Origin of the sequence: Chitinimonas sp. BJYL2, assembly GCF_027257935.1 — a bacterium.
Taxonomy (GTDB): Bacteria; Pseudomonadota; Gammaproteobacteria; order Burkholderiales; family Chitinimonadaceae; genus Chitinimonas.
On sequence record NZ_JANZKW010000006.1, the window covers coordinates 114758 to 169501 of the forward strand.

General features: G+C 61.2%; 61 protein-coding genes and 3 tRNA genes (2 of these 64 only partly in view). 32 read left to right on the forward strand and 32 right to left on the reverse strand.

Annotation, left to right across the window (positions count from 1 at the left end; translation table 11 throughout):
• The 3 genes in view from O9X62_RS15550 to O9X62_RS15560 are tightly spaced (at most 33 nt apart) and all read left to right on the forward strand, a layout consistent with a single transcriptional unit that may run on beyond the window.
• Positions 1-186, forward strand: the 3' end of a protein-coding gene (locus tag O9X62_RS15550) for a response regulator (protein ID WP_269533877.1). The gene continues 4170 nt to the left of window position 1, outside the view; 186 of the gene's 4356 nt are visible here — the last part of the coding sequence; its start codon lies off the left edge, out of view; its stop codon occupies positions 184-186.
• Positions 183-3101, forward strand: a complete 2919-nt coding sequence (locus O9X62_RS15555) for an ATP-binding protein (protein WP_269533878.1) — start codon at positions 183-185, stop codon at positions 3099-3101. The genes O9X62_RS15550 and O9X62_RS15555 overlap by 4 nt, the downstream gene beginning before the upstream one ends.
• A gap of 33 nt (positions 3102-3134) precedes the next feature.
• A complete protein-coding gene (locus O9X62_RS15560; protein ID WP_269533879.1) occupies positions 3135-4253 on the forward strand; it encodes a two-component system response regulator in 1119 nt (372 codons plus the stop codon).
• A gap of 81 nt (positions 4254-4334) precedes the next feature.
• On the opposite strand, the gene O9X62_RS15565 is transcribed toward O9X62_RS15560, so the two are convergent.
• A tRNA-Ser gene (locus O9X62_RS15565) sits at positions 4335-4424 on the reverse strand.
• A 105-nt stretch (positions 4425-4529) separates the two neighbouring features.
• Here O9X62_RS15565 and mltF point away from each other — a divergent pair.
• Positions 4530-5966 (forward strand): membrane-bound lytic murein transglycosylase MltF, encoded by a 1437-nt coding sequence (gene mltF, locus O9X62_RS15570; RefSeq protein WP_269533880.1) that lies wholly within the window; start codon positions 4530-4532, stop codon positions 5964-5966.
• Between the two features lie 133 nt (positions 5967-6099).
• On the opposite strand, the gene O9X62_RS15575 is transcribed toward mltF, so the two are convergent.
• Positions 6100-6510, reverse strand: a complete 411-nt coding sequence (locus O9X62_RS15575) for a low affinity iron permease family protein (protein ID WP_269533881.1) — start codon at positions 6508-6510, stop codon at positions 6100-6102.
• A 171-nt stretch (positions 6511-6681) separates the two neighbouring features.
• Between O9X62_RS15575 and O9X62_RS15580 the strand changes: the two genes are divergently transcribed.
• Genes O9X62_RS15580 through O9X62_RS15590 form a run of 3 tightly spaced genes read left to right on the forward strand, consistent with a single transcriptional unit; the run spans position 6682 to position 8111 of the window.
• Entirely contained in the window at positions 6682-7314 is a 633-nt protein-coding gene (locus O9X62_RS15580; RefSeq protein ID WP_269533882.1) for a GGDEF domain-containing protein, read from the forward strand.
• Between the two features lie 30 nt (positions 7315-7344).
• Positions 7345-7938, forward strand: a complete 594-nt coding sequence (locus O9X62_RS15585; protein ID WP_269533883.1) for a hypothetical protein — start codon at positions 7345-7347, stop codon at positions 7936-7938.
• Entirely contained in the window at positions 7935-8111 is a 177-nt protein-coding gene (locus O9X62_RS15590; protein WP_269533884.1) for a hypothetical protein, read from the forward strand. The genes O9X62_RS15585 and O9X62_RS15590 overlap by 4 nt, the downstream gene beginning before the upstream one ends.
• Positions 8112-8221: 110 nt before the next feature.
• On the opposite strand, the gene O9X62_RS15595 is transcribed toward O9X62_RS15590, so the two are convergent.
• The 3 genes from O9X62_RS15595 to O9X62_RS15605 all read right to left on the reverse strand — a co-directional run bounded on the left by O9X62_RS15595 (position 8222) and on the right by O9X62_RS15605 (position 9506).
• Positions 8222-8443: a hypothetical protein gene (locus O9X62_RS15595; protein ID WP_269533885.1), complete on the reverse strand. Its 222-nt coding sequence runs from the start codon at positions 8441-8443 to the stop codon at positions 8222-8224.
• Between the two features lie 25 nt (positions 8444-8468).
• Positions 8469-8726, reverse strand: coding sequence for a GlsB/YeaQ/YmgE family stress response membrane protein (locus tag O9X62_RS15600; protein WP_269533886.1), 258 nt, complete (start codon positions 8724-8726; stop codon positions 8469-8471).
• A gap of 168 nt (positions 8727-8894) precedes the next feature.
• A complete protein-coding gene (locus O9X62_RS15605) occupies positions 8895-9506 on the reverse strand; it encodes a sterol desaturase family protein (protein WP_269533887.1) in 612 nt (203 codons plus the stop codon).
• Positions 9507-9696: 190 nt separating this feature from the next.
• Between O9X62_RS15605 and O9X62_RS15610 the strand changes: the two genes are divergently transcribed.
• From O9X62_RS15610 to O9X62_RS15630, 5 genes are all read left to right on the forward strand, one after another.
• On the forward strand, positions 9697-11091 hold the full coding sequence (locus O9X62_RS15610) for a lyase family protein (protein WP_269533948.1): 1395 nt from the start codon (positions 9697-9699) through the stop codon (positions 11089-11091).
• 153 nt (positions 11092-11244) lie between these two features.
• The gene (locus tag O9X62_RS15615; protein WP_269533888.1) at positions 11245-11964 is read left to right on the forward strand and encodes a Crp/Fnr family transcriptional regulator; all 720 of its coding nucleotides are present in this window, start codon (positions 11245-11247) and stop codon (positions 11962-11964) included.
• Positions 11965-12119: 155 nt separating this feature from the next.
• Positions 12120-12812: a Crp/Fnr family transcriptional regulator gene (locus O9X62_RS15620; protein ID WP_269533889.1), complete on the forward strand. Its 693-nt coding sequence runs from the start codon at positions 12120-12122 to the stop codon at positions 12810-12812.
• A 265-nt stretch (positions 12813-13077) separates the two neighbouring features.
• The gene (locus O9X62_RS15625; RefSeq protein ID WP_269533890.1) at positions 13078-13629 is read left to right on the forward strand and encodes a hypothetical protein; all 552 of its coding nucleotides are present in this window, start codon (positions 13078-13080) and stop codon (positions 13627-13629) included.
• Positions 13630-13743: 114 nt separating this feature from the next.
• The gene (locus tag O9X62_RS15630) at positions 13744-14817 is read left to right on the forward strand and encodes an OmpA family protein (RefSeq protein ID WP_269533891.1); all 1074 of its coding nucleotides are present in this window, start codon (positions 13744-13746) and stop codon (positions 14815-14817) included.
• 123 nt (positions 14818-14940) lie between these two features.
• Here O9X62_RS15630 and O9X62_RS15635 read toward each other — a convergent pair whose 3' ends face one another.
• A complete protein-coding gene (locus tag O9X62_RS15635; RefSeq protein WP_269533892.1) occupies positions 14941-15081 on the reverse strand; it encodes a hypothetical protein in 141 nt (46 codons plus the stop codon).
• Between the two features lie 116 nt (positions 15082-15197).
• Entirely contained in the window at positions 15198-15350 is a 153-nt protein-coding gene (locus O9X62_RS15640; RefSeq protein WP_374708408.1) for a DUF3309 family protein, read from the reverse strand.
• 189 nt (positions 15351-15539) lie between these two features.
• Between O9X62_RS15640 and O9X62_RS15645 the strand changes: the two genes are divergently transcribed.
• On the forward strand, positions 15540-15833 hold the full coding sequence (locus O9X62_RS15645; protein ID WP_269533894.1) for a hypothetical protein: 294 nt from the start codon (positions 15540-15542) through the stop codon (positions 15831-15833).
• A gap of 171 nt (positions 15834-16004) precedes the next feature.
• On the opposite strand, the gene O9X62_RS15650 is transcribed toward O9X62_RS15645, so the two are convergent.
• From O9X62_RS15650 to O9X62_RS15705, 12 genes are all read right to left on the reverse strand, one after another.
• Entirely contained in the window at positions 16005-16826 is an 822-nt protein-coding gene (locus O9X62_RS15650) for a BON domain-containing protein (protein WP_269533895.1), read from the reverse strand.
• A 78-nt stretch (positions 16827-16904) separates the two neighbouring features.
• On the reverse strand, positions 16905-17261 hold the full coding sequence (locus tag O9X62_RS15655) for a hypothetical protein (protein ID WP_269533896.1): 357 nt from the start codon (positions 17259-17261) through the stop codon (positions 16905-16907).
• A gap of 171 nt (positions 17262-17432) precedes the next feature.
• On the reverse strand, positions 17433-18245 hold the full coding sequence (locus O9X62_RS15660; protein WP_269533897.1) for a beta/gamma crystallin-related protein: 813 nt from the start codon (positions 18243-18245) through the stop codon (positions 17433-17435).
• Positions 18246-18321: 76 nt separating this feature from the next.
• A complete protein-coding gene (locus O9X62_RS15665) occupies positions 18322-18660 on the reverse strand; it encodes a YqjD family protein (RefSeq protein WP_269533898.1) in 339 nt (112 codons plus the stop codon).
• Positions 18661-18836: 176 nt separating this feature from the next.
• Entirely contained in the window at positions 18837-19145 is a 309-nt protein-coding gene (locus O9X62_RS15670; RefSeq protein WP_269533899.1) for a hypothetical protein, read from the reverse strand.
• Between the two features lie 37 nt (positions 19146-19182).
• The gene (locus O9X62_RS15675; RefSeq protein ID WP_269533900.1) at positions 19183-19578 is read right to left on the reverse strand and encodes a phage holin family protein; all 396 of its coding nucleotides are present in this window, start codon (positions 19576-19578) and stop codon (positions 19183-19185) included.
• A 47-nt stretch (positions 19579-19625) separates the two neighbouring features.
• Positions 19626-20150: a bacterioferritin gene (locus tag O9X62_RS15680; RefSeq protein WP_269533901.1), complete on the reverse strand. Its 525-nt coding sequence runs from the start codon at positions 20148-20150 to the stop codon at positions 19626-19628.
• Between the two features lie 43 nt (positions 20151-20193).
• Positions 20194-21105, reverse strand: a complete 912-nt coding sequence (locus O9X62_RS15685; RefSeq protein ID WP_269533902.1) for an OmpA family protein — start codon at positions 21103-21105, stop codon at positions 20194-20196.
• Between the two features lie 92 nt (positions 21106-21197).
• Positions 21198-21575, reverse strand: a complete 378-nt coding sequence (locus tag O9X62_RS15690; protein ID WP_269533903.1) for a DUF4398 domain-containing protein — start codon at positions 21573-21575, stop codon at positions 21198-21200.
• Positions 21576-21728: 153 nt separating this feature from the next.
• On the reverse strand, positions 21729-22034 hold the full coding sequence (locus O9X62_RS15695) for a BON domain-containing protein (RefSeq protein WP_269533904.1): 306 nt from the start codon (positions 22032-22034) through the stop codon (positions 21729-21731).
• Between the two features lie 155 nt (positions 22035-22189).
• Positions 22190-22444 carry a GlsB/YeaQ/YmgE family stress response membrane protein gene (locus O9X62_RS15700; protein ID WP_269533905.1) on the reverse strand — a complete coding sequence of 85 codons (255 nt, stop codon included), beginning with the start codon at positions 22442-22444 and terminating at the stop codon, positions 22190-22192.
• A 57-nt stretch (positions 22445-22501) separates the two neighbouring features.
• Positions 22502-22714, reverse strand: coding sequence for a CsbD family protein (locus O9X62_RS15705; protein WP_269533906.1), 213 nt, complete (start codon positions 22712-22714; stop codon positions 22502-22504).
• A gap of 283 nt (positions 22715-22997) precedes the next feature.
• On the opposite strand from O9X62_RS15705, the gene O9X62_RS15710 reads away from it, so the two are divergent.
• On the forward strand, positions 22998-23507 hold the full coding sequence (locus O9X62_RS15710; RefSeq protein WP_269533907.1) for a hypothetical protein: 510 nt from the start codon (positions 22998-23000) through the stop codon (positions 23505-23507).
• Between the two features lie 253 nt (positions 23508-23760).
• Here O9X62_RS15710 and O9X62_RS15715 read toward each other — a convergent pair.
• A tRNA-Arg gene (locus O9X62_RS15715) sits at positions 23761-23835 on the reverse strand.
• Between the two features lie 72 nt (positions 23836-23907).
• On the opposite strand from O9X62_RS15715, the gene O9X62_RS15720 reads away from it, so the two are divergent.
• The 4 genes from O9X62_RS15720 to O9X62_RS15735 all read left to right on the forward strand — a co-directional run bounded on the left by O9X62_RS15720 (position 23908) and on the right by O9X62_RS15735 (position 27695).
• Positions 23908-24426: a peroxiredoxin gene (locus O9X62_RS15720; protein ID WP_269533908.1), complete on the forward strand. Its 519-nt coding sequence runs from the start codon at positions 23908-23910 to the stop codon at positions 24424-24426.
• 3 nt (positions 24427-24429) lie between these two features.
• On the forward strand, positions 24430-24837 hold the full coding sequence (locus tag O9X62_RS15725) for a DUF2721 domain-containing protein (protein WP_269533909.1): 408 nt from the start codon (positions 24430-24432) through the stop codon (positions 24835-24837).
• Positions 24838-24899: 62 nt separating this feature from the next.
• Positions 24900-26117, forward strand: a complete 1218-nt coding sequence (locus O9X62_RS15730; protein ID WP_269533910.1) for a hypothetical protein — start codon at positions 24900-24902, stop codon at positions 26115-26117.
• Between the two features lie 126 nt (positions 26118-26243).
• On the forward strand, positions 26244-27695 hold the full coding sequence (locus tag O9X62_RS15735; protein ID WP_269533911.1) for a serine/threonine-protein kinase: 1452 nt from the start codon (positions 26244-26246) through the stop codon (positions 27693-27695).
• Between the two features lie 76 nt (positions 27696-27771).
• On the opposite strand, the gene O9X62_RS15740 is transcribed toward O9X62_RS15735, so the two are convergent.
• From O9X62_RS15740 to O9X62_RS15750, 3 genes are all read right to left on the reverse strand, one after another.
• Positions 27772-28071, reverse strand: coding sequence for a helix-hairpin-helix domain-containing protein (locus O9X62_RS15740; protein WP_269533912.1), 300 nt, complete (start codon positions 28069-28071; stop codon positions 27772-27774).
• 192 nt (positions 28072-28263) lie between these two features.
• On the reverse strand, positions 28264-31047 hold the full coding sequence (locus tag O9X62_RS15745; RefSeq protein WP_269533913.1) for a TonB-dependent siderophore receptor: 2784 nt from the start codon (positions 31045-31047) through the stop codon (positions 28264-28266).
• Positions 31048-31355: 308 nt separating this feature from the next.
• Positions 31356-32378: a response regulator gene (locus O9X62_RS15750; protein WP_269533914.1), complete on the reverse strand. Its 1023-nt coding sequence runs from the start codon at positions 32376-32378 to the stop codon at positions 31356-31358.
• 126 nt (positions 32379-32504) lie between these two features.
• On the opposite strand from O9X62_RS15750, the gene O9X62_RS15755 reads away from it, so the two are divergent.
• Complete coding sequence (locus O9X62_RS15755) at positions 32505-32867, forward strand: hypothetical protein (protein ID WP_269533915.1); 363 nt, start codon at positions 32505-32507, stop codon at positions 32865-32867.
• A 56-nt stretch (positions 32868-32923) separates the two neighbouring features.
• Here O9X62_RS15755 and rpsT read toward each other — a convergent pair whose 3' ends face one another.
• Complete coding sequence (gene rpsT / locus O9X62_RS15760) at positions 32924-33187, reverse strand: 30S ribosomal protein S20 (protein WP_269533916.1); 264 nt, start codon at positions 33185-33187, stop codon at positions 32924-32926.
• A gap of 122 nt (positions 33188-33309) precedes the next feature.
• Between rpsT and murJ the strand changes: the two genes are divergently transcribed.
• The 6 genes from murJ to O9X62_RS15790 all read left to right on the forward strand — a co-directional run bounded on the left by murJ (position 33310) and on the right by O9X62_RS15790 (position 40347).
• The gene (murJ, locus tag O9X62_RS15765) at positions 33310-34845 is read left to right on the forward strand and encodes a murein biosynthesis integral membrane protein MurJ (protein WP_269533917.1); all 1536 of its coding nucleotides are present in this window, start codon (positions 33310-33312) and stop codon (positions 34843-34845) included.
• Complete coding sequence (locus O9X62_RS15770) at positions 34842-35348, forward strand: GNAT family N-acetyltransferase (RefSeq protein ID WP_269533918.1); 507 nt, start codon at positions 34842-34844, stop codon at positions 35346-35348. Before murJ ends, O9X62_RS15770 begins: the two co-directional genes overlap by 4 nt.
• 160 nt (positions 35349-35508) lie before the next feature.
• On the forward strand, positions 35509-36705 hold the full coding sequence (locus tag O9X62_RS15775; RefSeq protein ID WP_269533919.1) for a pyridoxal phosphate-dependent aminotransferase: 1197 nt from the start codon (positions 35509-35511) through the stop codon (positions 36703-36705).
• A 190-nt stretch (positions 36706-36895) separates the two neighbouring features.
• Positions 36896-37489 carry a TRAP transporter small permease subunit gene (locus O9X62_RS15780; RefSeq protein ID WP_269533920.1) on the forward strand — a complete coding sequence of 198 codons (594 nt, stop codon included), beginning with the start codon at positions 36896-36898 and terminating at the stop codon, positions 37487-37489.
• On the forward strand, positions 37489-39201 hold the full coding sequence (locus O9X62_RS15785; protein ID WP_269533921.1) for a TRAP transporter large permease subunit: 1713 nt from the start codon (positions 37489-37491) through the stop codon (positions 39199-39201). The genes O9X62_RS15780 and O9X62_RS15785 overlap by 1 nt, the downstream gene beginning before the upstream one ends.
• A gap of 27 nt (positions 39202-39228) precedes the next feature.
• A complete protein-coding gene (locus O9X62_RS15790) occupies positions 39229-40347 on the forward strand; it encodes a TRAP transporter substrate-binding protein (protein ID WP_308446496.1) in 1119 nt (372 codons plus the stop codon).
• A 97-nt stretch (positions 40348-40444) separates the two neighbouring features.
• On the opposite strand, the gene O9X62_RS15795 is transcribed toward O9X62_RS15790, so the two are convergent.
• Together O9X62_RS15795 and O9X62_RS15800 are read right to left on the reverse strand one after the other, a co-directional pair.
• Positions 40445-41092 carry a hypothetical protein gene (locus O9X62_RS15795; protein WP_269533922.1) on the reverse strand — a complete coding sequence of 216 codons (648 nt, stop codon included), beginning with the start codon at positions 41090-41092 and terminating at the stop codon, positions 40445-40447.
• A 133-nt stretch (positions 41093-41225) separates the two neighbouring features.
• Positions 41226-41301: transfer RNA gene (locus O9X62_RS15800), tRNA-Asn, on the reverse strand.
• A gap of 81 nt (positions 41302-41382) precedes the next feature.
• Between O9X62_RS15800 and O9X62_RS15805 the strand changes: the two genes are divergently transcribed.
• Both O9X62_RS15805 and O9X62_RS15810 read left to right on the forward strand, forming a co-directional pair.
• Positions 41383-42642 (forward strand): AsmA-like C-terminal region-containing protein, encoded by a 1260-nt coding sequence (locus tag O9X62_RS15805; RefSeq protein ID WP_269533923.1) that lies wholly within the window; start codon positions 41383-41385, stop codon positions 42640-42642.
• Between the two features lie 71 nt (positions 42643-42713).
• The gene (locus O9X62_RS15810) at positions 42714-43742 is read left to right on the forward strand and encodes a folate-binding protein YgfZ (RefSeq protein ID WP_269533924.1); all 1029 of its coding nucleotides are present in this window, start codon (positions 42714-42716) and stop codon (positions 43740-43742) included.
• Between the two features lie 69 nt (positions 43743-43811).
• On the opposite strand, the gene folE2 is transcribed toward O9X62_RS15810, so the two are convergent.
• The 4 genes from folE2 to O9X62_RS15830 form a co-directional block, all read right to left on the reverse strand.
• Positions 43812-44618: a GTP cyclohydrolase FolE2 gene (gene folE2 / locus O9X62_RS15815; protein WP_269533925.1), complete on the reverse strand. Its 807-nt coding sequence runs from the start codon at positions 44616-44618 to the stop codon at positions 43812-43814.
• Between the two features lie 166 nt (positions 44619-44784).
• A complete protein-coding gene (dxs, locus tag O9X62_RS15820) occupies positions 44785-46635 on the reverse strand; it encodes a 1-deoxy-D-xylulose-5-phosphate synthase (protein ID WP_269533926.1) in 1851 nt (616 codons plus the stop codon).
• A 56-nt stretch (positions 46636-46691) separates the two neighbouring features.
• A complete protein-coding gene (locus tag O9X62_RS15825) occupies positions 46692-47588 on the reverse strand; it encodes a farnesyl diphosphate synthase (RefSeq protein WP_308446497.1) in 897 nt (298 codons plus the stop codon).
• Positions 47585-47815 carry an exodeoxyribonuclease VII small subunit gene (locus O9X62_RS15830; RefSeq protein WP_269533927.1) on the reverse strand — a complete coding sequence of 77 codons (231 nt, stop codon included), beginning with the start codon at positions 47813-47815 and terminating at the stop codon, positions 47585-47587. The genes O9X62_RS15825 and O9X62_RS15830 overlap by 4 nt, the downstream gene beginning before the upstream one ends.
• 469 nt (positions 47816-48284) lie before the next feature.
• Between O9X62_RS15830 and O9X62_RS15835 the strand changes: the two genes are divergently transcribed.
• From O9X62_RS15835 to O9X62_RS15855, 5 genes are all read left to right on the forward strand, one after another.
• Positions 48285-49025 (forward strand): response regulator, encoded by a 741-nt coding sequence (locus tag O9X62_RS15835; RefSeq protein WP_269533928.1) that lies wholly within the window; start codon positions 48285-48287, stop codon positions 49023-49025.
• Positions 49022-50104, forward strand: a complete 1083-nt coding sequence (locus tag O9X62_RS15840; protein WP_269533929.1) for an ATP-binding protein — start codon at positions 49022-49024, stop codon at positions 50102-50104. Before O9X62_RS15835 ends, O9X62_RS15840 begins: the two co-directional genes overlap by 4 nt.
• Positions 50105-50183: 79 nt before the next feature.
• Positions 50184-50801, forward strand: a complete 618-nt coding sequence (locus tag O9X62_RS15845; protein WP_269533930.1) for an EF-hand domain-containing protein — start codon at positions 50184-50186, stop codon at positions 50799-50801.
• Positions 50802-51072: 271 nt separating this feature from the next.
• Positions 51073-52371 carry a DUF4397 domain-containing protein gene (locus O9X62_RS15850; RefSeq protein WP_269533931.1) on the forward strand — a complete coding sequence of 433 codons (1299 nt, stop codon included), beginning with the start codon at positions 51073-51075 and terminating at the stop codon, positions 52369-52371.
• Positions 52372-52467: 96 nt separating this feature from the next.
• Positions 52468-53025: a DUF2062 domain-containing protein gene (locus O9X62_RS15855; RefSeq protein WP_269533932.1), complete on the forward strand. Its 558-nt coding sequence runs from the start codon at positions 52468-52470 to the stop codon at positions 53023-53025.
• Between the two features lie 10 nt (positions 53026-53035).
• Here O9X62_RS15855 and O9X62_RS15860 read toward each other — a convergent pair whose 3' ends face one another.
• Together O9X62_RS15860 and O9X62_RS15865 are read right to left on the reverse strand one after the other, a co-directional pair.
• On the reverse strand, positions 53036-53812 hold the full coding sequence (locus O9X62_RS15860; protein WP_269533933.1) for an ABC transporter substrate-binding protein: 777 nt from the start codon (positions 53810-53812) through the stop codon (positions 53036-53038).
• A gap of 15 nt (positions 53813-53827) precedes the next feature.
• On the reverse strand, positions 53828-54744 hold the 3' portion of the coding sequence (locus tag O9X62_RS15865) for an alpha/beta hydrolase (protein WP_269533934.1). 877 nt of this gene lie beyond the right edge of the window; only the last 917 of its 1794 coding nucleotides appear in the window; its start codon lies off the right edge, out of view; it ends in the stop codon at positions 53828-53830.

Genomic DNA, 54744 nt, shown 5'->3' on the forward strand with positions numbered 1-54744 from the left:
GAAGCGCAAGACTGGCTCTACGATCACGGCGCCCTGCTGCGCACCACACTGGGCGACAGCTTCGGGGCGGTGGAACAGGCCGTGCGCCAATACGACTACGATGCCGCCCATGCCCTGCTGATTGCGCTGACTGCGCGCGCAGGCATAACGCTGCATGCCGATACTCTGGACGAATCCGCCACATGAGCCACCCAACGGTAAGCCAGGAACCCTGGCGGTCTACTTTTCAGACTGCGCTGACGCGCATGCGTGACGATCCCGTCGCCACCATGCAGACCGGCGAGCAGATGCTGGCCGAAGGCAAGGCGCAAAACGACATCGCACAACAGCTTTATGGCGAGCTGACCATTGCCTTGAGCCAGTATTTTGCCGATGGCAGCCGCAGCAACGAGGCCGCCCTGCGCGATCTCAACCAGCGCTTTACCGCACTGCAGTGTCGCGACGGCATGCTGCTGGCCCGCTTTGGCATGATTGCGGTCCAGCGCGTGATGGGCCGCATTGAAGAAGCCTACCGTCTTGGCCATGAGCTGCTGCTGCCCGCCATCCCCGAGGAACACAGTCTGGCCTCCGTGCTGGCCCTCAATACCATGGGCATCGTGGCGCAGGAAGCGGGGGTGACCGACGAGGCGATCCGCCATTTCTATGCAGCCCTCGATGCCGCGCGTGCACTCGACATGCAGGCACGGGTAGCCCAGATCACCTGCAATATCGGGGAACTGTTCTATATCTGCGGTAACGCCGAAGACGGCGAGACCATGCTGTGGGAGGCAAGGGAAATTGCCAAACGCTGCGGCGAGCGCTGGCTGCTGCCCTTTGTGAGCTTTGTGCTCGCCCTGTGCAAACTCTCGCGCGAAGACGTCGATGGCGCGCACGAGGTCATTGCCGAATTCATTGATGCCGGCATCGACACCTTGCAGACCACGCCGTCGAACCGGGGATTCTTTCTGGCAGTAGCTGCCTATACGCTGAGCCAGCGGAATGAACTGGACCGCGCCGAGCAGCTTTGTCAGCTGGCGCTGGCCAATATCGATACCTACGAGCAGCGGCACCTCAAACCCTATTCCTGGTGGGCAAGTGGTCATTTGCACCATGCCAGGGGCCGCCTCCCCGAGGCGATCCGGGATCTCAACCGGGCCATCGATGAGAACAGCGACATGGGCTATGTATTCATGCCCATGAAGGCGACAGCCGAACTGGCGCAGATTCATGAATCCCGTCAGGACTGGCCTGCCGCCCTCGCCGACTACAAGCGCTACCATGCCCTGTTCGAACGCGCCCAGGGTCAGGCCACCCGCACCAAGCTGCAGGTGGTGCGCATCCAGAGTGATCTGCGCGAAGCCGAGGCCGCGCGCCGGCTGGCCGAAGAAGCCACGCGCGCCAAATCCATGTTCCTCGCCAACATGAGCCACGAAATCCGCACGCCGATGAACGCAGTGATCGGCATGTCGCATCTGGCACTCAAGACACCCTTGTCGCCCAAGCAGAAAGACTATCTGCAAAAGATCCACGGCTCGGCCGTGTCACTGCTGGGCATCATCAACGACATCCTCGACTTCTCCAAGATCGAGGCCGGGAAGCTGGATCTGGATGTCTCCGACTTCGCCCTGAGCGACGTGATCAACCGCGTCAGCGATCTCACCGCCAGCCAGGCCGCCGACAAGGGGCTGGACTATCAGGTCACCCTGCCCGCCGACATCCCGCAGCAACTGCGCGGCGATGGCATGCGGCTGGGGCAGGTACTGACCAATCTGGTCAACAACGCCGTCAAGTTCACCGAACAAGGCAAAGTGCAGATCCAGGCCACGCTGGAGCACGAGGACAAACAGGGCGTAAGCCTGCGATTCTCGGTGCAGGACACCGGCATAGGCATGACGCCCGAACAGTGCGGCCGCCTGTTCCAGGCCTTTACGCAGGCAGACGGCACCACCACCCGTCGCTTTGGCGGTACCGGTCTGGGACTCAGCATTGCACGCCGACTGGTGGAACTGATGGGAGGCCGGATCTGGGTGGAAAGCACACCAGCAGTCGGCACGACCTTCCATTTCACCGTACGCATGCAGCGGGGCAGTGCGGCAGAGCGCGTCAGCAGCCACGATGTACGCAGCGCCCTGCCCGACTTCCGGGATATTGCCGTACTGCTCGTCGAGGACAACGATATCAACCAGCAGATTGCGGTAGAGCTGCTGCAAGCCGTCGGCGTGGTGGTTGAGGTGGCCGGCAACGGACAGGAGGCACTCGATCTGCTACGGCTGCATGATCGCCCGCCTTACGATCTGATTCTGCTGGATGTGCAGATGCCCGTGATGGATGGCTTCGAAACCATCCGCGCCATTCGTGCCGACCCCAAACTGGCGGCCCTGCCCGTGGTTGCCATGACCGCTCATGCGATGGTGGATGACCGCCAGCGCTTCCTGGCCGCAGGCATGAACGACCACCTGGCCAAGCCGATCAGTCCCGAGACGCTGTTTGATGTACTGGGACGGTGGACCCGCCAGCGCGAGGTCCACACCCCCAACCCGGCCGAGCCATCGTCCCTGCCCTTGCCGGACATCGACGGGCTCGACACCGCCAGCGGCCTTGCCCGCACGCTCGGCGACCGGGCACTCTATCTGGATCTGCTCGACCGCTTCGCGCAGGAACAGCACGACGTGATGACACGGCTGCATGCGGCCCTGCCCAGCGATCGCGCCCTGGCGCGTCGCCTGGTCCACACCCTCAAGAGCGTGGCAGGCCTGATCGGGGCGAACCGGGTCCAGCTGCTCGCGGACGACATCGAAAACCAGCTGCTCCGTCCCAACAGCCAGGTCGATACAGCACTGCTGCCCAAGCTGGACGCCGAACTCTCGGCCGTGCTGGCTGGCTACCACGCCTTCCGCGATTCACTGGGCGTGGCTGCCCGTGAGCATGTGGAGCTGACCGGGCTGATCGCCCTGCTGCGGGCCCAGGACGGCGAGGCCGTCGACTACCTGGACCAGCACCGCGCCAGCCTCGTACACGCACTGCCCGCGGCAGTGCTGCAACGACTGGAAAAACAGATACGCCAATACAACTACGAAGCCGCACTCGCCACCTTGAGTGCGCAAGCCAGCGCTGTCGCCTGATCACGATTGCGCCTGCCGGAGAGGAACAGAACCATGCCAAACCCGAATGAAACACTGGAAAAGCCAACGATCCTCATCGTTGACGATACCCCCGAGAACATCGCCGTGCTGTCGGCCCTGCTCCGCGACCGCTACAAGACCAAGGTAGCCACCAGCGGCGTCAAGGCGCTCGATATTGCCGCCAGCGAGCCCAGACCGGATCTGATCCTGCTCGATGTGATGATGCCCGAGCTGGATGGCTACGAAACCTGCCAACGCCTCAAAGCCAACCCGCAGACTGCCGACATCCCGGTGATCTTCCTTACCGCCCGTACCCAGGTGGAGGATGAGGAGCTCGGCCTGCAGGTCGGTGCGGTTGACTACATCACCAAGCCCATCAGCCCACCCATCGTGCTGGCGCGCGTGCGCACCCATCTTTCATTGCGCAGTGCCCAGCAATTCCTCAAGGACCAGAACCAGTATCTGGAACACCTTGTCAGCGAGCGTACCCGGCAACTGGCGCAGATGCAGGATGCCACCATTCTGGCCATGGCCAGCCTGGCCGAAACCCGCGATAACGAAACCGGCAACCATATCCGCCGCACCCAGAACTATGTGGCAGCGCTGGCCCGCGCCCTGCAGCCCCACCCCCGGTTCAAGGATGTGTTCACCGACGAGAACATTGACCTGCTCTACAAGTCCGCCCCACTGCACGATATCGGCAAGGTGGGCGTACCTGACCGCATCCTGCTCAAGCCAGCCAAACTGGACCCGGACGAGTGGGAAATCATGAAACTGCACACGGTGTATGGGCGCGACGCCATCATCCAGGTCGAGAAATATCTGGGGGGCAGCAACACCTTCCTTGGCTTTGCCCGCGAGATTGCGCATTACCATCAGGAAAAGTGGGACGGTTCGGGCTACCCGGAGGGGCTCAAGGGCGATGCGATTCCGGCATCAGCACGCCTGATGGCCGTCGCCGATGTCTATGACGCGCTGATCTCCAAGCGCGTCTACAAACCCGCCTTCCCCCATCAGCAAGCGGTCGACCTGATGCGCGAAGGCCGGGGAAGCCATTTCGACCCTGACATCCTCGATGCCTTCCTCGCCATTGAAGCCGAGTTCCTGGCCATCGCTGATCGTTTCCGCGACGCAGAGACCACGCCCGAATGACGCACTGCGGCCAAGCCGGGCAAGATCGCCGCACCAAAGCAAAAGGCCCAGAACGGAAACCGTTCTGGGCCTTGCTGTACTTGGCGGAGAGGGTGGGATTCGAACCCACGGATGCCTTGCGACATCGCCTGATTTCGAGTCAGGTACATTCGACCACTCTGCCACCTCTCCGGCTCGAAGGCGCGCATTGTGGCTAGGCTTGCCCACCTTGTCAACCGTGTCGGCGCAATGATGTGCGTGGCACAATCGCGCCAACCGATTTTCCGGGGGTACCGCATGTGGCGCCTACTCTGTCTGGCCTTGCCGGGGCTGTTGTTGACTGCCTGTGATCGCCTGCCGGCTGCCGATACCGCACGACAGGTTGCACCGTTCAGCGAGTCGGGCGAACTGGTCGTACTGATCCGCAACGGCGCCACCAGCTTCCATGTCGATGCCGAGGGCAAGTACGCGGGCCTGGAATACGACCTGGTCACCCGCTTCAGCCAGCAACTCGGCGTCAAGGTACGCTTCGTGGTGGTGCCCCGTGTATCCGAAATGCCTGACCGGCTAGCGCGCGGAGAAGCCCACCTCGCCGTTGGCATCAGCGCCCCGCCGGCATCCCTGAAACAGGGGCCCCGCTATCTGGACCTGCAAGCCACACTTGTATGCCGCAGCAAAGACCGCCAGCCCCGCAAGCTGGATGAGCTGGGAGGAGGCATCCTCATGGTGGCCAGCGCCTTCACGCACCATCTGGCAGCCACGCTCAAGCAGCACCCGGAACTCAGCTGGCATGAGGCGCAGTATCAGGACACGGAAGAACTCATCGACAAGGTCGAGAGCGGGCTGATCGACTATGCGCTGGTAGATGCCCGCGATGCGGATGTCGCCCGCAATATCCACCCCGGTGTCACCCCCGCCTTTGCAGTAGGGCCACCCCTACCGGTGACCTGGGCCTGGTCCGAAGAGCAGGACGAAGCGCTGGGCGCACCCGTCAAAGCCTTTTTTGACCAGATACGCAAAGATGGCGCATTGGCCCGCCTCACCGACCGCTATTTTGGTCACGCCAACCGGCTGCAGCCGATTGATGCCACCACCTTTCTGAGCCGGCGCATCTCCATCCTCCCCAAGTACCGCCGCCTGTTCATCCAGGCTGAGGCCAGCTACGGCATCGACTGGCGCCTGCTGGCCGCGCTGAGCTATCAGGAGTCCCACTGGGATGCCTTTGCGACCAGTGCTTACGGTGTGCGCGGCATGATGATGCTCACGAACGATACGGCCGACCGGCTGGGCGTCACCAACCGGCTCGATCCGGAGCAAAGCATCATGGGTGGTGCCAAATATGTCGGCATGCTGCGCGATATGCTGCCCTCACGCATACCCGAACCCGATCGCACCTGGCTGGCGCTGGCTTCCTACAATATCGGGACTGCCCACCTGGAAGACGCGCGCATCCTCGCACAGCGCCTCGGCAAAAGCCCGGATGCCTGGAGCGACATGAAAACCGTGATCCCGCTGCTGCGTAACTACGAGTACTTCAGCACGCTCAAGTACGGCTATGCGCGCGGAGGGGAAACCGTGGTGTTCGTGGAGAACGTGCGCAGCTACTACAACATCCTGGTGCGCTTCGAGCAGCCATCCCGACCCATGTTCCCGCCATTCGACGAACAGGTCTCGGTAGAGAATCCAGAGGGTGTGCGCTTGCGTATTGATGCCGAGGAAAAGCAGGGCAGCTAAGCGCAGTGGTGTCCCGGCAGACGGGGGGATCCACTTACCGTCTCGATCCATCCTCCCCCAGGCATTCCCGCTGGCGACCACCACCGAGTCGCACCGGGGCACCGCCATGCTCGGCGGAACAGGCCGGCACGGCTCACGGTTCGGGCGTGCCGGTATCCACCGCACCCTGCCCCAGTTGCTCCCGGGCGGCAGCCGCCAGTATCTGGTACTTCTGGCGGAAGGCATCCAGCGCCTCTTCTTCCAGCATTTCCAGATCCAGCAATGCATTGTGCGCGCCCTGGGTGGCGCGGATCAGCTCGTCCAGCTTGATCTGGATCGCCTCGGTATCCCTGTTCTGCGTGTTCTGGATCAGGAACACCATCAGGAAGGTAATGATGGTGGTGCCGGTATTGATGACCAGTTGCCAGGTATCGCTGAATCCGAACAGGGGGCCGGTGATGATCCAGGTAGCGATCACCATTACCGCCAGAAAAAAGGTCCTGGGTCGGCCGGAAAAGCGTGCAATGGTCTTGGCAAACAGCGAATACCAGGTGGCAGTACGCATGACAGGAACCCTTTCCGAAGCTTGATGCGGCGTGAACCACATCGTCCATGGCGAGGCGGGAGAAACCGTGCGGATCAATGTGCGCAAGCGCACGGTGTGAAATGGCGTCGCGGCTTATACCTTAGCCTACGCGCAGCCTGTGCCGGGCTCGCTGTTCTCTCGGAGAGGCCCATGGCTACTGAAACACTGGAGCAAACCAACGCACGGCTACGCAAGCGCCTGATCCGCATGGCCAGCATGTTGCAGGCCGCACGTTATGGCGAACAGCACGATCCCCTGACCGGGCTCGCAAACCGTAGCCTGATGATGGACCGGCTGCAGCAATCGCTCGCGCTCGCCAACCGGATGGCGCATCAGGTTGCGGTACTGATGATCGATCTCGATGGTTTCAAGATGGTCAACGACAACTTTGGTCATCAGGCCGGCGATCAGCTCCTGCAGCAAGTTGCCGAACGCCTGGTCACCTGCATCCGCGATTGCGATACGGCCGCGCGCGTGGGCGGGGATGAATTCGTCGTCTTGCTGCCGCAGATCGCCACCGCCACCGCCCTGCCCGTCGTGATGGACAAGCTGCGACGATCGCTCGGGGCGCCTTATGTGCTGGAGCACGAGAGCCTGCACATAGGCGCCAGTATCGGGGTGGCCACCTGCAAGGGCATGCCGCTACTCGCCAAGGACCTGCTCGCGCTGGCCGACCGCGACATGTATCTGATCAAGCAGACCAAGCACCCTCGTGTCGCCCCGCCGGAAACCGATCTTCCAAACGGTTCGCCAGCCCCCCAGAAACGCTCGCTCGCGCACTGACCCTGCACCTGTCTCAAGGATGAAGGAGTGATGATGAACAGCACCCATATCGACATGCATAACCGGCCCGCCGCCAGCGGATCAGGCATGCTCACCGCGACCCAGATGCCCTTTTCAGGCAGCCAACCGGCCCTGTCACGCTTCAGCCAGAGCGGTAAATTTGACCGGCTTCCTCTGGATACGGCGTTTGATCTGGTAATCCACCACGTTGCGCTGACAGGCCAAGCCGGCTTGCCGGTGATGTCGCGACTGATGGGCGATGCCGCCGCGGTGGCCCGGTATCTCCACGACAGCCATGCCGGGATGGCCTCGGATCTGCCGGACGCTACGGCCTGCCTGAATTACGACGTACTGAAAGCCAGCGCCGCCACGCTGGCCAATGCGCGCCATGCCATGAGCGGCTTTCACAAGCAGGCGGCCAGCCGCCATGAAAGTGCGGCACAGTCCCACCGCGAGGCAGCCGCCTTGTTCGATGCCGCCATGCCGACGCAGGCCGATGAAATGGGCAGCCTCGCCTTCACCCGCAGTCAGCGGGCGCACAAATCCTCCATCACCGCCCACGCGGAACCTGTACCACCCAAGTCGGATGCCGGCATGAGCGGGATCGGGGAGCCGGCACCATGAACAAGTATCCCGAATCGTCCGAGCTCAAGGATGCCGGCTGGCTCTCCGCCATCATGAACATGCCGGTGCTCAGGGCCGAGGAGTACCAGGAGATACGCGACAAGAAACGCGAAACCCGGCGTCAGCTGGAAGACCTGCACGACCAGTCGCAGCAAACCCGGGATCTCTGGTAACGCGCCGGACCGCAGGGCAAAAGAAACAGGCGGGTCTCCCCGCCTGTTTGGTTGTCTGTGGCATCCGGGCCGTCCTTGGCATGCACGCGCAACGGGCCGTGCCAGTGCACTCAACGGCTCTTGCGTAAGCGTTTGCCCGGCAGGGCGCAGTAGGCGCCATCCCTCTGCTGCCTCATGCCCGCAGCCATATGCAGGGTAGAGCGAGGCGCTTTGACGGTGGACGGGGATGGCGGCAAGGCGTTGGAGGCGCGGGCGCCGTCGTCGGTCATCCGGGCATGGGCTTGCGCCAGCGTCTCGCTGGCCGGTTCGGTGATCATTTGCAGCGTTTGCATGATGTCTCCTGTAGACCCACCGGTATCAACCGTCGGGCATTTCATCGGTGAAGGTATGAAAGAGCAGCAGCAATACCGAGGCGCCGATAAAGGCGACCAGCAAGCTGTAGAAATTGAAACCGCTGATGCCTTCGTAACCCAGGGCTTCGGGTATCACGCCGCCAAGCAGACCGCCCATCATGCCGACCAACAGATCCAGCCAGCTTCCGCGGCCAGTCTGATTAACCAGCTTGCTGGCCACGGCGCCTGCGATCAGTCCGATCAGGATCCAGGTGATGAACACGGTGTACCTCCACATCGGGATAAGCGGACCTTGGTACCGCCAGCCGGGTGGCTATCGGGCAAGCGCTCATGAACGATACTAGCGCTCGCCAGGCAGGCGCTCTGTGCGCCAGTGAACATTGTGCAGGCCATGCCGAAACTGCCGGATTGACGAGCAGGTATCACATCCTCACAGCCCATCGTGGACAGCCGGCAAGCGATCAGGCAGCGATGCCGGGCAGGGGGCGCTACGTAGTTGCAGAACGGTGCGGAAGACCTGATCCCAAAGCCGGTTGGTAACCCCGAAATTGCCGGTAACTAGACGTGACTGGTGGTGGCGGGCGTGGAAATCGCTTTCAACCCTTAGCCAGGGAACCGCCGCACCGGGTTGATGTAGCCAGTGATGTAACACCGAATACACCGTGTAGCCGGTCGCCATGCCAAACGTCAGCGCAACGGCCGAGGCCACGCTTTGCCACCAAAGCGCGGGCAGGAATACCAGACCAATGATCAGCGAGAGGCTAAGCAGTGTCGGTGCGCCCATCGCGACGCGGGGCTGACGATGATGCGCAGCATGCCAGGTACTGAATGGTGCCGGTCCATGCAGCACAAACCGATGCAGGATGTATTCGAGAAAAGTCCACAGTAGCAGGCCGACGACGATCAGTAGCCATACGGTGCTGCTATTGCCTGCAGGACTGGCAAACATGAGGAATGCACCCAAGCTCGACAGCAGATACAGGTAAACCGCTGCATCCAGGCCACGGGTCAGGGGACTCTGTTCAAAGCTGTGCAGGCTCATGGTGGGGACCCCGTGTCGGCTTGCCCCGGAATCGAGACGTTTTCAGGCTATTGCCTATCGCCACGAGCGTATGTACGCCATCGCACAGTTGGCCCGCAACGCATCACTCGCTCTGTTGCACAACGCACAGAAGCGCGATGTACGGCAGCGCACGCTGGTGTCTTCTTTCTCACTGACAGGCGCTACCACCATGTCCGATCCTGGCCGAATGGAAACCGACGCAATGGGCGATATTGCGGTGCCCGACCACGCGCTTTGGGGTGCACAGACGCAACGCGCCTTGGGTTATTTCCGTATTTCCAGCGAGACCATGCCCTGGCCTTTGCTGCACGCACTGGCGCAGGTCAAGCAAGCCTGTGCCGGGGTCAACCAGACCTTGGGCCTGCTCGATGCCAAGCGCGCCAAAGCCATCGGCTACGCCGCGGGCGAGGTGATGAACGGGGCTTACCTTGATGCCTTCCCGGTGTCGGTATGGCAATCCGGCTCGGGCACACAGACCAATATGAACATGAACGAGGTGCTGGCCAATCGCGCCTCGGCGTTGATGGGCGGCCCGTATGGCCGTGACCGTCTGGTTCACCCCAACGACCACGTGAACCTGGGCCAGTCGTCCAACGACATCATTCCCACGGCCATGCATCTGGCCATCCTGCAGGGTCTGCAGAACGCGCTGCTGCCGGCACTGGAGCGCCTGTGCAGCGATCTCGCCGACAAGGGCCGCGATTACCACGATCTGGTCAAGATCGGCCGTACCCATCTGCAGGACGCCACCCCGCTGACCGTGGCGCAGGAGTGCTCGGGCTGGGAGGCCCAGCTGCGTTTTGCCGAGCAGCAGATCCAGCGGGTCCAGCAGGGCCTGTTTCCGCTGGCGATTGGCGGAACAGCCGTGGGCACCGGCCTCAATACCCATCCCGATTTCGGCAGGCTGGTGGCCAAGCGCTTGGCAGCCGATACCGGCCTGCCGCTCTGCCGTGCCGACAATCCCTTCGCCGCACTGGCGGCCCACGATGCGGTGCTGGCACTGCATGGCAGCCTAAAGACACTGGCGACAGCGCTGTTCAAGATCAGCAGCGATATCAAGCTGCTGGCATCGGGGCCACGCTGTGGTCTGGGTGAGTGGCATCTGCCGGAGAACGAGCCCGGTAGCTCGATCATGCCCGGCAAGGTCAACCCGAGTCAGTGCGAGGCACTGTGCATGGTGTGCTGCCAGGTCATCGGCAACGACGTCGCCATCGGCATGGCCGGGGCGACCGGCCAGCTCCAGCTCAATACCGGCAAACCACTGATTGCCCATCTGTGCCTGCAAAGCCTGCGCTTGCTGGCAGACAGCATGGCGAGCTTCGGACGTCACTGCGTGCGTGGCATGGCGCCCGATCGTGAGCGCATAGCCGGCAACCTGTCGCAGTCGCTGATGCTGGTGACGGCGCTGGCGCCACACATTGGCTACGACCGCGCCGCCGCGATCGCGCTGCATGCGCACACCCAGGGGCTGAGCCTGCGTGCCGCGGCGCTGGAGTTGGGAACCGTATCGGCCGCGCAGTTCGATGCCTGGAGCGTGCCTGAAGACATGCTGGCCAGCCACTGACCGCGCTGCGTGCTGGATGGCCTAGCTGCCCACTTATCGGGACATGTGTCGCTATGTTCGTCAGCGAACATAAGCATGGCGCGTTAAGCCCTAGACTGGGGACGGCAGGCAGTCCCTACGCTGGCTGCTGCCACCAACCCCAGGAGTGCCCCCATGAGTCCCACCGATAGTCCGCGCGACAATCTGTTGCTTGCCGTATTGCCGGATGAGGACTGGCAGAGCTGGTGCTTGCAGCTGGAGGCCATTGCCCTGCCGCTGGGCCAAGTGCTCTATGAGTCAGGGGGCAAGATGCACTATGTGTACTTTCCGACCACCGCCATCGTGTCGCTGCTGTATGTGATGGAGAACGGCGCTTCGGCAGAAATCGCCGTGGTCGGTAACGAAGGCGTGGTCGGCATTGCGCTGTTCATGGGCGGAGAAAGCACCCCCAGCCGTGCGGTGGTACAAAGTGCCGGCATGGGTTACCGGCTCAGGGCACAGATCATTAAGAACGAGTTCAACCGCGCCGGCCCGGTCATGCATCTGCTGCTGCGATACACCCAGGCCCTGATTACCCAGATGGCGCAAACGGCGGTCTGCAACCGCCATCACTCGCTCGATCAGCAACTCTGCCGCTGGTTGTTGCTGAGCTTGGATCGCCTCCACGGCAGGGAGCTGATCATGACCCAGGAGTTGATCGCCAACATGCTCGGCGTACGCCGCGAAGGTGTGACCGAAGCCGCGCTCAAGCTCCAGCGGGCGGGCCTGATCAGCTATGCACGTGGCCATATCAGCGTGATCGACCGGCCGGGGCTGGAATCGCGCACTTGCGAGTGTTACGCCGTGGTCAAGAAGGAATACGACCGCCTGCTACCCAAACGCATTGCCACCTGAACGATTCCGGCACGATGCCGTGCACGATTTCGCCACTGTGTGCGCTATGACACGGTGGTGCGCCACCGTGACGCGCAGACTGGCTTGCAGGCTTATCCCTCGCGTAATGCTCGCGCAGTGGGCGAGCCGTTTGCCACTCGTCAACGGAGGTTCCCGTGTCTGCTGTACAGAACCATCTGATTGCCCGGCTCCCGCGCATAGATCGCCAGCACCTGCTGGCCGTCTGCGAACCGGTGGAACTCTTGCTGGCCCAGTCGCTGTACACACCAAGCCAGCCGACCCGGCATGTGTACTTCCCGATCAACAGCTTCGTATCGCTGGTGGCCCTGGTCGACCAGCACCCCGGTCTCGAAGTCGGCATGGTCGGCTCGGAAGGCATGCTGGGTTCACAACTGGGGCTGGGTATCGGCGCTGCGCCACTGGCTGCGCTGGTACAGGGGGCCGGCAGCGCCTTGCGGGTGAAGGCCTCGGCATTCCGGCTTGAGCTGGCCCGCAGCACGGCCTTGCTCCGCTGCCTGCACCGCTATCTGTACGTGGTGATGTCACAGCAGGCCACTTCGGCAGCCTGCCTGCACTTTCACCTGATCGGCCCGCGCCTCGCGCGCTGGCTGCTGATGAGTCAGGACCGTGCCCACAGCGACCAGTTCGATATTACCCAGGCGTTCTTGGGTTACATGCTGGGCGTGCGCCGGGTGACCATCACCATGGCCGCGGGCGAACTGCAGCGTAGCGGGTTGATTGCATACCGGCGCGGCAAGATCACGGTGCTGGATCGCGCGGGTCTCGAAGCCGTCGCCTGTAGTTGCTATGCGGCCGACAGGCGCCTTTATGCCCGTCTGATGCACTGACCCGCCATCACCCATCCGCCACGACCACCCTGCACCGCGCCGGGTGGTCTGGCCATGAGCCCGCTTTATGGCCGGGCGCAAGCCGCAAGATCCCGGCGCGTTCCGATCCCTTGTCACTGTGTGCGATATCGTACAGACGTGTCATGGCGCTGTCCCCGACCCTGATGTCAGGCGTATCACCATGACCTTCGGCCTGTGACGATTCCGGTCTTCATGTTTGCGTATTGCCTCGCTCCCATCCATTGGCCCCAAGAGGAAAGCAGTCATGACTACCCTTCAATACCGTAAATCCACTTTTGCCCTCGCCCTGGCACTGGCCACCACCTCCCTGTTTGCTGCCCCTGTCAGCAAGGCGGATTACGCCGCCGCCAAGGAACGCATCAGCGCCGAACACAAGGTCGACAAGGCTGCCTGCAACAACCGCAGCGGCAACGCCAAAGACATTTGTCAGGAACAGGCGGCCGGCAAGGAAAGCATTGCCCGCGCCGAGCTCGAGTACGCCTACACAGGCAAGCCGGCAGATGCCGGCAAAGTGGCCATCGCCAAAGCCGATGCCAACTTCGAGAACGCCAAAGAGCGATGCGACGACAAGGCCGGCAACCCCAAAGATGTCTGCCGTGCCGAAGCCAAGGCCGCGCATGTACGTGCGCTCGCCGATGCCAAGGTCACTGATCAGGCCGTCGATGCAGCCAAAGAGGCCCGCGAAGACAAACGAGACGCCGACTACAAGGTGGCCGCCGAAAAATGCGACGGCCAGGCAGGCGCAGCCAAGACCGAGTGCATCCGGGTGGCCAAGGCGCATTTCAACCTGCGCTGACCCTTGCGGCTTGCGCAGGGCTACGGTCCTGCGCTGGTTGCCCAGCAAGATAACTCGCAGACCGGCTCGGGCATCCCGCCCGCGCCCATCGGCCCATTTGCTCCCGAGGTCACTATGAACACGCTGAAAAACATGACGCGCATTGCGCTGTCACTATCGCTACTGGGTCTGGCCGCAACTGGCCCGTCCTATGCCGCGACCACCGATTATCGCGGCGTCGATGCTTACAACCCGTCTTGGTACATCGCCCCGAGTGTGAACGGGATCGACCCGGACTCCCGTTTCGGCATCGATCACCGCGGTGAGGGCGTGGGCCTGCGGCTGGGCGTACCGGTCTCACCGGAATGGGATATCCAGTTCGGCCCCACCTTCTCCCGTGCCCGGAACGGCAGCCTGCATTACCGGCAGAACACGCTGGGCGTCGACGGCCTGTATCTGTTCTCGCGAGATGTATTCCGCCCCTTCGTGCTGATCGGTGCCGGTGCCGAATACGACAAGGTCAACACGCCCTTCATCGCCGCCCGCCGCACCTCCCCCTATGTGAATGCGGGTCTGGGCTTCCAGTATGGCTGGGGTGATCAGTGGGGCATGCAGATGGACTTGCGCCGCGCCTATGGCTACCTGCGTGGCGACGACTTTCCCTTCAGGCGCGCTCATACGAACATCCTCACGCTCGGGCTCACCTACGCATTCGACAAGCCGCCCCGCGCCGCACCGATGGCGCAAGCCGCACCGCCGGCAGTGATGGCACCGGTTGCCGTGGCGGCCCCTCCACCACCGCCGCCACCGCCAGCTCCGCCGCCACGCTTCGAGCGTTACCGGCTGTCATCAACCGAGCTGTTCCCGTTCGACAGTGCCGAGCTGAGCCTGCCGCAACCCAAACTTGACGAACTGGTCACGGCGCTGGCGCGGAATCCACAGGTCGGGCATGTCGTCATCGCGGGCTATACCGATCGGCTCGGTTCGGACGACTACAACCAGGCGCTCTCGCAGCGCCGCGCTGAAGCAGTCAAAACCTATCTGATCAACAGGAACGTGGCTGCAGATCGCTTGTCTGCCGAGGGGCGGGGTGAGAGCAACCCGGTGGTCGAATGCAATGACACCAAGCGTGCCGATCTGATCGTCTGCCTGGAAACCAATCGCCGGGTAGAGGTTGAGGAGCTGACCTTCGAGCGGCGCATCCCCTGAGCGCGCCACTGCTTGGCCGGCACAAGCAAAAAACCAGCCTTCTGGCTGGTTTTTTCATGCTCGCTCATGGGGGCCTTTCACGCCTAAGGCTGACGGCACCGCCAACGGGCCGTCGCCGGGCATTCATCGCCGCAGTGGTGCATGGGTTGACGGGAGACCGAGGGCATTGCCGGTGTCGCGCAATGAAAGCGAGCGCAGATAGGCTTCAATCACCCGATACTCGCGATGCACCCGATGCCGCAATTCCAGCAGGTAGCGGTGCATGGCCACACCCGCCGGCAGCGTGCCCGCCACGGTTTAGGCGGGACGCAGCGGCGGCCCGAGGCGGCTCGTACCATCTGCCCCCTTGCCACCCACGAGCCGGCATAGGGCAAGCGGCTTCACAAGCGCCCCATGAGCAAGAGAATGACGAGAATGATGATCACAAGGCCTAGGCCACCGCTGGGACCATAGCCCCAGGAACGGCTATGCGGCCAGCTGGGTGCGGCACCGATAGCCAGCACGATCAGAACAATCAGTAACAGGGTGGTCAAGCTCATGGCGTTCTCCTTGGTCAGTAATGCACGCCCCCAGCCTAAACCGACCAGTAACGGCACTCTGTGCGATAGCGAACACATTGCCGCGGTTGCCTGAGCGGGGCGTCTGCGTATGCCACCACACCGACAGGATGCAGCCGCTGCGGTATAGGTAAACCTGATCATCCCTCACTCGCGGCGGTATCCATGGCCTACATCTACACCGATTTACAGAAACAGCAGGATCTGGTGAGACCGGTTGACCCCATCCAGGCCAGTCCGCGAGTGCAACCGAGTGGTGACTGGGCCGACAGCCTGCGCAACCGGGTCTGGACCATCGTGCCACCCGATAGACTGAGCGTGGCCAGAGTGAACGAACGATACCGGAGCCGCGTGCCCGCCGACCCGGACTCGCCGATGGCCGAGCAGGTTACGCCGGGCCGGATACGTCATCTGGCAACCTCGGGAACACGGGGGCGATTGATTGATACCGATGCCTAGAGCTGGCCGGTTGGGCTTGGGCTGAGTGCGGGGCAATCGGTAAGAGACCCGCTACCCAAGGCCAGTTACCCGCGTCTGCAGAGCGGGTCACCCTGCCCGGCTGCGGGGCGCGCAGCATGACAGCAACCACGCCGGTCTTGCCGGCGCGATGGTCCCGCACAGGTGCTGGTGTCAGAAGGTCAGGCCAGCTGCCTGTACCCGCTTCACGCCACGTACGTTCCGGGCCAGTTCAACCGCCAGCGCGCGGTCGTTTCCGCTGCCGAGCTTGCCGTTGAGTGTCACGATGCCATTGAGCGTGGTGACAGAGATATCGAAGCTGTCCACATAGTTCGAATACAGGAACGTGGATTTGACCTTGGTGGTGATCCAGCTATCGGCCAGTTTGGTGCCGGTAGCCGTTGCGGCGCGGGAGGCTGCGGTATCCGGTCGCGAGCCGACGACCAGCTGATTGTTGACCGATTCAACGCCGCGTGTACCCAGGGCCACACGTCCGGCAAAGGTTTTGGCCGCAGCGTCATCGGCACTCCCGGTCAGGGTCACCTTGCCCGACAAGGTGGCGACATCGGCTACCAGTCCGCCCGAATATTTGCTCCAGGCCAGCTTGGACTGAATGGCGGTGCTGATGGTCGCGTCATCAACCATATCGGCGTAACTGCGGCCGTTGGCAGGAGGCGGTGCGTAATCGGTGTCGACGACAATCTGGTTATCCACATCGCGAACACCCCCCACACCCAGGGCAATCTGCTTGGCCAGCTCCTTGTTCACGCCCTCGGCGACCTTGCCCGACAGGGTGGCCTTGCCGTCCAGCACCTTGACCTGCAGGTTGCTGTGGCGCAGATAGGGATTCAATGCAAAGGTGGTCCATATCTGACTCTCCTGACGTGCATTGACCACCTCTTGAGTCAGCGGCAAGGCGAAGGCGTGGCTGCTCATGGTGAGCAGGGCAGCGGCGAGACTCGCGCTGAACAGGGACTTGCGGACTGGGGTATGCATGATGGTTCTCCATGACTCAGGAAATCAGTGCGATGCAGCTGGAAGCCGCCCCTTGCGGGGCGGCGGACTTACGCTGGATCACTGCTTGTTGCAGGTCTCAAGAAAACTGTTGACCTGTTTGTCGGCCTCCTGGCGCGTCACCGAGTAGCGCTCCTGCACCAGTGTCGCGAGCTTGCTGGGCTGGCCATCGGACTGGCGCAACTCTTCTTCGCTGAGCTTGCCCCAAGTGCTTCTGGCGGCATTGACCTGCTTGGGCCAGTCCAGCTTGATGGCATCCACACCGGGAATCGGGGGAACCGACTGGGCGACCACTGGGGGCTTTTCATCGCCCTTGGCTTGGTAGTTACCGCCCGGCTTGGGGGTATTGGGCTGGGCTGGGCCGGCTGCCTTGTTGGGAGTGGCAGTCGATTTAGGATCGTTAGGCTGGTTATGCATGATGAACCTCTTGAGTAAGCCCCGCAGGCCGCGAGATTGCGGTGATTGCGTGTCTGACAGACCCACCATGCCGCTAGCAGTGGCCAGTGTCGGTACGCTGGCGAACCGAGGGGGATCTGATCCATAAAAAAACGGCCCCACAGGGCCGTTTGAATGGCACGCCGCTCGTCTTCAGGCGCGCGGTTCGCCATAACGATTGACCGTCACCGAGTTCCCGGGCTGATACGCCATTTGAACCCGATGTTCCTGCCCCCGGAAGGTGTAAACCACGTCCCAGTAAGCAGGGCGTGCGCTGCCCGGTGCGTTGGCACAATGCTCGACATCCCTGCTGTAGCCCTCACGACCATCGCGGTCGCGGCCCACGTTACTACCGATCACGGCGCCGGCCACGGCACCACCAGCGGTAGCCAGATCTTTGCCGCGCCCGCCGCCTACCTGGTGGCCGAGCACGCCGCCGACAATGGCACCGACGACAGCGCCCGGGACATTGGCCCCACGCCGTTCGCCGCCCAGCTGCTCACGTTCTATCCAGCAACGCCGCTCGGGCGGACCAACAACGGCGCGGACTGACACCACATCGGCTTGATACAGCCGCTCTCTGCCACGGCGGCGGTTGTCATACACCGGCTCAGGCCAGGGCGCATAGCGGGATTCGCTGTAGCGGGTCTGCCGACCCACCGAGCGCGCCGAGGAAATGCGGTCACCCAGGCCCATGGCGCCAAGCGAGGCATAACGCCCCGGTCGCAATACCATGCAACGGCCGCGGAAGCGGTCGTCCTGACAGACTTCCCACTGGTCGTCGATCACCACCGCCGATGATGCACGGTCGTTGAATCCATAGCGGGTCAGATTGTTGACCTGCCGGTTAGTGGTGAAGGAGCGCCCGTCAAAGCCGTCGTGTTCATAGAAAACCACCTGCGCGAGCGCTGGCGCGGTAAGCGCCAGCGCTGCCAGGGCCACGGTGATGCGGAATGCATGGTTCATGTGCGGCCTCCTGCATATGCCTGTTGATCCTGCTGGACCTCGCAAGCGCCGAGGCCGGCGTGTTTCACCCATCGATTCAGCGACGGCCGATGAAGAACCCGGCAATCACCCCGACGCCGGCAGCAATACCGATGGCAGTCCACGGGTTGTGTGTCACATAGGCTTGGGTCGCTTTTGCTGCGGCCTGAGACTTTTCACTGATCGCTGTGCGGGCACCACTCAGGCGCGTGCGGGCCTCGTCGAGCTTGTTCTGCACCGCCTGTGCTGCAGCACCATATTCATCTGCCGATGCATCGGCCACGGCCTGGATCAGCTGATGCGCGTCGCTGACGGCGCCTTTCAGATCCTTGACCAGAGCTTGCCGATGCACATCCACGCTGCCATTGCCGTTACCTGTTTTTGTTTCATTGCTCATTTTGCGACTCCGATACGGTTGGAAGAGGCCCGACGAGCAAAGCCCGCCTTATCCCGGCCTGCGTGCTTGCACGCCGGTGTGCCTGAGATCATCGTGCGGGCAAGGGGGTGGGGGGTCTGTACGACGGCGCACTTAGTGTGCGGATATCTGCGCACGTTGATCGGGTATGACGCGACTCAGCCATCCCGCGATTTCACTAGCCAGGTCACGGCTGCCGCGACTGCACCGATACCGACCAACGGCCATAGCCAGCGCTTGCGCGCCAGAAAGGACACGGTGGTAATCGCCAGTGGCAGCACACGCGGCAAGGTCACGCCGCCGGGGGTACCGATCAGGCGGGTGAACAGGATGCGGACAAAGGAAGCACCGAGGTGCCCCGTAATCGCTTGACGCGCAGTCAACAGGCCGTGGCGGTAGTGCTCGCCTTCCTGCAATAGCTGTACTTTGCGTTCTGCCAGTGTGGGCAACGCAGGCTGTTGCTTCATGGGTTTCTCCGTGTGCGCCAGGACGCTGGTAACCGGGTCACAGCAAGTGATCTCGGTCTTGTCGCAGTGCGGCCAGGGTGGCGGGTAGTGCGGCACTGTCGAGCAGGCGTAGTTGATCGGCATACCGCAGCAAACCGGCCGCCAGCGAGGCGAAACCCAGCAGCATCAGGAGCAGGATTTTCCAGCCCAGACTGTCCCAAGCAACGTAGACCAGTAACAGCGAGGCATAGGCAACGGCAAACCACACCGCCATTGCTGCCATCGCCAGCACCATCAAGCGTTTGAACAACTGGCCGCGGGCTTCGGTGAGTTCCAGTAAGGCCAGCTCCAGCCGATTCAGCAACAGGCCGAGGCCATTGGCCATCAGCCGCGCCAGCAGGCCTTGCTGCGGTAGTGCTGCTGGCGCGGTAGCGCGCATCGCAGGATCAGACATGGGAAACACCTTCCAGACGTTAGCTTGCGTGCCGCGCGGCGCGATGATCAGGCCAGCAGATCACGCATCTCGTCGGCATGTTCTTCTTCCATGGCCATGATGCCGACCAGCATGTGCCGGGTGGTGGGATCGGTATCCCCGATGAACTGGATCATCTGCCGATAGGCTTCAATGGCAATCCGCTCCGCAATCAGGTTGGCCATGATCATGGCCTGTACGGTGATCGCTTCGTCATACTCGGCATGGCTGCGCGCCACCAGGTTGGCGGGATTGAAATCTGGTAGCCCATTGAGCTGTACGATGCGCTCGGCAAGCAGATCCGCGTGGGCCTGCTCTTCCCGCGCGTGGGCCAGAAACTCAGCCTTGATCGGTCCGTTTTGCAACCCGGTTACGGTGTAGTGGTGACGCTTGTAACGCAGCACACAAACAAGTTCGGTGGCGAGGGCATCATTGAGCAGGGCGATCACCGCCTCACGATCGGCCTGATAACCCTCGGTAACCGAGCCATCGCCCACATTGCGGGCGGCGGCTCGGATTGCGGCTTTATCCACCGCGGGGTTCGGATTCGGCATGACGTTTCCTTCTCAAAGATGAGCAATGGCCCGGCACCATGATTCAGCGCGGATTAACGTGACCCGTCTCATCCGATAACACGATCTCGACGCGGCGATTGGTCTGGCGATTACTGGCCGTTTCGTTATCCCCCACGGGAAAGGATTCGCCATAACCGCGTACCGCGACCCGATTAGCCATCACGCCACGCTCCTGCAGCGCTGTACGTACTGCATTGGCGCGCCGCTCTGACAGGGCCTGGTTGTGCAGCGTGGTGCCGGTGTTGTCGGTAAAGCCTTCAATCAGCACGGTGCGCTGCGGGTTTTGCTGCAGCACCTCGGCTAGCTTCTGGATCGTCTGCTGGCCAGTGCTATTAAGACTGGCCTGATCGGTCGCAAACAGCACGGCACCGAGCGTGATCACCAGACCGCGTTCGGTCTGCTTGGCTGAGAGCGCAGCCATCTGGCTTTCCAGCATGGCGGCACGGGCCTGCGCATCCGCGGTGCTGCGCTGTGCGTCCTGCGCAGCGCGTTGGGCATCGGCGGTATCGCTTTGTGCCAGGCGCGTGTCCATACGGGCCTGATCAGCCGCCGACTTGGCCTGATCCGCTTCATTGGTTCGTTGGGCAAGCCGCATGCGATCTCGCTCCTGCGCGGCACCGGCCACGCTGATCTCGGCCGATTTCTGCTTCGCAACTTCATGTGCCAGCGCCACTTTCTGCTTGGCCACATAGGCCAGACGATCAATCTGCACGATGCTGTCATCGCGCTTGGCAGCCACATTGGCCAGCTCCAGTGCGTCGCCAGCGAGCTTGAGCTCCAAGGCGGCGTGACGAACCACAGCCGGATTATTCTGTGCGGCACTGTAGTCGCGGCGAGTCTGATCCAGCAGGCTGGTAGTCATAGGCACCGTGCTGCAGGCAGCCAGCAGTGCGGCAATGATCAGCAATCCGGGTTTTGCATTGGGCTTTTCCATGATGCGTTCCTTGGTTGGCGACGAATCACGGAGTACAAGTCCTGATCGAATCGCACGGGGTAAGAGGGGTGATCGCGCTGCTGGATTACCGGCTAGCGGTTAGCCCGGCTCAGTTCTTCGTGCAGCACGCGGATGTCTTCCTGCAAGGCATCGGCCGCTACTTGGGCCTTGGCCGAGCCAGCCTTGCTCTGGGCGAGCTTGGCATCGGCCTGCGCCTGCTTGGCAAGACTGCCAGCCAGCACAAAGTCCTTGTCTTCCATGGCTTTGTGGGCCTGCACCATCTTCTCGCGGGCGGCTTGCATCTCCATCGGCGCGTACTGGCCACCACCAGCGCCGGCGGCGTTATCGACCGCGGCAGACGAAACGGCCATATCGGTTGTGGCTTGCGGGTTGGTGCTGCTGCAGCCGCTGCTTGCCACGAGCGCGGCAAGGCAAACAGGTAGCAGGAGGTAGTGGGTGTGGCTCAACATGATTGTCTCCAGTCCATCAATTTGCCCGCCATCAGGCTGGCAGGCAGTGCGACCTTTATGCGACGGGCAAGTGGCAGTGTCGGTACGGCGCCGTACATAACGCCTTATCTCGCCAACAGCCGCCTCGGGTCTGAACCCGAGACTGCCCGCACCTTATTTGACGCGCATGTCATCCTTGACCGAGCTCACCCCTTTGACATCGCGGGTGATCTCAATCGCCTTGCTGATGGCGGCGCGCGAACTCACAAAACCACTGAGCTGCACCGTGCCCTTGAAGGTCTCCACATTGATTTCCGCCACCTTCAGGGTGGGCTCGTTCAGGATGGCCGCCTTGACCTTGGCGGTGATCAGGCTGTCGTCCATGTATTCGCCCGTCCCCTCCTGCCTGGGCGTGGAGGCACAGGCGATCAGGGTCAGGGGGACGGCCAGCAATGCAAACAGCTTGGTGAGGGATTTCATGACATGACTCCAGGCAAGGGCCACCTAGGTGGCCCGATGCAGGGTGAACCGCGCGGGCAACACGCCCACACGGCAACCTGCAGCAATACGGTCTCCGGACAACCCGTAGCATCGGGTCGGCAAGGCAGGCGGCAGCCGGGGCTGCCGGTGACGATCTAGCCGAGGGTGCGCGAGATCGCGTGGTAAACCCAGATCAGCAAGGCTGCGCCAACAATGGCGACCAGCAGGCTGTAAAGGTTGAAGCCGGTAATGCCGGCCATGCCGAACTGGCTGAACAACCAACCACCGGCAACCGCACCGACCACGCCCAGCAAGGTATCGGGGATGACACCCCGACCGGGCTGGCTCGCCAGCCGGTTGGCAATGAACCCGGCAACCAGGCCGAGGACAATCCAGGCAAGCAGGGACATACAGAACTCCCTCAGGCGCAGCCCTTGAAACGACATGCGCCCTGTCAGGCCAAGCGTTTAAGGGCGATAGTCCTTGTAGCGGCCTTCAAATGCCTTGATCTGCCGCTCGGCATCATCCTGGGTGACGCCATAGGCCTCCTGAATCTTGCCGGCCAGCTCGGTACGCGTACCTGCAATCTGTTCCAGGTGGTCATCCGTGAGCTTGCCCCACTGCTGCCGCACATTGCCTTTGAACTGTTTCCAGTTGCCTTTGACGATGTCCCAATTCATGACGCTCTCCTTGTGCAACGATGTCATCCACCAAGTGGCCGATGACCAATCCGTCGCCTCAACGCTCGCCCTTTGGCGATCGGTGCTGCGAAGTCGATGAGGCAAACTAGCCCTGTCGACGAATGCAGTCAGTGCGCTGGCGCACTTAGCGCACTTGGCGCAATCAGGAGTGGTGGGGAGGTGATCTAGCGGTAGAAGCCTCTTCCGCTCGGTGCGGCATCGCACCGACGCGGCACCCGAGCGGATGCAGGCTGAGCGGACTGACGTTCACAAGGAGCCCGTCATGCCAGATCAAGAGAAAGTGACCGTCCTCAGGCAACAACTGCACACGGCCGAGCAAGCCTGTGCCGCCTGGCATGCCGCAGGTAACCAGGAGCGCTATATGGAGTCCTATGTCCTCACCGAGGCCATCGAGCTGCAGCTCCTGCACCTGCTGGAAGCCGGGCGTCGCGATGCGGCCGGCCCAGTCAGGCAGTCAGCCGTCTCGCCCAGATTGGCGCCGGGATCGTCAGCGGACTGGCCAAACGAGCTCTCCCCGCCACTGGCCGGGCCGCTGGCGACACGGGTCCATGACAACAGCCCGAATCCCCGCTGGCGCAGCAGCGGCGAGCGCGTGGATTCGATTACCCAGTCCATCGTGGATCAGGGCATCGTCATGTTTGATCAGGGTTCGACCCGAGAAGCGCTCCAGTATTTCCGGCACCACCAGATGCCCGATGAACTGGTGAGCCGCGTCGTACGCAACCCGGACGAGCGACGGCGCTACATCAACGACTTTGTCACCGGCAACTGACCCGACAACCCCCACCGCCACTCATCGCGCCCTGATGCCGAGTCCGCCATGGCGTGCGCGGTCCGGGCGCCTGAAGCGCTAAGCTTGGCAGCTCGTAACTGGTATGGGGTAGGCAGGGCAAAGGCAGCGGGGGGCGCGAGCCGCGCTCAGGGATATCTGGCGCGGCGACGGGAAGCGAACCGGGATAGACTATGACGAGATCACTAAACGACCAGCTAGCGTCACACGCATCCAGCATGGCGGGATGATGGTCTGGCGTCCCCGACAGGAATCGAACCTGTAACTGCCCCTTAGGAGGGGGCCGTTATATCCATTTAACTACGGAGACGGGCCGGCCGGGATTCTACCGGATTTCACGTCAGCATCGGCCACTCGCGCACCTCACAGGCAGCCCAATCTCATGATCAAATTCTTTCTGCTCGGTTTGTGCCTGCTTGTCAGCGGATTTACCCAGGCAAATGTACAGAACGGCCAGATGGCACCGGCGTTTGCCCTGAGCGACCAGCACGGCAAAGTCCGCCACAGTGACGAATTCCGTGGCAAGTGGCTGGTGCTGTATTTCTATCCCAAAGCCGATACGCCAGCATGCACGGAAGAGGCCTGCAGCTTCCGCGACGATATTGTCCTGCTTCGAGCATTGGGTGCCGAGGTGGTGGGCATCAGCACGGATGAAGTCGCTGCCATTCGCCAGTTTGCCGGCAAGCACCAGTTACCATTCACCCTGCTGGCCGATCCGGACGGCACCACGGCCAGGCAATATGGCGTGCTGGTGAATTTGGGTTTGGTAAAGTTTGCCAAGCGCCATAGTTTCCTGATTGATCCGCAAGGCAGCGTGATCAAGCGCTATACGGATGTGGATACCAAGACCTACGCCAAAACCGTTCTGGCCGATCTGCGCCAGTTGAGTGGAAAGAAATAATCCATGGAAATCGGTGTGCCTGCCCTGCTGTTCCCTGCCATCTCCTTGCTACTGCTGGCCTATACCAACCGCTTTCTCGGCCTATCCAGCGTGATCCGCAAGCTGTATGAGGATTACCAGGCCGCACCAGACCCCAAAATTGCCCGGCAGATTGCCAACCTGCGTCGCCGGGTTGCCCTGATACGCGGCATGCAGGCAGTGGGGGTGGGTAGCCTGTTCCTGTGTGTGCTCTGCATGTTCATGATCTTCTTCGGCCTGCCTCGGCTAGCGCATGCGGTGTTTGCCATCAGCTTGGTTTGCATGCTGGTTTCACTCGCCATTTCGCTGACCGAGATCCGCATGTCCAGCGATGCGCTCAACATCCTGCTGGCCGATATCGAGGAAGATCTGGCCAAGCACGACAGCGACTAATCCGAGGCTGCCAAGCAGGGGTTGGCGATCTATGATCAACCATCGGTTGACTGGAGCCCATCATGTTCAAACCTGCTTACCCTGCGTTTGCCTTGGCCATCGTTGCACTGAATAGCCATGCCGCGCCCGCTCAGAAAACCAGCCCGCCGGTAGCGCAGGCCTGGATAGACCTCGCCACCTACTCGGGTGGCATGCCGAGCATGCCCAATATCGCCGGTGGGCTGCTAGGCAGCATGTTCGGTGGCAGCAAAGGTAATAACGTCTTTGGTAACACCCAAACCGGGCCGGCTGGCCGGTGGATGGATGTAACCGTCAGCACACGCCTCAATCCCAATCTCGCCGAGGCACTGCAAAGCGTGCCGGAAGGCAGCAAACTGGCGCCTACGCTCAAGCTGGTCAGCCCAGTGCAGGGCAAGCCCATCCCCGTTGAGCGTGAAGAAGAGATCATCGAGCAGCCGGAGTTCCAGCGGCCCAAGGGTAAGCTGCTGCTTTACTGGGGCTGCGGCACCGAAGTCCGCAAGGGCCAGCCCAAAGTGCTCGACATGGCAACCGCGGAGGTGGCGGATTTGGCGCGCTTCTTCCAGGCTCGTCGAGCCACCACCCGTGGCGCCCATAGCACGCCCGGTCGCCCGATATGGCCCAGCAAGCCCGATAGCCGCTTGATTCCGGCAGATGCCTCGCTGGCGGGACAGCACACCTTCTCGGGTGACGGGCTGCCGGCAGATTTCAGGTTCACGCTGGATCAGGCACACGACCTGATGCCCGCGATCGATCTCAAGCAGCGTGATGAGGGTAGCGCCATCCGCTTCTCCTGGTCAGCCATGCCGCAGGCTCGCGCCTGGTTCCTCAGCAGCATGAGCGCACAAGGCGATCAGGAAATGGTGATCTGGACGTCCAGCGAGCTAGCGGACAGCGGATTTGGCCTGCTCGACTACCAGCCCAATGCCGCGGTTGATCGCTGGCTCAAAGAAAAGGTCCTGCTGCCAGCGCGCACTACCGAGTGCACAGCCCCAAAGGAAGCCATCGGCAAGGCAGGCATGGTGCGGATGATTGCTTATGGCAGCGAACTGCATCTGGCCCACCCGCCACGCCCCAAAGACCCCAAGATAGCGTGGGAGCCGACTTGGGCAGTCAAGCTCAGGCTCAAGTCGGTGGCTACCAGTTTTACCGGTATGCCCAATATGGACCACAGCGAGCAGCAACAGGAGGAAAGCCCCACGCCCAAGCAGGAAGAAAAGCCCAAGGCGCTGGATATCCTCAAAGGCATTTTCGGTCGCTAAACCCTTGATCGAGCGGCTTTTCACCCTGTCGAAAACAGACCAATCCTTGCTCAGTGAGGCGCACTGTCATTGCTCACACTGCCAAGTGTGTGCCTTGGCACTCATCATCCAGTTAGAATGACGCCCATGGAGCGATTGGGTCATTACAGAATCAATGCCGTGCTTGGGCAAGGGGCCATGGGCACGGTGTATCGTGCCGTCGATGAACGGCTGGACAGAACCGTTGCGCTCAAGGTGCTCAAGCTGGATCTGAACACCGATGACCGCGCAGAGTATGCCGCCCGCCTCCAGCAAGAGGCCCGCTCTGCTGCCCGGCTCAACCACCCCAACATCATCACGGTCTACGATTGCGGCGATATCGACGGGTACGCCTACCTCGCCATCGAGTATGTCGAGGGCAAGACGCTTGAGTCGTATATTGCCGGCGGCCTCAAGGTATCGGTCAGCAAAACCATCAAACTCGCCGGACAGTTGTTCGGGGCCTTGGCCTATGCGCATGAACACCAAGTTGTTCACCGCGATATCAAGCCCGGTAACCTGATGCTGACGGCGGATGGCCGCCTGAAGATCACCGATTTCGGCATCGCCCAGCTGCCTGCCAGCGATCTGACGCGTGCCGGCACCCTGGTCGGTTCACCCCGCTATATGGCGCCCGAGCAGATCGAGGGCAAAAAGCTCGACGGCCGGGCTGATGTGTTTGCGGCAGGCATTGTGCTTTACCAACTGCTGACTGGCGTGCGCCCGTTCGATGGCGACCACGTTGCCACGATTGCGTATCGCATCCTGCACGAACAACCCACCCGCCCACGCGAACTCGCATCGGATTTACCGCCATGGCTGGACGACTTTGTCATGCGCTGCCTGGAGAAAGACCCCGCCAAGCGCTTCCAGAGCGCCCGTGAGGCGCGGCATGCGCTGCGTGAGCAGGCGACCGCGAGCCCGGTGAAGGAACCAACCGCCCCACCGGAACCACAAGTGCATAGCACGGAGACAGTGTCTCCAGCTCAACGTAGCACCTCACCCAAGTGGCGCCTTCTGGGCATCGGCTCTATTGTCGTGGCCTTACTTGGCGCGGGTGCCTTGATGATGCGCAACGCGAGCAACGTGTCGGCAAAGCCAAACGCTGCCGTTCCATCTGCACCTATCACGGCAAATCAGGTAGAGCTCATGGCGCCACCGGGCGCACCAGGTTCATTGCCTGCCGCCGCAGCCATGCCGGTACGTGAAGTTGACTCAACACCAGTCAACAAAACGCCTGCATCAACAGAAAACAGCACGGCCGTAGACAAGGCCACCGCAAGCAGCCAAGCCAGCAACGCCCCGCAAGCTTCAGCAAAGCCAACTCGTAAAGCCAGCGCGGCCAAACCGGCACCTGTGGCATCGGAGAAGCCCCAGCCTGCCGAGCCCTCACATTCACCAAAGCCAACTGAATCCGCAGAATCCAAGCCCAAACAGCAGGAAAAGAGAGAAAAGCCACCAGCAGTCGAGGACAAACGCAACTTTCTGGAAGTGCTCGCGGGCTGCAAACCGGATGGAACCTGCCCCAAACCCGCGCCGCGGAACAGACGCGAACGTTAAATCGGCGGAGTGGATTGTGATTTCCAAAGAAAAACACCGTGGTCTCCACGGTGTTTTTCTTTGGAAATTCTAATGGTTACTTCTTCTTATCAATTGAAGGCTTAGTGCCAGATTTTGTACCCCCTGCAGCAACTGTAACTTCCGAGCGAAACTTGTCTACCGTAGCTTTTCCAATACCCGGTACTTTATCGAGCTCATCAACATTCTTGAATGCACCGTTCTTCTGCCGATAATCGACAATAGCCTTAGCCTTGCTGGGTCCAATACCCGTCAATGCCTCCAGCTCTGATGGTCCTGCTGTATTGATATTTACCGCAGCCATTGCTGATGTGCCCAGCAGCAGCACTGCCAAGAATTGCAGGCTATGACGCAACATAATTCCTCCTGAACGTTACGCACCCTATGTGCGCGCAACGACTCTAACCCCACTCCACGATCGGCGGCATCACCAGTTCTAGGTATGGGGTGGACCGAAAACAGCAATCCACAGGCAAATAGAAAAAGCCCGCAGCACGTGCTGCGGGCTTTTAACTTTACTCGCCGATTGATCGGCTAGTAATAACGGCTATTAGAACTTGTAGCCGAAGTTTGCATATAGCGTACGGCCACGGGAATCGTAGTAACGATCATCATAGCCGAACTGCTGACCACGGTTTGCACCACCCGTGGAAATCGACAGTGGCGGGTCACGATCCAGCACATTGAGCACACCAACGGTCACTTGGGCATTCTTCATGAAGTTCCACTGAGTCTGCCAGTCGTACGTGAAGAACGACGGGACATTGAGCCTGAGCGTCTCGTAGTCCACCACATTCCCAGCAGCATTGAGCACTTCAGCCTGAGTGGCCTGATCCTTGTAGCCGGCCTTGAAGTTCACACCCAAGGTATGCAGCCAGTTGCCATGCTTGATGGAGTTAGTCCAACGACCTTGCCAGCGGAATGTCACTGCACCGAGCTCACCAATGGCACCAATCGAGGAGTAGTAAGGCCCATTCTTCTGGGTCTGTGCTACTTCACGAATCATGTACGTAGTGTTGAACTGGGAGTTGAAGTCCACAGAACCGAACTTCTTACGACCACTGATATCGATATCCAGACCGGTGGAGTACTGCTTACCCAAGTTTTGGTTATCAGCAACAAAGGCCAAATAATCAACACCAGTACCAATGTCGGTGGTCTTGCCCCACGAGTTCGGGTAACGCAGCGGATTCGCGAATACTTCCTGCTCAGTCAGCTGACCGAACACGTCGCTAATGCCAACGTGCCAAAGGTCTGCACCAAAGCTGATCGCCGGAGTCGGTTCAAAGCGGAAACCGATTGTTGCTTGACGCGACTCTTCTGGCTGCAGAAGGGCATTACCACCAGCGATCTGATCATACTGACGATTACCCGGTTGGCAACGGGCATTCTGTGCCGCAGCAACCTGGGCCAGCTCTGCCGAACAGATGTACTTGTCAGAAGTTACGCCATAGGACTGACGTGCGGCCTTAACTTGCGGCACTGTCGGTGCGTGGAAACCATTGCCAACCGAACCGCGCAACAGGAAGGAACGCGTCGGAGTCCAACGGAAACTGGCCTTCGCAGTGGTAGCACCACCGAAGTCGGAGTAGTTGTCGTAACGCAGAGCGGTACTAAGTTCCAGCGTATCCATCGCGGGCAGGATCAGCTCTGCATAGCCTGCATAGGCGGTACGATCGGCAGCATAGGCAACCGTAGCAGAACCATCACCGAAGCGCTGATCACACGGAACGCCCGCACCACAAGGTGTGCCAGCAACGGGATCAGCCAGCTTGCCCTGAGCAAACAGGCTGGGCTTCGACTGGAAGTCTTCCTTCTGGTAGCTCAAACCCAAGCCCAGCATGGCCATGCCAGAAGGCATTTCGAACAGCTCGCTCGAGCCACGTGCAGACAAGGTATCCAGCTTGGAACTACCACCGTCCCAATACCCATTGTAGTTAGCAGCGTTAATAGCCTTCATCGCTTCAGCGCTTTGCTTGCCGGGCCCAACAAACGGGTCAAGCAGGCCGCTGGAACGCAATTTCGCGACGGCACGAGCACCCGGATAGCCCGAGATCTTGCCCTCGACATCACTCTCGGAGCGCGTGTAAACCGTGTTGTAATCCCAACCGGCGTAGTTACCCTTGACGCCAATGGCAAGGTCAATGAACTTGGCCGTATCGTTACTTTCCCGCTTGCCCAAATCAAACATGCGATAGAAAGCCAAGCTGTCACCGGTAATTCCGATGGGCTTGAGGTACTTGTCGTGCAGCGCCGAGCCAGCGGGGATGCTGATACTGCCAGGCACTGGTGCGATACGGGAAACTTGGTTTGTCTTCGACCACAGGGCATCCACGTACAGCTCGTGGTTTTCACCCAATGCCACATTGGCAGTAGCCATCACGCTATCGCGCTTCCGAATCGGATAGATTTCAAGTTCACCGACGAAATCAAAGCCGCAGTAGTCATCAACCAAACCCGAACCGTCGTTGTAGGGTTCAGTCACACGGAAGGTTTTTTCCGGGCAGCTACCGTTCACTTTGAGATACGGATTGATCAGCTGGCCCAGGTCGTCAGTGGCATTTGCAGGGATCGGGCTGGCCGAGAATTGCTGCATACGGTAGTTCTTACCGTTTGCGCCGAAAAAGATCTTGCCCGTCTTGGCAAAATCACGTTGTGTCGAGTTAAGCTGGGTACGTTCGTCGTGGGCTGCAGAAATCATGACGTTGAAACCGTCACGCTCCATGCTGCCGAAACCCTTGGTGAACGTGATGCGCTTTTCCTTAGCGCCACCTTGCTCGGGTTCCGAGTAGCCGACGGTAACATCGCCGTCAGTGGTGTTCCGCTTAGTGATGAAGTTGACCACACCCGCAATCGCGTCTGCACCGTAAAGTGCAGAGGCGCCGTCAGTCAGCACTTCCACGCGCTCAATGGCCGAAATGGGGATGGAGTTCAGATCCATACCAGCAGCAAAGCCGGTAAGCGTCTGTCCACCAAACAGTGCCAGACGATGGCCATTCAGCAGCACCAACGTACGGGTTTCACCGATGTTGTGGAGCGACACGCCCGAGAAACCGAAGGAGCCACCGCCGACCGAGGCCGACTCGCCAGTCGAACCCTGAATGGTAGGCAGCTTCTGAAGCAGATCGACCGTCGAGGTTGCGCCCGTCTTGGCAATGTCCTCTTTCTTCAGCACTTGAACAGGCAGCGCGCCTTCCTTGGTGATGCGCTTGATGCTCGAACCCGTGATTTCGATTTTTTCGACCTTCTCGGGTTGATCGGCAGCGGCAAGCGCCGGCACAAATCCAGCAATGCCCAAAAGGCTGATTGCGTAGGCAATTTGCTTCATTTTCATCAGAGAGTTCTCCCCTGCATTTCGTCCATGGGCGATGTACCTTCCAGCCGTTTTGTCGGCCTCCGGCACATCCGTGTTACGCCGATTGGGCGCTACTTGAACCGTGGTGAGGCGCGTCCGGATCATCGGCCACCACCTTTTCCAAAGTGTCTTGATCGTACTGACGTACCCGTCAACCAAGCAATGCCCATGAACAAATATACAACGAATGCCATCCCACTGTTGGCGGAACGCGACACCAAGCCCGAGGCGGGCAGCACAAAGAAAGGCCGCTTACGCGGCCTTTTGAGTACGGCAAATCGGGTCGATCAGCTTGTGCTGGCGTTCAAGTCCAGCAAAGGTTGCAGCTTGCGCATCAACAAGGGCAAGCGTGCCTGAACGGTTTGGAGATCGCCTCGGGCCAGCATGGCCAAGGCAGCATCCACGCTGTAAGCCCCCTCCAGGCGTTGCCGGGCGCACTCGAGCAAGCCTTGGGTATCGACGACTTCATCAGCACGGGAGTTGGCCATACCCACATTGGCCGACAGCGCTATCTGCTTGCCACGGAAGTTGGCCTTGGCAGAGGCGATGGTTTCCTGCAAACGGCGGGCATAAATCTGCGCGCCAGCCATGTCAGCAAACAGGACCACGCCAAACCGGGGGCCGGAGAGGCGCGCCAGAGTTTCTTCTTTGCGCAAACGGCCGGCGACCAGCTTGGCAACAAGGTTGATCAACTGATCCGCCACACTCTCGCCCAGCTCTGCTTTGAGTTGCTCGAACCGGTCGATTTCAAACAGCACCAGCGTGGTTTCTCCACCCATGCGGGCAGCATGCGCCAGCGCCTTTTCGCCTTCGATCTCCAGCATATGTTCGCTGGCTACGCCGGTTTGAGGGTCGGTCGTGGTCAGTGAGGCATTGCGCTCCTCGCTGTTACGGAGTTCACGGCCAATCTGCGCCAGCTTGGCGGCGGCCGAAACCCGGGCGAGCATCTCTGCACGATCAGTCGACTTGGTCACAAAGTCGTTGGCGCCGCGCTCGACCGCCTGCTGCTTGGTCTCGGCATCCTCCTCGCCCGAGATCACGATGACGGGCGTGGTTTTGATGCGCGAGTCCGCGGATTTGCGCACGCGGGCGAGCAGGCCAAAGCCGTCAAGCTTGGGCATGCTGAGATCGCTCAGCAAGACGAGTATGGAAGGATCGCTTTCCAACCGGGCCCAACCAGCCTCGCCATCCCCTTCTTCAACAATATCGAAGTGCGTGGAGAGATGTTTCTTTACCGTGGCGCGTACGATGCGCGAGTCATCCACCACCAGAATCCGGGGCAATGCGGTATCGAGGTCGGATTGGGTCATTTCATGCGGTCCTGAAGAGGTTTTCCATCTATAGCATAAAGGTGATGCCCGGTGCATTGCCGACCCGGCAGCGATTTGTTACAACTCAATTCGATGCAAACCCGCCAAGGCGCCGGGGAGAGGCATATGGCAGACTCGCAACGCACTCACATCTCTGCGTTCCCGCTGGGAAAAGCCGAGCCGTCTCGTATCGTGCGCGCCCTTCAATTGTCCGGCTTTGCCGCTGACTGGGTCTCCAACCGCCAGATTGGCGATGCATGGCTGCTGGAAGCCTCGCGCGAGGCGACGATAGCGGACAACGTCTCCCCCCAGGTCATGGCCGAGCAGCTAGGGCTCACCATATGGCAGGCCATCGGTCGTTATGTCCGGATTGCCGTGGATATTACGCCCACCGAGGCCGACAGCGGCCAGGGTTTCGAGTTGTGCGAGGCCAGTTACCTGCGCTTGACCAACCCGGCCAAAGGACAACAAAAAAGCCCGCTCTGCTGAGCGGGCTTTTTACGACATGCGATGCTGGCCAGCGAATCGAGTGTCGGGCGTATTGCTTAGGCCATTGCCTTGACGGCGGCAGCCAGGCGGCTCTTATGGCGAGCGGCCTTGTTCTTGTGGAACACGCCCTTGTCGGCGATACGGTCCAGCGTGCTGACCGATTGCTTGAAGACTTCGACCGCAGCGGCCTTGTCGCCAGCTTCGATAGCCTTCACAACCTTCTTGACCGCAGTGCGGAATTCGGTGCGTTGGCTCTGATTCAGAAGGCGCGCCTTGGCGGCCTGATTGGCACGCTTACGGGCCTGTGCGCTGTTTGCCATTTAAATTCAACTCCTTAAACCGGTAAAAGTGACTTCGCGAAACTCTGCATTATGCCGAAACAGTACATATATGGCAATCATCGCGTAAACTCGGCCGATTCCCGTCTGGCTGTTCCTCCGGTATGAATCTACTCAAGGCGCTGGCCCGCACAAGCAGCATGACCATGCTATCGCGGGTACTGGGTCTCGCACGCGAGGTCATGAACACGCACCAGTTTGGCGCCAGCCATGCCATGGATGCGTTTGTGGTCGCTTTCCGTCTGCCCAATATGTTCCGGCGCATCTTTGCCGAAGGGGCGTTCTCGCAGGCCTTCGTGCCGATTCTGGCCGAGTACCGGAGCCAGCGTGGCGAAGCCGCGACCAAGGAGTTCGTAGCCGATATTGCGGGCCTGCTCACGCTGGTGCTGATCGCGTTCACGGTGCTCGGCGTCATTGCTGCGCCAGTCATTGTCTGGCTGTCGGCATCGGGCTTTGCCAAGCACACCGATCAGTTCGAGCTGACCGTTGCGCTGACCCGCATCACCTTCCCTTATATCCTGCTGATCTCGTTATCGTCGCTGGCCAGCAGCATCTTGAATACATGGAACCGCTTCTCGGTGCCGGCGTTCACACCCACGCTGCTGAATATCTCGATGATTGCCTTCGGCATCTTCCTGTCGCCCTACCTGGACGAGCCGATCTTTGCGCTGGCGATTGCCGTGGCCGTGGGCGGACTCGCGCAGCTTGCGTTCCAGCTGCCCTTCCTCGCCCGGATCGGCATGCTGCCGCGCCCGAAACTCAATCTCAAGGATGCCGGGGTACTGCGTGTACTCAAACAGATGGTGCCGGCATTATTCGGCGTATCCGTTGCGCAGATCAGCTTGCTGCTCAACACCCAGTTTGCCTCCTGGCTGCCGGCAGGCAGCATGTCCTGGCTTAACTACGCTGATCGCCTGATGGAGCTGCCAACCGGCGTGCTCGGCGTGGCATTGGGCACCATCCTGCTACCGAGCCTGGCCCGCCTGCGCGCCGAGGACAAGAGCGAGGACTACTCCGCGATGCTCGACTGGGGCCTGCGCCTTTGCTGGCTGCTGGCTTTGCCCGCCACCGTGGCGCTGGCGGTGATTGCCGAGCCCATCATCGCCGTGCTGTTCGAGCACGGCCGGTTCACTGCCAACGATACGCGGATGACCCAGCAGGCACTCAGCGCCTATGCCGTGGGTTTGATGGCACTGGTGTCGATCAAGGTGCTGGCACCTGCCTTCTACGCACGTCAGGACATTCGCACCCCGGTAAAGATGGGCATCATCACGCTGATCTGCACCCAGCTCCTGAACCTGGTGTTCTGGCAGCCGCTGGGCCACGCGGGCCTCGCTCTGGCAATCAGCCTGGGGGCCTGCTTGAACGCCCTGCTGCTGTATCGCGGCCTGATCCGCCAGCAAATCTACACCCCTAAACCCGGCTGGCTGCGCTTTCTATCCAAGCTGGGTCTGGCCGTCGGTGCCATGGTTGTGGTGCTGTTCCTGCTCGCGCAGCTGCTGGGCAACTGGCACCAGCACGTCACTTGGCTCGGTGCGATCAAGCTCGGCGTGCTGGTCAGCGCCGGTGCAGTCACCTACTTTGCCGTGCTGTTTGCCTGCGGGTTCAGGCCGCGCGACTTTGCGCGGCGCGCCGCATGATGCGCGCAGCCACACCGGCCGACATCCCGGCCGTTGCCACGCTGGCGTACGAGATCTGGCACGCGGTCTATCCGGCCATCATTCCTGCCGGGCAAATTGATTACATGCTGGCGCAGCGCTACCACGCCGATGCCCTGCTCGCGCAGATGAGCGGCCAGGACCAGTGGCTGGATCTACTGGAGCGTGATGGCGCACTCATCGGCTTTTGCCAGTACCAGCGTCTTGACGCGGCACGGCTCAAGCTCGACAAGCTCTATCTGCTGCCTGCGCATCACGGTCAAGGGCTAGGCGCCGCCATGCTGCGCCATGTCGATGCCCGCGCACTGAGTCTGGGCTTCAGCCAGATCGAACTGGCCGTCAATAAACGCAACGAAGCCGCCATCACCGCTTATCTGCGTCATGGCTATACGGTTGCAAGGGAGACCTGTGTGGACATCGGTGGTGGCTTCGTGATGGACGACTTCGTAATGCACAAGTCGCTCACTACATCGCGCCCTGACTGACTCACACGTTATATAACCAGCACCATCAATGGTTTAGCGTGAAATTTCATTACGAACGCGCGGGCTCGTACGCGTTCGAGCCGTTATAATCTGCCATCCCCAAACCCAAGGCAGCCATCTCGGCTGCCCGACATCAGCGTCTCTCGGAAGGACCCTCGTCGTGGAACTCTCGCATCGCGTTCAAGCCATCAAGGAATCGCCCACTCTCGCCATCACTGCCAAGGCGCAAAAACTCAAGGCCGAAGGCCGTGATGTGGTTGCCCTCGCTGCCGGCGAGCCGGATTTTGATACGCCCGACCATATCAAGGCCGCCGCCATTGATGCGATCAACAAGGGTTTCACCAAGTACACCCCGGTATCGGGTACACCGGGCCTGAAGAACGCCATCATCGCCAAGTTCAAGCGCGACCAAGGCGTGGACTACAGTGCCAAGCAGGTGCTGGTGTCGGTGGGTGGCAAGCAGAGCTTCTACAACCTGTGCCAGGCCTATATCAACGAGGGTGACGAGGTCATCATCCCGGCGCCATACTGGGTCTCCTACCCCGATATGGTGATCCTGGCCGAAGGCAAGCCGGTGATCCTGGAATGCGGCATTGAGCAAGGCTACAAGCTGAGCCCGGCCCAGCTGGCCGCCGCCATCACGCCGCGCACCAAGATGCTGGTGATCAACTCGCCGTCCAATCCGACCGGTGCCGTCTACACGCTGGATGAACTGAAGGCCCTGGGCGAAGTGCTGAAGAAGCACCCGAACATCCTGATCGCGTCCGACGATATGTACGAACACGTGATGCTGGGCAGCACCACGTTTGCCAACGTCCTCAACGCCTGCCCGGAACTGTATCCGCAGACCATCCTGCTGAACGGCGTTTCCAAGGCTTACTCGATGACCGGCTGGCGCATCGGCTACGCCGCCGGCCCCGAGGTGCTGATCAAGGCGATGGAAAACATCCAGTCGCAATCGACATCGAACCCGACCTCGATTTCGCAGGTGGCCGCAGAAGCCGCACTGAATGGCCCACAAGCCGAGTGCTTTGCGCCCATGCTCAAGGCCTTCAACGAGCGCCATGAGTTTGTGGTGAACAAGTTCAACAGCATCCGCGGCCTCAAGTGCCTCACGGCTGGTGGCGCGTTCTACGCGTTTGTCGATGCACGTGAAGCCATCCAGAACCTCTACAAGGAAGGCAAGATTGCCGCCCCGACCGATATGGCACTGGGCAGCTACCTGCTCGAAGCCCAGGACGTCGCCGTAGTGCCGGGCTCGGCCTTCGGTGCCGAGGGCTACTTCCGTATCAGCTTTGCCACCAGCATGGGCAATCTGGAAAAAGCACTGGCCCGGATCGAATCCGCGCTGGCCTGATCCCCTACCGCCCCCAAAAAAACGCCGCCCTGCGCGGCGTTTTTTTGTGCCTGTCTGCAAGCCCATTGGGGTTTCCCACAGTGCCCCAGCCGGCCTCTCCCGGTCCGCTTGTATGCTATGGTGCGTTTGCTCTATATATCACCCGATTCGTGGTCCCGATCCACATCGGGGACGCATAAAGGGGACGCCCATGCAGCTGTTACTTCGCCTCAGCCGTGGTATTGATGCGCTCAACGAGCGTGTCGGCCAGTTCACCAAATGGCTTATTCTCGTCTGCGTCCTGATCAGCGCTGGCAATGCCGTGGTCCGCAAGGCTTTCGACATGAGTTCGAATGCCTTTCTGGAAATCCAGTGGTATCTGTTCTCGGCAATCTTCCTGCTCGGTGCCGCCTACACCCTCAAGCACAATGAACACATCCGTATCGACCTGATCGTGGGTCGCCTTTCGGCACGCAAACAGTCTTGGGTGGACATCCTTGGTGGCCTGTTCTTCCTGCTGCCCATGGCCAGCATCATTCTCTATTTTGCCTGGCCCGTATTCACCCAGATGTGGGTCTCCGGTGAGCGGTCGGCCGATGCCGGCGGCCTGCTGCGCTGGCCCGTATGGGCGCTGATCCCGGCCGGATTCGGCCTGCTAATCCTGCAGTGCCTGTCCGAGATCATCAAACGCATCGCCTTTCTGCGCGGCCTGATTCCGAATCCGGCCGAGAAGCAGGGTGGCCAGATCACCGACACCATCGATCAACATCTCGATCCCATGCTCAACAACGGGGGCAAAGCCTGATGCATGAACTTCTGCCCCCCATCATGTTCGCGTCGCTGATCATCTTCTTGCTGATCGGCTACCCGGTTGCCTTTGCCCTCTCCGCCGTCGGTCTGTTGTTTGCGTTTATCGGCATAGAAGCGGGTCTGATGCCCGCGGCACTGCTGCAGGCACTGCCTCAGCAGGTCTTCGACATCATGAAGAACGACACATTGCTGGCGATCCCGTTCTTCACCTTCATGGGACTGATACTTGAGCGATCCGGCATGGCTGAGGACATGCTCGATACCATCGGCCAGCTGTTCGGCAGTATTCGCGGGGGGCTGGCCTATGCCGTGATCTTTGTCGGCGCCCTGTTGGCTGCGACCACCGGCGTAGTGGCCGCTTCAGTGATCTCGATGGGCCTGATCTCGTTGCCCATCATGATGCGCTACGGTTACGACGCCCGCCTGGCCTCCGGCGTGATCGCGGCATCCGGTACGTTGGCCCAAATCATCCCGCCCTCGCTGGTACTGATCGTGCTGGCTGACCAGCTGGGTACATCCGTCGGCGACATGTATGCCGGTGCCTTGGTACCGGGGCTGGTGCTGGTCGGTCTCTACACCGCCTATGTGTTCCTGGTCACCATCATCAAACCCGCTGCAGCGCCCGCCCTGCCGCCGGAGGCACGCACACTGCGCGAAGCCGACGGCAGCAGCGGCATGCCTTCACTGCTCGCGCTGCTGGCCATCTCCATCGTTGCCGGACTGGCCTACGACCAGTACCACTATGCCGCGACGGATCGTCCGCTGGACGAACGCATCATCGTGTCGGCACTCGTCGGTATCGGTATTGCCTTTACCGCTGCCGTTGCCAACCGTATCAGCGGTTTGCGTCTGCTGAGCAAGGTGGCCGAGCGCGTAGTGTTTGTCATGGTGCCGCCTCTGATGCTGATCTTCCTCGTGCTTGGCACCATCTTCCTTGGTGTGGCCACCCCCACCGAGGGCGGTGCCATGGGTGCTGCGGGCGCCATCATCCTCGCCATGATCAAGCGCCGGCTGAGCTGGGACCTGACACGTCAGGCCATGAACTCGACACTCAAGCTCACCACCTTTGTCGTCTTCATCCTGATCGGTGCCCGCGTGTTCCGGATTGCCTTCATCGGCCTGGACGGCGACGCTTGGGTGGAACATCTGTTCGACAGCCTCCCGGGCGGTGTGGTCGGCTTCCTGATCGTCGTCAACATCCTGATCTTCCTGCTGGCTTTCTTCCTCGACTTTTTCGAGATCGCCTTCATCCTTGTACCTCTGCTTGCGCCCATCGCCGCCAAGCTGGGTATCGATCTCGTCTGGTTCGGCGTGATGTTGGGGGTGAACATGCAGACCTCCTTCATGCACCCGCCCTTCGGGTTTGCGCTGTTCTACCTTCGCAGCGTGGCCCCGCCTGCGATCAAGACGACCGATATCTATCGTGGTGCCATTCCCTTCGTGATCATCCAGATCATCATGGTGGCGCTGGTGATCGGCTTTCCGAAGCTGGTTACCCATGCCCTGCACAAACATGACGGCACCAGCACGCAGAGTACGGAAGAAGTGCTCCAGCAACTCTCGGATGACACCCAGGAGGCGCCCGCACCGGAAGAACAGGACCCCGGCGCCATGATGCTGGAAAGTGGCGGCGCGCCCGCTGCGGAGCCCGATCCGGCGGCCGCCCTGATGGAAGAGGCCGCCCGGCAGCAAGACAAGCAACCCTGATCAAGCCCGACCCGGCATGGTGCCGCCATGCCATCACCCAAGAAGAAGGAGCAGACCGTGGAAAGACGCAGTTTTCTCAAAAAAGCCGGTGTTGGCGCCGCAGCCGCGGCGGGTATGTCCGCCCCTGCCATTGCAGCAGGTGAACCGAATATCCAGTGGCGCATCACCTCAAGCTTTCCTAAGAGCCTGGACACCATCTACGGCGGTGCCGAGCAGCTGGCCAAGCGCGTAGGCGAGCTCACTGATGGCAAGTTCCAGATCAAGGTGTCGGCTGCAGGGGAAATCGTCCCCGGCCTGCAGGCACTCGATGCCGTGCAGAACGGTACGGTACAGGCCTGCCATACCTGCGGCTATTACTATGTGGGCAAGAACAAGACCTTCGCGTTCGATACCTCGGTCCCCTTTGGCCTGTCGTCGCGCCAGCAAGCAGCCTGGATGTACTACGGCGGTGGCCTGCAGCTGATGCGCGAGTTCCTGCGTGATTACAAGGTCATCAGTTTTTATGGCGGCAATACCGGCACCCAGATGGGCGGCTGGTTCCGTAACCCGGTCAAGTCGCTGGCCGAGGTCAAAGGTTTGAAGATCCGCATCCCGGGCATCGGTGGCGAAGTGTGGTCGCGCCTGGGCGCGGTGCCGCAAACGCTGGCAGGGGGCGATATTTACCCCGCGCTCGAAAAGGGGACGATTGACGCTGCCGAGTGGGTGGGCCCCTACGACGACGAGAAGCTGGGCTTCTACAAGGTCGCCAAGAACTACTTCTACCCAGGCTGGTGGGAGCCAGGTCCGCAAATCTCGTTCTATGTGAACATCGACGAGTGGAACAAGCTGCCCAAGATGTATCAGGCCGCCTGGGAGGTGGCCGCAGCTGAGGCAGCCATCTCCATGCAGGCCGAGTACGACGCCAAGAACCCGCAAGCCTTGGTGCGCTTGCTGCAGAACGGCGTGAAGCTGCACAAGTATCCGGCCGACATCCTCAAGGCGGCGCAAAAAGCAGCGTTCGACATTTACGACGAAGAAGCGGCCAAAAACCCATCATTCCGGAAGATCTTCACCGAGTGGAAGAAATTCCGCGGCGCAGAACAAGGCTGGTTCAGCCTGGCTGAGTCCGGTCTCGAAAGTTTCATGTATTCGAACCGCGTCAAGTAAACCGAACAGCCAGCCAAAAACAAAACCCGCGGTGAACGCGGGTTTTGTTTTGTAGCGCACGGGCTTGTGGCGCAGGGGTGCAGAAACCGAAGTGCGCTTAGTGCCCGGACTTGGGTTTCTCGGCCGGTTTATCCCCGGGTTTGACCGCAGGGGTCTTGGTCTCCGCGGGTTTACTTCCGTAGCCACCTGGCATGCTGTTCATGGATTCGATCGCGTTCTTGAGATCCAGGCAGCGGATATCCGCCTTGCTGCTCACGGCGCGATCGGGCAGCTCACATTCCTTTTCGCCAAACTTGAGCATCGCCCCCTTGACCGCTTGCTGCACCTTAGGACTGGCACCGCCTGCCGCCAGCGAGTCGCGGACTTCTCCGAGCACTTTGTCCATGGTTTCGCGTTCAATACGCGCACGCTCCAGTAGCTCTTTGAGCTGCTCAATATCCCGCACCTGCGCTGCCAAGGTCGTCTTGACCTGATCGAGCTCCTTTTCGGCCACGTCTTTCTCTGCCAGCGCCTTGGTTTCAGCCGCTCGGGCAGCCTTGGTCTGGGCCAGCAGATTCTGCTCCACCGTCTGGTTGCGTTTGGTCGCCAGCGCCAGACCACCCAGAAAACCGCCCGCCCCGATGCCGACAATCAGCAACAAGAGCAGCACGCCCATCAAGATCGGGACAGCACCGCCCGTACGGACCATCAGCACGATTCGCTTCACCAAGGGCAGCTTGGCTGCTTGTTCATTTGACGTTGTCATGCGATCCTCTAAGTAGCCCGAACACGGCCACAACCGTGGCTTTAACCGTTTTAGCGAGAGATGCGAGTTGCGTCAAACAAAGCACAAAAAACAAAACCGCAAAGCCTTTCGACTTTGCGGTTCTGGTGTTCAGTGGCTCCTCGACCTGGGCTCGAACCAGGGACCTACGGATTAACAGTCCGGCGCTCTACCGACTGAGCTATCGAGGAACTGAGAAGCTGGCTATGATAATGAGCCAGTACCCTTCGTGTCAACCCGGCATGTTGCCGGACAGAATAAAGTGAGGCCGCATGTCAGCCCTCAAGAAAATCCTGATCACCCTGGCCGTACTGGCCGCCATTGTTGCGCTGGTGCCTGTACTCATTCCTTATGATCGCTACAAAGGGGATATCGAGCAGGCCATGTCTGCCCGCCTGGGGACCGACGCCCAGATCGGATCCATTGCGTTCAGTTACAGTCCCAAGCCGCAAATCGTGCTGCAGGGGCTCACCCTTGGCCGAGCCGGGGAAGGCACGGTCGACCAGATCATCGTGCCGCTGACGTTGAAGAACCTGCTCAACCTGCGCAAGGAACTGACTGACGTCGTGCTCGAAAAGGCCCAGTTCACCGAGGCTTTCGCGCGTTCGCTACCCTCGCGGCTCAAACCCAACCCCAACGGCAAGGACATCCACTTTGCCGCACTACGCCTTGAACGCTTGATGATCAAGCTCGACAAGGAAACCGTCGGTCCGCTCTCCGGTGTGTTGCGTTTCAATCCGGACGGTACATTCAAACTGGTCACCGTAACGGACACCGACGGTCGCGCCAATCTCACTGTGAAACCCGATGGTGACGCGTTCGATCTGGACTTCGATGCCAAGAACTGGGTCTTGCCCGGTGCGTATCCGGATATCCGCTTCGATCAGCTGATCGTGCGTGGCAAGGCCAGCAAGGAAGGCGTGGTGGTCGACGACGTGAATGGCATGATTTTCGGCTCGGTGGTCATAGGTCAGGGACAACTGACCTGGACCGACGGCTGGCGGCTCATTGGTAAGCTGCAGACCCGCAGCATGCAGGCCGATCCCTTGATCAGTGTGTTCAGCGCCAACAGCCGCAGCACCGGGCGAATGGCGGCCTCGGGCGACTTCGAGTTTACCGGCGACAGCTACGAAACCCTGTTCGACCAGCGCCGTATCGATATCAACTTCACCATCAGCGATGGCAATCTGCACAACTTCGACTTGATTGCGCCGCTGAAGTCCCAATCTCCCGTCATGCAGCAACGTGGCGGCCAGACACGGTTTGATACGTTGCGCGGCGACTTCAACCTCAATAATGATGTCGTCACCCTCAAGAATCTGCTTCTGGATGCCGGTAAGTTCACCGCGACCAGCAGCCTGCAGATTGATGCGGACAAGAAGCTCAAGGGGCGGATCAACGCCAAGCTGGCGAGCGGTGCGATCGTGGTGGGTGCGCAACTGGCCGTTGAAGGCACGCTGGATGCGCCGGCCCTGCGCTCGGCTGGTGCTTACAAGCCCGGCGGACGCGAAAGCACCACCAGTATTTTCTGACCGGCATATAGCACGGCTCGCGCAAATCGCCGGCTGCATGCCGGCGATTTGCTTTGAAGAACAGGACGGGAATGATGAACTGGCAAGATTTTCTGCGAGAACAAGGCGCCAGCGGGGAGACGGTGGCATTTGCTCTACCCGCTGGTCTGGCAGCACTAGAAAGCGGTGCCACGTTGGTGCCGCTGGGTGACTTCGGTCTGATCCGCTTCAGCGGCGAGGAGACGCTGCCCTTCCTGCACGGCCAGCTCTCGAACGATGTCAAAAAGATCGGCGAGCATGGTGCGCAGTACGCTACCTACTCCACGCCCAAGGGCCGCATGCTGACCAGCCTGTTGCTGGTGCAGGATGGTGAGGATACCTTGCTGGTACTCCCCCAGACACTGCAGGCCGCCATCCAGAAGCGCCTGTCCATGTATGTGCTGCGGAGCAAAACCAGGGCCAGCGATGCCAATGGCGAGCGGATCATGCTGGGACTAGCGGGCCCGCAAGCCGCTCGCCTGATCGAGCAGGTTTTCGGCAGCCTGCCCGCTACACTGCAAAGCCAGCCGGTAACAGGCGGCAAGCTGGTTGCGCTGAGTCACGATCGCTACCTGCTGATCGTCGCACCCGAGACCGCAACCCAACATTGGCAAGCCTTGACCGCGGCGGGCGCCGTGGCCGGCTGCAGCGAAGCCTGGCAACTGGCCGAGATCCGCGCTGGTCTCGTCTGGGTACAGCCCGCCACGCAAGAAGAATTTGTCGCCCAGATGGCCAATATGGAACTGATCGGCGCGGTCAATTTCAAGAAAGGTTGCTATCCAGGCCAGGAAATCGTCGCGCGCACCCAGTATCTGGGCAAGCTGAAACGTCGCACCATCCGCGTGCAGAGCACCGTGGCAATGGAACCGGGCGATGCAGTGTACAGCCCGGAAATGAATGGCCAGGCATCCGGGCAGATTGCTGCGGCGGCGCCCAACGCTGCCGGCAACTGGGAAGCACTCGCCGTGGTGCAGCTCGGCAGCATTGCGCAAGGCCTGCACTTACAAAGCGATACCGGCCCCGTGCTAACGCCCTTGTCGCTGCCTTACGCTATACCTGAGCTGGAAGCAGGAGCGGCCTAAGCGCCCTGCCCAGATCAACAAAAAGCCCGCCAGTGTCCGGCGGGCTTTTTGTTGGGGCGGGCAAACCGATCAAGCGGTACGCTTGTCGTGCTCGATCAAGGCATAAGCCGAATGATTGTGGATAGATTCGAAGTTCTCCACCTCGAGCACATAGGCATCAATCGCGGTCACCGCATTCAGGCGCACCGCCACATCGCGGATCATGTCTTCGACAAACTTGGGGTTGTCGTAAGCACGCTCGGTCACGTACTTCTCATCGGGGCGCTTGAGCAGGCCGAACAGCTCGCACGAGGCCTCGTCCTCGACCAGACGAATCAGATCATCGATCCATACACTCTGACCAAGTGTTGCGGTGACGGTAACGTGAGAGCGCTGATTGTGCGCGCCATATTCGGAGATTTTCTTGGAGCACGGACACAGGCTGGTCGTGGGCACCAGCACACGCACCTTCTGCTCGTAAACACCTTTGCGGACTTCGCCAATCAGGCTGACTTCGTAGTCCATCAGGCTTTGCACACCCGATACCGGCGCAGCCTTGCGCACAAAGTAAGGGAAACGCAGCTCGATATAGCCGGTGTCGGCTTCCAGCTTTTCCAGCATGCCACGTAGCAAGGGTTCGAAGTTGGCAACCGAGATCGGCTCGCTGCGATCATTGAGGATCTGCACAAAGCGCGACATGTGCGTGCCCTTGAACTCGGCAGGCAGATAGACATACATGTCCACAGAGGCCACGGTAGGCTGGGCCACACCCTGCTTGTCGATGATGTTCAGCGGGTGGCGGATGGACTTGATGCCGACCTTGCTGATGGGGATGTTGCGCACGTCGCGCGAGCTTTGCACATCCTCGATCGAGGCCGGCGTTTGGGGCGAATTCATGATGCGATCCTGTGGGCTAGGTCTGGATTGTACCGGGCCATAAATACCCGAGTAAACTTATCGGGAATTGAGGCCGCATTGTGCGCAATTCAAGCGCAGCCCGTGATTGATTCTCGCAATCCCGGCAATAGCCTGCCGGGATTGGCTTGTTTTCAACGGCTTGGGATCAAATCCCGAAAGCGCTGCGGATGCTGGCTTCAATACCCGCCGCATCCAGGCCGCACTCGGCCAGCTGCTGGGCCGGATCGCCATGGTCCACATAGCGGTCGGGCAGACCCAGATGCAGCACGCGGCGTGCATAGCCGGCAGCGTTGAGCGCCTCGCTCAAGGCCGAGCCCGCACCGCCCATGATGCTGTTCTCTTCCACCGTCACCAGCAGTTCGTGGCTGTCGGCCAACTGTTTGACCAGTTCCACGTCCAAGGGTTTGACCCAGCGCATGTTCGCCACCGTGGCATCCAGCGCCTCGCCCGCCTTGAGTGCGGGGGCCACCATGGTGCCGAACGCCAGAATGGCAATACGCTTGCCCTGACGACGGGTCTCGCCCTTGCCCACAGGCAGGGCTGTGAACGCTTTGGCGATTTCCACACCGGGGCCGGTGCCGCGCGGGTAACGCACGGCGGTGGGCTGGTTCATCTGGAAGGCCGTATAGAGCATCTGCCGGCATTCGTTCTCATCCGATGGCGCGAGGATGGCCATGTTCGGGATGCAGCGCAAAAAGCTCAGATCAAAGCTGCCGGCATGCGTCGGGCCATCGGCCCCCACCAGACCCGCGCGATCAATTGCAAACACCACGGGCAGGTTCTGCAAGGCCACGTCGTGGATCAGCTGGTCATAGGCACGCTGCAGAAAGGTTGAATAGATGGCGACCACGGGCTTGATGCCTTCACAGGCCATGCCGCCGGCAAAGGTCACCGCGTGCTGCTCGGCAATGCCCACGTCGTAGTAACGATCGGGGAAGCGCTTTTCGAACTCGACCATGCCCGAACCCTCGCGCATGGCCGGCGTAATGCCAACCAGACGCGGGTCCTGTTCGGCCATATCGCACAGCCACTGGCCAAACACCTGGGTGTAGGTCGGCTTGGCGGCGGCCTTGGGCGCCATGCCATCGGCCGGGGTGAACGGCGTAACGGCGTGATACTTGACCGGATCGCCCTCGGCCAGCTTGTAACCGTGACCCTTCTTGGTGACGATGTGCAGGAACTGCGGGCCCGACAGACTCTTGAGGTTGCGCAGCGTGGGCACCAGGGTATCGAGGTCGTGGCCATCGATCGGGCCCACGTAATGGAAGCCGAATTCCTCGAACAGCGTGGACGGCGTCAGGAAGCCCTTCACATGCTCTTCCGAGCGGCGCACGAACTCGTGCAGCGGCGGCATGTTTTCGAGCACCTTGGAGCCGGTGTTGCGGAAGCCTTGATAGAACTTGCCCGACAGCAGCTTGGCCAGATAGGCGTTGAATGCACCCACGTTCGGCGAGATCGACATCTCGTTGTCGTTGAGCACGACCAGCAAGTCGGTCGCCTGCTTGTCGCCGGCATTGAACAGCGCTTCAAATGCCTGACCTGCCGTCATGGCGCCATCGCCGATCACCGCGATGCACTTGCGTGTATCGCCACGCAGCTTGCTGGCCTCGGCCATGCCGGCGGCGGCGCCGATGCTGGTCGAGCTGTGGCCAACGCCGAAGGTATCGTAATCACTCTCTTCGCGCTTGGGAAAGCCGGCCAACCCGCCGTACTTTCGCATGGTGTTCATGCGTTCGCGGCGGCCAGTCAGTACCTTGTGCGGGTAGGTCTGGTGACCCACGTCCCACACCAGCCGGTCATCGGGCGTATCGAACACGTAGTGGATGGCGATGGTCAGTTCCACGCTGCCGAGGTTGGAGGCAAAGTGCCCGCCGGTCTGGCTCACCGATTCGAGCAGGAACGCGCGCAGCTCCTCGGCCAGCGGCTTGAGCTGGCTGGGATCGAGGCGGCGCAGATCGGCCGGGGTGTGGATGGTATCGAGCAGCGGGTAAGGCATGGGAAGCGGTCTTGTCAGTTTGCCGCCGGTGGCACCGGCGGACAGCAATCAAATGATCAGAATGCGCGGTGGACGATGAAGTGTGCGAGTTGTTTGAGTCGCTCGGCGCGCTCGCCAAAGCCGCTCAGGCAGGCCAGCGCTTCAGCTTCCAGCTCTGCCGCGCGTTCCTTGGCCTGCTTGAGGCCCAGCAGCGCCACATAAGTGGGCTTGTCGTGTGCGGCATCCTTGCCGGCCGTCTTGCCCAACGTGGCGGTATCGGCCTCCACGTCGAGGATATCGTCCACCACCTGGAAGGCCAGGCCGATCAGCTTGGCAAAGCGGTCGAGCTTGTCGCGCGCGGCTTGGTCCAGCGCTTCGCCGCAGTAGCTGCCCATCAACACCGAGGCACGGATCAGTGCCCCCGTCTTGAGGATATGCATGTTTTCGAGTTCCGGCAGCGTCAGCGGCTTGCCGACCGACGCCAGATCGATGGCCTGCCCGCCCGCCATGCCGGCGGCGCCGGACGCATTGGCAAGGATACGCAGCAGGGTGACCTGATCGCGCGCTTCATCGCACAGGGTATGGCTGGACAGCACTTCGAAGGCGGCTGTCTGGATCGCATCGCCGGCCAGCAGGGCAGTGGCGTCATCGAACTCCACGTGCACGGTGGGCTTGCCGCGGCGCAGCACATCGTCGTCCATGCAAGGCATATCGTCGTGTACCAGCGAGTAGGCGTGGATCAGCTCAACAGCGGCGGCGGCATATTGCAGACGCTCGGCCGATGCAGCCACGATCTCGCCAGCAGCGAATACCAGCAAGGGACGCACACGCTTGCCGCCGCCAAGTACGGCATAGCGCATGGCTTCGTGCAGGCGTTGCGGGTGTACCTGGGCGGAGGGCAGCACACTGCCCAGCGCCAGTTCCATCTGTTGCTGGATCGCAAACGACCAAGTCTGGAAATCGTGCTGGCTCATTCGGCGTCCTCCACCGTAAACGGCTTGAGCTGGTCGCCGTCGAGCACCTTGATCTGCTGCTCGGCGGCCGCCAGTTGCTCCTGGCAGTAGCGGATCAGCTCGCCACCACGCTTGTAGGCAGCGAGAGACGCATCCAGCGTGGTATCGCCGCGTTCCATCTCGGCGATCAGGCCTTCGAGTTCGGTCATCGCCGCCTCGAAACTGGCGGGCTTGGTGGGTTTTGCCATGGGTCTTTGCTATGTGGGCAATCGAATCGCGCGATTTTACCCTGCGCGGGGATCGGCTTTCTCGGCATCACAAGAAAAAAAGCGCGCCGGTGATGACCGACGCGCTCGAAAGTACCCAAGCGTAGGCAAACCAGCCGGGCTGGCCCGGCGGCCTCGCGGTGCGGTTGGTAGTGAACCGCACAACGACTACAGGACACACTCTAGCAAGTGCTCGGTTAAATTCAAACATCCGTTTGTTTGATTGTTGCATTGCCGCAAATGACGTTTACGGCAGTTACGGGCGCAAAGGCATGCAAAGCCCGCAACGGCGCAGCAAGCGCCGTATCAGTATGTGTAACAAGCTTGATACACAGGACACGTCGCAACGATACAAGCCGGCACCAGACTGCACGCTGGCCTTACTGTGGATCGCCTGCTGGCAGGCCAAAGCAGTGCAATACTGATGAAAGCCGCACAACGGGAACTCCAGATGGATAAACCCCAGCACCAGCGCATCCTGCTTGTGGATGACGACCCGCAAATCCGCAGCCTGTTGCGCGACTATCTGCAGCAGTTCGGCTTTGAATGCCGCACCGAGGCCGATGCAACAGGGCTGCGCACAGCCTGGGCAGACGGCACTTACGATCTGGTGATACTGGACCTGATGCTGCCCGGTGAAGACGGCTTGTCGCTGTGCCAATGGCTGCGGGGCCAATCGCGCGTACCGGTGCTGATGCTCACCGCCCGAGGCGAAGCAGTGGACCGCGTGGTGGGTCTGGAAATGGGGGCCGATGATTACGTGGTCAAACCCTTCGAGCCACGCGAACTGGTTGCCCGCATGCGCAGTGTGTTGCGGCGCAGCGAGCCGGCTGGTCTGCCGACCGCCCCCAGCGCCGATGCCGATCTTGTCGGGGCCGAGATCCTCCGTTTTGCGCATTGGCAGCTTAACCGCACCACCCGCGAGCTGATCGGCGAAGACGGTGTGCTGGTGCCGCTATCGAATGCCGAGTTCCGCTTGCTTTGGGTTTTCATCGAACGCCCGCGCCGGGTGCTGAGCCGGGATCTGCTGCTCGATACCGCACGCGGCCGCGCGGCCGAGGCGTTTGATCGCAGTATCGACTTGCTCGTCTCGCGCCTGCGCCAGAAACTCGGCGATGACCCCAAGGAGCCCAAGCTGATCCGCACCATCCGCGGCGAAGGTTATCTGTTCGACTGCAAGGTCGCGCCATGACTCTCCTGCCCGATACGATACGTGGCCGCTTGTTCGGTCTGGTACTGGCGGCGTTGGTCATCAGCCATTTTTCCTTTGGCATGATCGCCTACCTCAACCGCGAGCACTTCTCGCCAGCGGATTTCCCGCGACAGCATGAGCGCGAACCACGCCCGGCAGAACTCCGCGGGGGACCACCGCCGATGATGGTGCCCGGCCTGCCACGGCGTGATCGCGGCTTTCCCTTGGTGGGTCTGGGTGTGCAATTCCTGATTCTGGCCGCCGCCGCTTGGTATGGCTCGCGCTGGCTGGTGCGGCCCATTGAATCGCTGGCTCAGGCCAGCGCCCAGCTGGGCGACAACCTGCACAGCCCACCCATGCCCGAGACCGGCCCGCAGGAAATGCGCCTCGCGGCGCGCACCCTCAATCATATGCAGCGGCAGATCATCGACCAGCTGGCCGAGCGCACGCGCTTTCTCGCCGCCGTATCGCATGATCTGCGCACACCGCTCACGCGCATCAAGCTACGCATCGAGCAACTCGACAACCCGGAGCTGGCGCAACGCCTGCGCGACGATGTGGGCGAGATGTCGACCATGCTCGATGGCACGCTCGATTACCTGCGCGGCGAATCGCGGGAAGAGGCCTGGCAATCGCTGGACCTGGGCGCGCTGCTGCAAACACTGGTGGACGATGCCGTCGAACAGGGCCAGCAGGCAAGCCTGCACGGCGATGCGCCCATCATCCTCGCCCAGCCCGGCACGCTGCGACGCGGTTTGCAGAACCTGATCAACAATGCTGTGCGCTATGGCGGCGATGCCGAAGTCTCGCTAAGCGTCCAGGGCGAGCGGCTCTGTATCGAAGTCCGCGACCATGGCCCCGGCATTCCCGAGGCCGATCTGGAACGGGTGCTCGAACCGTTTGTGCGGCTGGAAAGCTCGCGCAACCGCACCTCCGGCGGTACCGGATTGGGTTTGTCGATTGCCCGCGACGCCGCCCTGCGCCACGGTGGCGAACTGCGTCTGCGCAATGCGCCCGACGGCGGCCTCATCGCCCGCCTGTGCCTGCCCTTGCGCCAGAACGCATCGATACAAAGCTGACACTGCCCGCTTACACACACCTTGCATGCTGACACTGCACCCATCCCCTTCCGGATGGGGCAAGACTAGGAGTGTCAGCATGAATATCAGCGCAAGTAGCGGGTATGGGGCTTATTCCCCGCCCGGCATCGCCGGTCAGCGACCTGACCGCGCACAGATGCAGCAAAAGATTTTTGAAAAGATCGACAGCGGTGGCGATGGCAAGGTCAGCGCCGATGAGCTGGCGGCGTTTACCGCCCAAGCACCCAAACTGCCCGAGGGCGTCACTGCGCCGAGCTTTACCGATATGGATACCGATGGCGACGCACAGCTGAGCCAGGACGAATTCCAGATCGGTATGAGCCAGCTCGAAGACCAGCTCCACAGCCAGTTCGAGAGCATCCGCATGAGCGGTGGCGCCCCGTCGCTGCCACCTGGTGGCGGCATGCAGGGTGCGCCCGGCGTGCTGTCTGCCAGCAGCACCGAAGGCAGCGAGGACGATACCCTGAGCGAGCTCTTGAAGCTATTCGATGCTGCCGATACCAATCGCGACGGTCAGGTCAGTTTCTCCGAACTGGTTGCGGCCAGCCAGACCGATACTAGCGATGGTGCGAGCGACGCCAGCACCAGCTTGCAATCCACGCTGGCAAAGCTGGTGGAGGCTTTGCTGGGTAACGATGGACAGGATCGTACCCAGCAGATTGAGGCACTGGCCTGATACACGGCATGACATTCCGGGGGCACGGGGCGACGCACAGCGTCGCCCTTTTCATTTTTCGCAGGGCGGTTTTCGTAGGGTGCAATAAGGCCCAAGGCCGGATTGCACCGCCCTCCGCCGCCAGCCGTCCTCAGCGGTGCAATGCGCGGAGCTTTTGCACCCTACCGGTCGCAACGTAAGCAAGCCGATACCAAACCGAAAACCCGTCGATGCACTGCGCTTCCACACTCGCCCGGCCGCCTCGGCATATCCGGTTGAACAAGGAAACTCCATGCATCGACTCACCCATTACTGGCGCGCGCTGGCCTGCGTGCTGGGCATTGCCGGTCTGCTCGCCGGCTGCAACGTCGAAAGCCTCAAGGGCGATGACGACGACAGCATCCACCCGCAGCTGCGCTTCGTGAACCTGCTGCCTGATCAGGCCAGCGTGCAGGTCGAGCTTGAAGACGCCATCCATCTCGCCTCGCTGGTCTTTGAATCCCCGAGCAGCTACGCCGACAAGGACTGGCAAGGCAGTTACGACGTCGAAGTCAAGACCAGTTCCGGCGCGCTGCTGAATAGCTTCACAATTTCGCCCACGCAGAAGCTGCATCACACGACTTATCTGTTTGGCAGCACCAACAGCATGGGCGGCGCCACACTGGTGGACGAGGCTGTTTCGGTAAACTCGGGCAAGTTCATCGCCCGCACCCTGCTGGCCGCGACCAACCTGCCGGCCTACGATCTTTACATCACCAGCGACAGCACCCTGCTCTCGGACGTGTCGCCCACGGCCTACGCAGCGTCCGTCGGCCAGGCCTCGTCGTGGAGCGACGAGCTCGCTGCAGGCCGCTATCGCGTGCGCCTGACCCAGACTGGCAGCAAGGTCGCGCTGTTCGATAGCAGCGTGGAATTCGCCGCCAACGCGAACTACACCCTGGTGCTCTACAGCCTGGGCAGCGCGCAGCTACCTACGGTGATGCTGATGCAGCCGGGTGAAGGGGGTGGCGTGGTCCTGCGCAATAGCGCAGCACGTTTGCGGCTGGTGCAGGGCAACCCGGATGTGGTCAGCATGCGTGTGGACATCGGCGGCAGCAGCGCCTATCGCACCCTGCCCTTTGGCGTGGTCACCGCCTACGCCCAACGGACGGCGGGCGATCTGGCACTGAATATCGCGGATGAAAACGGCATCGCCGCGAGCAAGGCGGTCTCGGTGCAGCTTGCGGGCGGCAAGGACTACAGCGTATTCCTAATCGGCGATAGCAGCGATAGCCGTGCACGGGTATATGACGATCTCAACCTGGCCGTGACCAGCACCAAGGTGGCAGGGCGCTTCATCAACGCCAGTCTCGATCAGGCCAATGTGGACGCGGTGATGAACTACCAACCACTGGTGTCATCGTTGGCTAATGCGGCCATGTCGGCCAGCATTGATCTCGACGCCATCGCCTATCCGGTCAGCTTCAACGCGGCCACTGGTGGTAGCCTGGCCAGCACCACCACCGATACGCTGACCGCGTCGGCGGCCTATACCTTCGGTCTGCTTGGCCGCGCCGGCAACTACCGGATCGTGAGCTACCTGCGCCATTAAGGCGCGCACTCGGGACGGCGGGCAATGCCCGCCCTCCCGCCGGGCACTTTTCCGTGGCACGATGGTCATCTGACTTCCTGTACTGTATCGCCCGACATGCCCCGAAAATACCTGCGCCGCTGGTTACCCGATCGCGAATCCCTGGACCGCAATGCCTTCATGCGTCGTTGCGGGCCTTGGCTGTCCCATCCGAACCTGTGGCATCTGAATCGTCATTCAGTCGCGGGCGGGCTGGCCGTTGGCCTCGCGTGCAGCCTGGTACCGGGGCCGTTCCAGATGCTTAGCGCAACGCTCTTGTCGATTGTCTGCCGGGTCAATCTGCCGGTTGCCATTGCCGGCACCTTTGTCAGTAACCCGGTCACTATCGTGCCCATGTATCTGGTGGCATTCGGACTGGGGCGACTGGTCACCGGCAGCGTGGACGAAAACGCCGTGATTCCCGATGCCCCGGTCACCAACTGGGGTGATCTGGGACAGACCGCCATGGCCTGGGTGGACTGGATGCTGGCGCTGGGCACGCCGCTGGCTGTCGGCATCGTGCTGCTCGCCATCCTGCTGGCGCTGGCCGGCTACGGGGCCGTGCAGCTAGGCTGGCGCGGCCACGTGCTGCTGGCATTGCGGGAACGTCGCCGGCGCTGCAGCGCACGCGCCTGAGCAAACCGGGCTATCTCGAACGCTGCGCCCGTATCCACGCCTCCACATCGCGGTTGACCTGGCCGCTGCGCAGTTCGTCTGCCAGCGCGGCTTCAAAGCGGAGTCTCAAGGGCGTGTCCTTGTGCCAGCGCGACAAGATCACATGGAGGCCGTGCCGCGGTACACCGTCCATTTCCACCGGCATCGGCATGTAGGCGAACTTGTCGCGCAGCCCGGGCAAGGCGGTGTTGATCACGGTGAGGCCCACCAACTCGTCCTGCGGCACAAAGTCCACGCGGTTGGCGGCCAATACCTTGAAGGCGGCGGCTTCATCATTGGTGTAGATCACCTCCCCCTTGGCACGCTGCAAGGCAGATTCCCACCAATAGCCATGCGGCGAAGCAATCCGGTATCGGGGTAGATCGGCAAAGGTTTTCGGCGGTTGCTTGCTGGCATCGCTGCCCTTGAGATGGAACAGCACCGAACGATCCTGATAGATAGCCTCGCTGAAGTCATAACGGGCCGAGCGCTCCGGTGTTTGCACATACGGCAGACCGGCCATCACTACCCCATCCGCCACCAGGCGCTCCACCAGCGGCCAGCTGACCATGCGCCACTCCACGGCCACCCCCATGCGCGCGGCCGTCCGCTCGATCAGCGAGCCAAGCAAACCATGATTGGGCATGGCCGCAGACACATAGGGCGGCCAATCACCCGTGGCTATCTGCAAGCGTTCTCGCGTGTCGGCAAAACAGGCGCTGCCTGCAAACAGCAGGCACAGGCCGATTCCCAAGAAATGTCGCCTCATGGCCGCTCCATGTGATCAGGGTTCAGCCGCTGCACTGATACGCGCCTTCACATAGCGCCCCGGTGCGTCCTCGATTGCCGCCAACCCACCCTCACCGGGCTGGCGCGCCGCTACCGGCTTACCCCGATAAGGCGTGAGCCACTGATCCCAATCCACCCACCACGAGCCTTCATGGGCTGTGCTGCCGGCCAGCCATGCATCGGGCGTGGTTGGCAAGTCCGGGTTGGTGGCATAACCGTACTTGTTGGCGGCCGGCGGATTGACGATACCGGCAATATGGCCCGAACCACCGAGCACGAAGCGCACTTTGCCGCCAAACAGGCGGGCGCCAGCGTAGGTGGATGTCCACGGTGCGATATGGTCCTCGCGGGCCGAGATGAAATACGCGGGCGTGTCGATCAAGCGCAGATCGATCGGTACACCGTTGAGCGTGACACCACCGGGGCGCACCAGCGCATTCTCCAGATACATCTTGCGCAGGTAGAAACCATGCATCGCGGCCGGCATGCGGGTCGAATCACAGTTCCAGTACAGCAGATCGAACGGCATGGGCTCACGGCCCAGCAGGTAGTTATTGACCACGAAGCTCCAGATCAGGTCATTCTCGCGGAGCAGGTTGAACACACCGGCCATCTGGTGGCCTTCAAGCACACCATGCTCGTCCATATAGGCCTCGATGCCGGCAATCTGCGCCTCATCGATGAATACTCCCAGCTCACCCGGTGCGCTGAAATCCAGCATGGTAGTAAAGAGCGTGGCTGAGGCAATCCGCTTGGCCGGGTAACGCTTGTCACGGCCTGTCGCCATATAGGCCAGCGTCGCCGAAAGCAGCGTGCCACCTATGCAATAGGCGGCTGCGTTCACGGCCTTTTCGCCCGTGGCAGCCTCGATGGCATCCAGCGCAGCCAGCGGGCCCTCCAGCATATAGTTCT

Bases quoted from the DNA above. Each gene is read 5' to 3' on its own strand.
- O9X62_RS15555 (WP_269533878.1), top strand. From the start codon at position 183: ATGAGCCACCCAACGGTAAGCCAGGAACCCTGGCGGTCTACTTTTCAG.
- O9X62_RS15560 (WP_269533879.1), top strand. From the start codon at position 3,135: ATGCCAAACCCGAATGAAACACTGGAAAAGCCAACGATCCTCATCGTT.
- mltF (WP_269533880.1), top strand. From the start codon at position 4,530: ATGTGGCGCCTACTCTGTCTGGCCTTGCCGGGGCTGTTGTTGACTGCC.
- O9X62_RS15575 (WP_269533881.1), bottom strand. From the start codon at position 6,510: ATGCGTACTGCCACCTGGTATTCGCTGTTTGCCAAGACCATTGCACGC.
- O9X62_RS15580 (WP_269533882.1), top strand. From the start codon at position 6,682: ATGGCTACTGAAACACTGGAGCAAACCAACGCACGGCTACGCAAGCGC.
- O9X62_RS15585 (WP_269533883.1), top strand. From the start codon at position 7,345: ATGATGAACAGCACCCATATCGACATGCATAACCGGCCCGCCGCCAGC.
- O9X62_RS15590 (WP_269533884.1), top strand. From the start codon at position 7,935: ATGAACAAGTATCCCGAATCGTCCGAGCTCAAGGATGCCGGCTGGCTC.
- O9X62_RS15595 (WP_269533885.1), bottom strand. From the start codon at position 8,443: ATGCAAACGCTGCAAATGATCACCGAACCGGCCAGCGAGACGCTGGCG.
- O9X62_RS15605 (WP_269533887.1), bottom strand. From the start codon at position 9,506: ATGAGCCTGCACAGCTTTGAACAGAGTCCCCTGACCCGTGGCCTGGAT.
- O9X62_RS15610 (WP_269533948.1), top strand. From the start codon at position 9,697: ATGTCCGATCCTGGCCGAATGGAAACCGACGCAATGGGCGATATTGCG.
- O9X62_RS15615 (WP_269533888.1), top strand. From the start codon at position 11,245: ATGAGTCCCACCGATAGTCCGCGCGACAATCTGTTGCTTGCCGTATTG.
- O9X62_RS15625 (WP_269533890.1), top strand. From the start codon at position 13,078: ATGACTACCCTTCAATACCGTAAATCCACTTTTGCCCTCGCCCTGGCA.
- O9X62_RS15630 (WP_269533891.1), top strand. From the start codon at position 13,744: ATGAACACGCTGAAAAACATGACGCGCATTGCGCTGTCACTATCGCTA.
- O9X62_RS15635 (WP_269533892.1), bottom strand. From the start codon at position 15,081: ATGCACCGCTACCTGCTGGAATTGCGGCATCGGGTGCATCGCGAGTAT.
- O9X62_RS15645 (WP_269533894.1), top strand. From the start codon at position 15,540: ATGGCCTACATCTACACCGATTTACAGAAACAGCAGGATCTGGTGAGA.
- O9X62_RS15650 (WP_269533895.1), bottom strand. From the start codon at position 16,826: ATGCATACCCCAGTCCGCAAGTCCCTGTTCAGCGCGAGTCTCGCCGCT.
- O9X62_RS15655 (WP_269533896.1), bottom strand. From the start codon at position 17,261: ATGCATAACCAGCCTAACGATCCTAAATCGACTGCCACTCCCAACAAG.
- O9X62_RS15660 (WP_269533897.1), bottom strand. From the start codon at position 18,245: ATGAACCATGCATTCCGCATCACCGTGGCCCTGGCAGCGCTGGCGCTT.
- O9X62_RS15665 (WP_269533898.1), bottom strand. From the start codon at position 18,660: ATGAGCAATGAAACAAAAACAGGTAACGGCAATGGCAGCGTGGATGTG.
- O9X62_RS15670 (WP_269533899.1), bottom strand. From the start codon at position 19,145: ATGAAGCAACAGCCTGCGTTGCCCACACTGGCAGAACGCAAAGTACAG.
- O9X62_RS15675 (WP_269533900.1), bottom strand. From the start codon at position 19,578: ATGTCTGATCCTGCGATGCGCGCTACCGCGCCAGCAGCACTACCGCAG.
- O9X62_RS15680 (WP_269533901.1), bottom strand. From the start codon at position 20,150: ATGCCGAATCCGAACCCCGCGGTGGATAAAGCCGCAATCCGAGCCGCC.
- O9X62_RS15685 (WP_269533902.1), bottom strand. From the start codon at position 21,105: ATGGAAAAGCCCAATGCAAAACCCGGATTGCTGATCATTGCCGCACTG.
- O9X62_RS15690 (WP_269533903.1), bottom strand. From the start codon at position 21,575: ATGTTGAGCCACACCCACTACCTCCTGCTACCTGTTTGCCTTGCCGCG.
- O9X62_RS15695 (WP_269533904.1), bottom strand. From the start codon at position 22,034: ATGAAATCCCTCACCAAGCTGTTTGCATTGCTGGCCGTCCCCCTGACC.
- O9X62_RS15700 (WP_269533905.1), bottom strand. From the start codon at position 22,444: ATGTCCCTGCTTGCCTGGATTGTCCTCGGCCTGGTTGCCGGGTTCATT.
- O9X62_RS15705 (WP_269533906.1), bottom strand. From the start codon at position 22,714: ATGAATTGGGACATCGTCAAAGGCAACTGGAAACAGTTCAAAGGCAAT.
- O9X62_RS15710 (WP_269533907.1), top strand. From the start codon at position 22,998: ATGCCAGATCAAGAGAAAGTGACCGTCCTCAGGCAACAACTGCACACG.
- O9X62_RS15720 (WP_269533908.1), top strand. From the start codon at position 23,908: ATGATCAAATTCTTTCTGCTCGGTTTGTGCCTGCTTGTCAGCGGATTT.
- O9X62_RS15725 (WP_269533909.1), top strand. From the start codon at position 24,430: ATGGAAATCGGTGTGCCTGCCCTGCTGTTCCCTGCCATCTCCTTGCTA.
- O9X62_RS15730 (WP_269533910.1), top strand. From the start codon at position 24,900: ATGTTCAAACCTGCTTACCCTGCGTTTGCCTTGGCCATCGTTGCACTG.
- O9X62_RS15735 (WP_269533911.1), top strand. From the start codon at position 26,244: ATGGAGCGATTGGGTCATTACAGAATCAATGCCGTGCTTGGGCAAGGG.
- O9X62_RS15740 (WP_269533912.1), bottom strand. From the start codon at position 28,071: ATGTTGCGTCATAGCCTGCAATTCTTGGCAGTGCTGCTGCTGGGCACA.
- O9X62_RS15745 (WP_269533913.1), bottom strand. From the start codon at position 31,047: ATGAAAATGAAGCAAATTGCCTACGCAATCAGCCTTTTGGGCATTGCT.
- O9X62_RS15750 (WP_269533914.1), bottom strand. From the start codon at position 32,378: ATGACCCAATCCGACCTCGATACCGCATTGCCCCGGATTCTGGTGGTG.
- O9X62_RS15755 (WP_269533915.1), top strand. From the start codon at position 32,505: ATGGCAGACTCGCAACGCACTCACATCTCTGCGTTCCCGCTGGGAAAA.
- rpsT (WP_269533916.1), bottom strand. From the start codon at position 33,187: ATGGCAAACAGCGCACAGGCCCGTAAGCGTGCCAATCAGGCCGCCAAG.
- murJ (WP_269533917.1), top strand. From the start codon at position 33,310: ATGAATCTACTCAAGGCGCTGGCCCGCACAAGCAGCATGACCATGCTA.
- O9X62_RS15770 (WP_269533918.1), top strand. From the start codon at position 34,842: ATGATGCGCGCAGCCACACCGGCCGACATCCCGGCCGTTGCCACGCTG.
- O9X62_RS15780 (WP_269533920.1), top strand. From the start codon at position 36,896: ATGCAGCTGTTACTTCGCCTCAGCCGTGGTATTGATGCGCTCAACGAG.
- O9X62_RS15785 (WP_269533921.1), top strand. From the start codon at position 37,489: ATGCATGAACTTCTGCCCCCCATCATGTTCGCGTCGCTGATCATCTTC.
- O9X62_RS15790 (WP_308446496.1), top strand. From the start codon at position 39,229: ATGCCATCACCCAAGAAGAAGGAGCAGACCGTGGAAAGACGCAGTTTT.
- O9X62_RS15795 (WP_269533922.1), bottom strand. From the start codon at position 41,092: ATGACAACGTCAAATGAACAAGCAGCCAAGCTGCCCTTGGTGAAGCGA.
- O9X62_RS15805 (WP_269533923.1), top strand. From the start codon at position 41,383: ATGTCAGCCCTCAAGAAAATCCTGATCACCCTGGCCGTACTGGCCGCC.
- O9X62_RS15810 (WP_269533924.1), top strand. From the start codon at position 42,714: ATGATGAACTGGCAAGATTTTCTGCGAGAACAAGGCGCCAGCGGGGAG.
- folE2 (WP_269533925.1), bottom strand. From the start codon at position 44,618: ATGAATTCGCCCCAAACGCCGGCCTCGATCGAGGATGTGCAAAGCTCG.
- dxs (WP_269533926.1), bottom strand. From the start codon at position 46,635: ATGCCTTACCCGCTGCTCGATACCATCCACACCCCGGCCGATCTGCGC.
- O9X62_RS15825 (WP_308446497.1), bottom strand. From the start codon at position 47,588: ATGAGCCAGCACGATTTCCAGACTTGGTCGTTTGCGATCCAGCAACAG.
- O9X62_RS15830 (WP_269533927.1), bottom strand. From the start codon at position 47,815: ATGGCAAAACCCACCAAGCCCGCCAGTTTCGAGGCGGCGATGACCGAA.
- O9X62_RS15835 (WP_269533928.1), top strand. From the start codon at position 48,285: ATGGATAAACCCCAGCACCAGCGCATCCTGCTTGTGGATGACGACCCG.
- O9X62_RS15840 (WP_269533929.1), top strand. From the start codon at position 49,022: ATGACTCTCCTGCCCGATACGATACGTGGCCGCTTGTTCGGTCTGGTA.
- O9X62_RS15845 (WP_269533930.1), top strand. From the start codon at position 50,184: ATGAATATCAGCGCAAGTAGCGGGTATGGGGCTTATTCCCCGCCCGGC.
- O9X62_RS15850 (WP_269533931.1), top strand. From the start codon at position 51,073: ATGCATCGACTCACCCATTACTGGCGCGCGCTGGCCTGCGTGCTGGGC.
- O9X62_RS15855 (WP_269533932.1), top strand. From the start codon at position 52,468: ATGCCCCGAAAATACCTGCGCCGCTGGTTACCCGATCGCGAATCCCTG.
- O9X62_RS15860 (WP_269533933.1), bottom strand. From the start codon at position 53,812: ATGAGGCGACATTTCTTGGGAATCGGCCTGTGCCTGCTGTTTGCAGGC.